The sequence below is a fragment of the Gloeocapsopsis crepidinum LEGE 06123 genome, assembly GCF_015207655.1.
In the GTDB taxonomy this organism is placed as follows: Bacteria; Cyanobacteriota; Cyanobacteriia; order Cyanobacteriales; family Chroococcidiopsidaceae; genus Gloeocapsopsis; species Gloeocapsopsis crepidinum.
The window spans coordinates 1-57,671 of record NZ_JADEWN010000030.1; the positions used below are offsets into that span (position 1 = coordinate 1).

General features: G+C 42.5%; 57 protein-coding genes, 1 tRNA gene and 1 pseudogene (1 of these 59 running past the window's edge). 25 read left to right on the forward strand and 34 right to left on the reverse strand.

Annotated elements, in window-relative coordinates:
* Positions 1 to 114: pseudogene (locus tag IQ230_RS26645) on the forward strand (IS982 family transposase); the annotation flags it as partial.
* Here IQ230_RS26645 and IQ230_RS13130 read toward each other — a convergent pair.
* The 3 genes from IQ230_RS13130 to IQ230_RS27390 are packed head-to-tail and all read right to left on the reverse strand — an operon-like array spanning position 97 to position 1,772.
* Complete coding sequence (locus tag IQ230_RS13130; protein ID WP_193932429.1) at positions 97 to 675, reverse strand: amidohydrolase family protein; 579 nt, start codon at positions 673 to 675, stop codon at positions 97 to 99. The pseudogene IQ230_RS26645 and the gene IQ230_RS13130 sit on opposite strands and share 18 nt — an antisense overlap.
* 10 nt (positions 676 to 685) lie before the next feature.
* Positions 686 to 1,396 carry an ABC transporter substrate-binding protein gene (locus IQ230_RS13135; RefSeq protein ID WP_193932430.1) on the reverse strand — a complete coding sequence of 237 codons (711 nt, stop codon included), beginning with the start codon at positions 1,394 to 1,396 and terminating at the stop codon, positions 686 to 688.
* Positions 1,350 to 1,772 (reverse strand): ABC transporter substrate-binding protein, encoded by a 423-nt coding sequence (locus IQ230_RS27390; protein WP_193932431.1) that lies wholly within the window; start codon positions 1,770 to 1,772, stop codon positions 1,350 to 1,352. Before IQ230_RS27390 ends, IQ230_RS13135 begins: the two co-directional genes overlap by 47 nt.
* Before the next feature lie 208 nt (positions 1,773 to 1,980).
* Here IQ230_RS27390 and IQ230_RS13145 point away from each other — a divergent pair, with 208 nt between their 5' ends.
* The 4 genes from IQ230_RS13145 (at position 1,981) to atzD (ending at position 5,381) form a co-directional block, all read left to right on the forward strand.
* Positions 1,981 to 2,667 carry a GntR family transcriptional regulator gene (locus IQ230_RS13145; RefSeq protein WP_193932432.1) on the forward strand — a complete coding sequence of 229 codons (687 nt, stop codon included), beginning with the start codon at positions 1,981 to 1,983 and terminating at the stop codon, positions 2,665 to 2,667.
* Between the two features lie 102 nt (positions 2,668 to 2,769).
* Positions 2,770 to 3,900, forward strand: coding sequence for a ring-opening amidohydrolase (locus IQ230_RS13150; protein ID WP_193932433.1), 1,131 nt, complete (start codon positions 2,770 to 2,772; stop codon positions 3,898 to 3,900).
* Positions 3,901 to 3,904: 4 nt separating this feature from the next.
* Complete coding sequence (locus IQ230_RS13155; protein WP_193932434.1) at positions 3,905 to 4,318, forward strand: GlcG/HbpS family heme-binding protein; 414 nt, start codon at positions 3,905 to 3,907, stop codon at positions 4,316 to 4,318.
* A 4-nt stretch (positions 4,319 to 4,322) separates the two neighbouring features.
* Entirely contained in the window at positions 4,323 to 5,381 is a 1,059-nt protein-coding gene (atzD, locus tag IQ230_RS13160; RefSeq protein ID WP_193932435.1) for a cyanuric acid amidohydrolase, read from the forward strand.
* A 21-nt stretch (positions 5,382 to 5,402) separates the two neighbouring features.
* Here atzD and IQ230_RS13165 read toward each other — a convergent pair whose 3' ends face one another.
* A complete protein-coding gene (locus IQ230_RS13165; RefSeq protein WP_099702342.1) occupies positions 5,403 to 6,131 on the reverse strand; it encodes a Uma2 family endonuclease in 729 nt (242 codons plus the stop codon).
* Between the two features lie 352 nt (positions 6,132 to 6,483).
* Here IQ230_RS13165 and IQ230_RS13170 point away from each other — a divergent pair, with 352 nt between their 5' ends.
* On the forward strand, positions 6,484 to 6,687 hold the full coding sequence (locus IQ230_RS13170) for a type II toxin-antitoxin system HicB family antitoxin (RefSeq protein WP_193932436.1): 204 nt from the start codon (positions 6,484 to 6,486) through the stop codon (positions 6,685 to 6,687).
* 79 nt (positions 6,688 to 6,766) lie between these two features.
* Here IQ230_RS13170 and IQ230_RS13175 read toward each other — a convergent pair whose 3' ends face one another.
* The gene (locus IQ230_RS13175) at positions 6,767 to 7,729 is read right to left on the reverse strand and encodes an acetamidase/formamidase family protein (RefSeq protein WP_193932437.1); all 963 of its coding nucleotides are present in this window, start codon (positions 7,727 to 7,729) and stop codon (positions 6,767 to 6,769) included.
* 288 nt (positions 7,730 to 8,017) lie between these two features.
* On the opposite strand from IQ230_RS13175, the gene IQ230_RS13180 reads away from it, so the two are divergent.
* Positions 8,018 to 9,781, forward strand: coding sequence for an iron uptake porin (locus IQ230_RS13180; RefSeq protein ID WP_193932438.1), 1,764 nt, complete (start codon positions 8,018 to 8,020; stop codon positions 9,779 to 9,781).
* Here the strand turns inward: IQ230_RS13180 and IQ230_RS13185 are convergent.
* A complete protein-coding gene (locus IQ230_RS13185; RefSeq protein ID WP_193932439.1) occupies positions 9,778 to 11,772 on the reverse strand; it encodes an amylo-alpha-1,6-glucosidase in 1,995 nt (664 codons plus the stop codon). The two genes, IQ230_RS13180 and IQ230_RS13185, sit on opposite strands and share 4 nt — an antisense overlap.
* 134 nt (positions 11,773 to 11,906) lie before the next feature.
* Between IQ230_RS13185 and IQ230_RS13190 the strand changes: the two genes are divergently transcribed.
* Positions 11,907 to 12,518 carry a peroxiredoxin gene (locus tag IQ230_RS13190; protein WP_193932440.1) on the forward strand — a complete coding sequence of 204 codons (612 nt, stop codon included), beginning with the start codon at positions 11,907 to 11,909 and terminating at the stop codon, positions 12,516 to 12,518.
* A 204-nt stretch (positions 12,519 to 12,722) separates the two neighbouring features.
* Entirely contained in the window at positions 12,723 to 13,274 is a 552-nt protein-coding gene (locus IQ230_RS13195) for a peroxiredoxin family protein (protein ID WP_193932441.1), read from the forward strand.
* A gap of 96 nt (positions 13,275 to 13,370) precedes the next feature.
* Here IQ230_RS13195 and IQ230_RS13200 read toward each other — a convergent pair whose 3' ends face one another.
* The 4 genes from IQ230_RS13200 to IQ230_RS13215 form a co-directional block, all read right to left on the reverse strand.
* Complete coding sequence (locus IQ230_RS13200) at positions 13,371 to 14,387, reverse strand: DnaJ C-terminal domain-containing protein (RefSeq protein ID WP_193932442.1); 1,017 nt, start codon at positions 14,385 to 14,387, stop codon at positions 13,371 to 13,373.
* A 416-nt stretch (positions 14,388 to 14,803) separates the two neighbouring features.
* A complete protein-coding gene (locus tag IQ230_RS13205; protein ID WP_193932443.1) occupies positions 14,804 to 15,325 on the reverse strand; it encodes an AAA family ATPase in 522 nt (173 codons plus the stop codon).
* Positions 15,326 to 15,410: 85 nt separating this feature from the next.
* Positions 15,411 to 16,700, reverse strand: a complete 1,290-nt coding sequence (locus tag IQ230_RS13210) for a glucose-1-phosphate adenylyltransferase (RefSeq protein ID WP_193932444.1) — start codon at positions 16,698 to 16,700, stop codon at positions 15,411 to 15,413.
* A 398-nt stretch (positions 16,701 to 17,098) separates the two neighbouring features.
* A complete protein-coding gene (locus IQ230_RS13215; RefSeq protein ID WP_228054863.1) occupies positions 17,099 to 17,779 on the reverse strand; it encodes a hypothetical protein in 681 nt (226 codons plus the stop codon).
* A 243-nt stretch (positions 17,780 to 18,022) separates the two neighbouring features.
* On the opposite strand from IQ230_RS13215, the gene IQ230_RS13220 reads away from it, so the two are divergent.
* Positions 18,023 to 19,486, forward strand: coding sequence for a glycoside hydrolase family 13 protein (locus tag IQ230_RS13220; RefSeq protein WP_193932445.1), 1,464 nt, complete (start codon positions 18,023 to 18,025; stop codon positions 19,484 to 19,486).
* Positions 19,487 to 19,550: 64 nt separating this feature from the next.
* On the opposite strand, the gene IQ230_RS13225 is transcribed toward IQ230_RS13220, so the two are convergent.
* Together IQ230_RS13225 and IQ230_RS13230 are read right to left on the reverse strand one after the other, a co-directional pair.
* Positions 19,551 to 19,862, reverse strand: coding sequence for a hypothetical protein (locus tag IQ230_RS13225; protein ID WP_193932446.1), 312 nt, complete (start codon positions 19,860 to 19,862; stop codon positions 19,551 to 19,553).
* A 279-nt stretch (positions 19,863 to 20,141) separates the two neighbouring features.
* Positions 20,142 to 20,564, reverse strand: a complete 423-nt coding sequence (locus IQ230_RS13230) for a fasciclin domain-containing protein (protein WP_193932479.1) — start codon at positions 20,562 to 20,564, stop codon at positions 20,142 to 20,144.
* Positions 20,565 to 20,711: 147 nt separating this feature from the next.
* Between IQ230_RS13230 and IQ230_RS13235 the strand changes: the two genes are divergently transcribed.
* The 4 genes from IQ230_RS13235 (at position 20,712) to IQ230_RS13250 (ending at position 22,012) form a co-directional block, all read left to right on the forward strand.
* Complete coding sequence (locus tag IQ230_RS13235; protein WP_099702326.1) at positions 20,712 to 20,945, forward strand: DNA-directed RNA polymerase subunit omega; 234 nt, start codon at positions 20,712 to 20,714, stop codon at positions 20,943 to 20,945.
* A gap of 10 nt (positions 20,946 to 20,955) precedes the next feature.
* Positions 20,956 to 21,522 (forward strand): hypothetical protein, encoded by a 567-nt coding sequence (locus IQ230_RS13240; RefSeq protein ID WP_193932447.1) that lies wholly within the window; start codon positions 20,956 to 20,958, stop codon positions 21,520 to 21,522.
* A gap of 9 nt (positions 21,523 to 21,531) precedes the next feature.
* Complete coding sequence (locus IQ230_RS13245) at positions 21,532 to 21,897, forward strand: DUF1818 family protein (RefSeq protein ID WP_193932448.1); 366 nt, start codon at positions 21,532 to 21,534, stop codon at positions 21,895 to 21,897.
* A 41-nt stretch (positions 21,898 to 21,938) separates the two neighbouring features.
* Positions 21,939 to 22,012: transfer RNA gene (locus IQ230_RS13250), tRNA-Pro, on the forward strand.
* A 111-nt stretch (positions 22,013 to 22,123) separates the two neighbouring features.
* Here the strand turns inward: IQ230_RS13250 and IQ230_RS13255 are convergent.
* Complete coding sequence (locus tag IQ230_RS13255; protein ID WP_193932449.1) at positions 22,124 to 25,528, reverse strand: DEAD/DEAH box helicase family protein; 3,405 nt, start codon at positions 25,526 to 25,528, stop codon at positions 22,124 to 22,126.
* Between the two features lie 79 nt (positions 25,529 to 25,607).
* On the opposite strand from IQ230_RS13255, the gene IQ230_RS13260 reads away from it, so the two are divergent.
* Genes IQ230_RS13260 through IQ230_RS13270 form a run of 4 tightly spaced genes read left to right on the forward strand, consistent with a single transcriptional unit; the run spans position 25,608 to position 26,553 of the window.
* Positions 25,608 to 25,805 carry a hypothetical protein gene (locus IQ230_RS13260; RefSeq protein WP_228054864.1) on the forward strand — a complete coding sequence of 66 codons (198 nt, stop codon included), beginning with the start codon at positions 25,608 to 25,610 and terminating at the stop codon, positions 25,803 to 25,805.
* Positions 25,798 to 26,160 (forward strand): hypothetical protein, encoded by a 363-nt coding sequence (locus IQ230_RS26650; RefSeq protein ID WP_228054865.1) that lies wholly within the window; start codon positions 25,798 to 25,800, stop codon positions 26,158 to 26,160. The genes IQ230_RS13260 and IQ230_RS26650 overlap by 8 nt, the downstream gene beginning before the upstream one ends.
* Positions 26,160 to 26,369: a hypothetical protein gene (locus IQ230_RS26655; protein WP_228054866.1), complete on the forward strand. Its 210-nt coding sequence runs from the start codon at positions 26,160 to 26,162 to the stop codon at positions 26,367 to 26,369. Before IQ230_RS26650 ends, IQ230_RS26655 begins: the two co-directional genes overlap by 1 nt.
* Positions 26,350 to 26,553 carry a hypothetical protein gene (locus IQ230_RS13270; protein ID WP_193932480.1) on the forward strand — a complete coding sequence of 68 codons (204 nt, stop codon included), beginning with the start codon at positions 26,350 to 26,352 and terminating at the stop codon, positions 26,551 to 26,553. The genes IQ230_RS26655 and IQ230_RS13270 overlap by 20 nt, the downstream gene beginning before the upstream one ends.
* Positions 26,554 to 26,743: 190 nt before the next feature.
* On the opposite strand, the gene IQ230_RS13275 is transcribed toward IQ230_RS13270, so the two are convergent.
* The 9 genes from IQ230_RS13275 to IQ230_RS13315 form a co-directional block, all read right to left on the reverse strand.
* The gene (locus tag IQ230_RS13275) at positions 26,744 to 28,057 is read right to left on the reverse strand and encodes a DEAD/DEAH box helicase (protein ID WP_193932450.1); all 1,314 of its coding nucleotides are present in this window, start codon (positions 28,055 to 28,057) and stop codon (positions 26,744 to 26,746) included.
* A gap of 273 nt (positions 28,058 to 28,330) precedes the next feature.
* Positions 28,331 to 29,488 carry a restriction endonuclease subunit S gene (locus tag IQ230_RS13280; protein ID WP_193932451.1) on the reverse strand — a complete coding sequence of 386 codons (1,158 nt, stop codon included), beginning with the start codon at positions 29,486 to 29,488 and terminating at the stop codon, positions 28,331 to 28,333.
* Positions 29,485 to 29,688 carry a hypothetical protein gene (locus tag IQ230_RS13285; protein ID WP_193932483.1) on the reverse strand — a complete coding sequence of 68 codons (204 nt, stop codon included), beginning with the start codon at positions 29,686 to 29,688 and terminating at the stop codon, positions 29,485 to 29,487. Before IQ230_RS13285 ends, IQ230_RS13280 begins: the two co-directional genes overlap by 4 nt.
* Positions 29,642 to 29,974 (reverse strand): DUF4926 domain-containing protein, encoded by a 333-nt coding sequence (locus IQ230_RS13290; RefSeq protein WP_193932452.1) that lies wholly within the window; start codon positions 29,972 to 29,974, stop codon positions 29,642 to 29,644. The genes IQ230_RS13285 and IQ230_RS13290 overlap by 47 nt, the downstream gene beginning before the upstream one ends.
* Complete coding sequence (locus tag IQ230_RS13295) at positions 29,971 to 30,318, reverse strand: DUF6883 domain-containing protein (protein ID WP_193932453.1); 348 nt, start codon at positions 30,316 to 30,318, stop codon at positions 29,971 to 29,973. The genes IQ230_RS13290 and IQ230_RS13295 overlap by 4 nt, the downstream gene beginning before the upstream one ends.
* An 83-nt stretch (positions 30,319 to 30,401) precedes the next feature.
* Complete coding sequence (locus tag IQ230_RS13300) at positions 30,402 to 30,614, reverse strand: DUF2283 domain-containing protein (protein WP_193932454.1); 213 nt, start codon at positions 30,612 to 30,614, stop codon at positions 30,402 to 30,404.
* Positions 30,602 to 30,793: a hypothetical protein gene (locus IQ230_RS13305; RefSeq protein ID WP_193932455.1), complete on the reverse strand. Its 192-nt coding sequence runs from the start codon at positions 30,791 to 30,793 to the stop codon at positions 30,602 to 30,604. The genes IQ230_RS13300 and IQ230_RS13305 overlap by 13 nt, the downstream gene beginning before the upstream one ends.
* The gene (locus IQ230_RS13310; RefSeq protein WP_193932456.1) at positions 30,790 to 32,268 is read right to left on the reverse strand and encodes a type I restriction-modification system subunit M; all 1,479 of its coding nucleotides are present in this window, start codon (positions 32,266 to 32,268) and stop codon (positions 30,790 to 30,792) included. The genes IQ230_RS13305 and IQ230_RS13310 overlap by 4 nt, the downstream gene beginning before the upstream one ends.
* A gap of 105 nt (positions 32,269 to 32,373) precedes the next feature.
* The gene (locus tag IQ230_RS13315; RefSeq protein WP_193932457.1) at positions 32,374 to 32,940 is read right to left on the reverse strand and encodes a DUF4126 domain-containing protein; all 567 of its coding nucleotides are present in this window, start codon (positions 32,938 to 32,940) and stop codon (positions 32,374 to 32,376) included.
* Positions 32,941 to 33,042: 102 nt separating this feature from the next.
* Here IQ230_RS13315 and IQ230_RS13320 point away from each other — a divergent pair, with 102 nt between their 5' ends.
* Positions 33,043 to 34,236, forward strand: coding sequence for an FAD-dependent oxidoreductase (locus IQ230_RS13320; RefSeq protein ID WP_193932458.1), 1,194 nt, complete (start codon positions 33,043 to 33,045; stop codon positions 34,234 to 34,236).
* A 240-nt stretch (positions 34,237 to 34,476) separates the two neighbouring features.
* Positions 34,477 to 35,355 carry a magnesium transporter gene (locus IQ230_RS13325; protein ID WP_228054868.1) on the forward strand — a complete coding sequence of 293 codons (879 nt, stop codon included), beginning with the start codon at positions 34,477 to 34,479 and terminating at the stop codon, positions 35,353 to 35,355.
* A 15-nt stretch (positions 35,356 to 35,370) separates the two neighbouring features.
* Here IQ230_RS13325 and IQ230_RS13330 read toward each other — a convergent pair whose 3' ends face one another.
* The 5 genes from IQ230_RS13330 to IQ230_RS13350 form a co-directional block, all read right to left on the reverse strand.
* The gene (locus IQ230_RS13330; RefSeq protein ID WP_193932459.1) at positions 35,371 to 35,937 is read right to left on the reverse strand and encodes a manganese efflux pump MntP; all 567 of its coding nucleotides are present in this window, start codon (positions 35,935 to 35,937) and stop codon (positions 35,371 to 35,373) included.
* 305 nt (positions 35,938 to 36,242) lie between these two features.
* Positions 36,243 to 37,100, reverse strand: a complete 858-nt coding sequence (locus IQ230_RS13335) for an SDR family oxidoreductase (RefSeq protein ID WP_193932460.1) — start codon at positions 37,098 to 37,100, stop codon at positions 36,243 to 36,245.
* Between the two features lies 1 nt (position 37,101).
* Positions 37,102 to 37,803, reverse strand: coding sequence for a DevA family ABC transporter ATP-binding protein (locus IQ230_RS13340; RefSeq protein WP_193932461.1), 702 nt, complete (start codon positions 37,801 to 37,803; stop codon positions 37,102 to 37,104).
* A 22-nt stretch (positions 37,804 to 37,825) separates the two neighbouring features.
* Positions 37,826 to 38,980, reverse strand: a complete 1,155-nt coding sequence (gene devC, locus IQ230_RS13345; protein WP_193932462.1) for an ABC transporter permease DevC — start codon at positions 38,978 to 38,980, stop codon at positions 37,826 to 37,828.
* Between the two features lie 149 nt (positions 38,981 to 39,129).
* The gene (locus tag IQ230_RS13350) at positions 39,130 to 40,317 is read right to left on the reverse strand and encodes an ABC exporter membrane fusion protein (protein WP_193932463.1); all 1,188 of its coding nucleotides are present in this window, start codon (positions 40,315 to 40,317) and stop codon (positions 39,130 to 39,132) included.
* Positions 40,318 to 40,457: 140 nt separating this feature from the next.
* On the opposite strand from IQ230_RS13350, the gene IQ230_RS13355 reads away from it, so the two are divergent.
* Entirely contained in the window at positions 40,458 to 41,021 is a 564-nt protein-coding gene (locus tag IQ230_RS13355) for a PadR family transcriptional regulator (protein ID WP_193932464.1), read from the forward strand.
* Positions 41,022 to 41,320: 299 nt separating this feature from the next.
* A complete protein-coding gene (locus tag IQ230_RS13360; protein WP_193932465.1) occupies positions 41,321 to 42,307 on the forward strand; it encodes an aspartate carbamoyltransferase catalytic subunit in 987 nt (328 codons plus the stop codon).
* On the opposite strand, the gene IQ230_RS13365 is transcribed toward IQ230_RS13360, so the two are convergent.
* The 7 genes from IQ230_RS13365 to rimI form a co-directional block, all read right to left on the reverse strand.
* Positions 42,304 to 44,232 (reverse strand): hybrid sensor histidine kinase/response regulator, encoded by a 1,929-nt coding sequence (locus IQ230_RS13365; protein ID WP_193932466.1) that lies wholly within the window; start codon positions 44,230 to 44,232, stop codon positions 42,304 to 42,306. The genes IQ230_RS13360 and IQ230_RS13365 overlap by 4 nt on opposite strands.
* Positions 44,222 to 44,695 (reverse strand): response regulator, encoded by a 474-nt coding sequence (locus IQ230_RS13370; RefSeq protein WP_193932467.1) that lies wholly within the window; start codon positions 44,693 to 44,695, stop codon positions 44,222 to 44,224. Before IQ230_RS13370 ends, IQ230_RS13365 begins: the two co-directional genes overlap by 11 nt.
* Positions 44,696 to 44,701: 6 nt before the next feature.
* Positions 44,702 to 46,786 (reverse strand): response regulator, encoded by a 2,085-nt coding sequence (locus IQ230_RS13375; protein ID WP_193932468.1) that lies wholly within the window; start codon positions 46,784 to 46,786, stop codon positions 44,702 to 44,704.
* On the reverse strand, positions 46,783 to 49,980 hold the full coding sequence (locus IQ230_RS13380; protein ID WP_193932469.1) for a response regulator: 3,198 nt from the start codon (positions 49,978 to 49,980) through the stop codon (positions 46,783 to 46,785). The genes IQ230_RS13375 and IQ230_RS13380 overlap by 4 nt, the downstream gene beginning before the upstream one ends.
* A complete protein-coding gene (locus tag IQ230_RS13385) occupies positions 49,962 to 50,765 on the reverse strand; it encodes an alpha/beta fold hydrolase (protein WP_193932470.1) in 804 nt (267 codons plus the stop codon). Before IQ230_RS13385 ends, IQ230_RS13380 begins: the two co-directional genes overlap by 19 nt.
* A gap of 230 nt (positions 50,766 to 50,995) precedes the next feature.
* A complete protein-coding gene (locus IQ230_RS13390; protein ID WP_193932471.1) occupies positions 50,996 to 53,473 on the reverse strand; it encodes an ATP-dependent Clp protease ATP-binding subunit in 2,478 nt (825 codons plus the stop codon).
* A gap of 312 nt (positions 53,474 to 53,785) precedes the next feature.
* A complete protein-coding gene (gene rimI, locus IQ230_RS13395; RefSeq protein WP_193932472.1) occupies positions 53,786 to 54,370 on the reverse strand; it encodes a ribosomal protein S18-alanine N-acetyltransferase in 585 nt (194 codons plus the stop codon).
* Positions 54,371 to 54,434: 64 nt separating this feature from the next.
* Here rimI and lysA point away from each other — a divergent pair, with 64 nt between their 5' ends.
* From lysA to IQ230_RS13410, 3 genes are all read left to right on the forward strand, one after another.
* Positions 54,435 to 55,841: a diaminopimelate decarboxylase gene (gene lysA / locus IQ230_RS13400; RefSeq protein ID WP_193932473.1), complete on the forward strand. Its 1,407-nt coding sequence runs from the start codon at positions 54,435 to 54,437 to the stop codon at positions 55,839 to 55,841.
* A 270-nt stretch (positions 55,842 to 56,111) separates the two neighbouring features.
* Complete coding sequence (gene cdaA, locus IQ230_RS13405; RefSeq protein ID WP_193932474.1) at positions 56,112 to 57,041, forward strand: diadenylate cyclase CdaA; 930 nt, start codon at positions 56,112 to 56,114, stop codon at positions 57,039 to 57,041.
* Positions 57,038 to 57,671, forward strand: partial view of an isoprenyl transferase gene (locus IQ230_RS13410; RefSeq protein ID WP_193932475.1) — the 5' portion only. It continues 116 nt past the right edge of the window; 634 of the gene's 750 nt are visible here — the first part of the coding sequence; its start codon is at positions 57,038 to 57,040; the stop codon falls past the right edge of the window. The genes cdaA and IQ230_RS13410 overlap by 4 nt, the downstream gene beginning before the upstream one ends.

Consider the following 57,671-nt stretch of genomic DNA (forward strand, 5'->3'; position numbering starts at 1 on the left):
CATCGTAGTCCCGTCAATTTTGGTGTTAATGTCCTCTGTGGTTTGATTGCTTATTGTCATCAGCCCAAAAAGCCCTCCCTTCACTTAGAATGGGCTTTACCTCCATCTGCTTAACCCGAACTCAGGTTTGATACCATGTTGTAGTGCTTGTTCAACATAAGTTGATGCACCCGACTCTAGGGTTTCTGGAACTGCAAACCATCCTTCTTGGGGAAAAGCAACTAATTGAATATCGATTCGATCGCTAAGCGATCGCTGTACATCTAATAAGCCCTCTACTGCCCTTAATTCTACAAAAGCATCAGCTTCGACATTTGTGCGAATAGCTGTTGTTCCTGCTGCTACACTCCATTGCAAAGCTTGTGTTGCACGTTGTTTGATATCTGCAATGGTAAATTGAGATTTTAAGTGTCGTACTGCTTGAATTGCTGAAGCTAGTCCGCTTTGAGCAAAGATATCTCCTAGAGACTCTGCTGTGAAAGCTTTATCGATGTGCGTGTGTGCATCAACTAAACCTGGAGTGAGAAGTTTGCCATCAAGATGCCAAACGTGTTGTGCATTGAGGCGATCGCCTTCCACAATCTCAACAATCTTACCCTCTGCTATGCCAACACACCATCGTCCCTCACGATACGGCAAAGTTACATTAGTAAACGCATAATCTAGATCTGCCACGCATATATCCTCAAATTGCCCGCTGTTCTTGTGGTGGTAAAAAGCTACCATTAAACACTTCTTCTGGTATCGGAATCTGAGCTAAACCAAAGCCTTCTGCAACTTGTTCTAGAGTTCTTTGCAATCTTGCCGAATCAACACCACCTAAACCATTTTGCTCTACTTCTGGGCTGATATATAGCGAATCCAAGGCAATTTGCAGGCGTTCTCGTTCTTGTGCTTGATCCATCAATCCATCTTCGCTGAGATTCATCACTGCAGCTAAACTTTCATCAGGATTTCTAATCGTATCTTGCAAGCCTCGGAGATACGCACTGACAAATCCCCGCACTAATTCTGGATTTTGTTCTAGGAAAGATTCGCGTACAATCAATGCATTGCCATAAAGATCTAAACCATGATCGGCATACAAAAAAGTATTGAGGCGATCGGGACCGTAACCTAGCTTATTTAAAGGCGGCAAACTCGAAATATTAAAACAGGAAATTGCATCAAACTCTCCTTGAACCAAAAGTGCTTCGCGTAGTCTTGGTTCAACATTATTCCAAGTGACAGAATCGGGATTAACTCCTGTTACTTGAGCAAAAACAGGCCAAAGTCTCCTTGCTGCATCACCCGCAGGGGCTGCTAATCGCTTGCCTTCAAGTTGTTGGGGAGAGGAAATTCCAGCATTATCAACAGCGACAATTGCAAGTGGCGATCGGTTGTACTTTATTGCCACAGCAACCAATTATATCGTTTGGGTTCTTTTGGTTGAACTCCATCATGGAGTACATATCACCTTCTCCGATGTCGTAGACACCGCTGGCAATTTTGTTAATCGAATCCGCTGATCCATAACCTCGATCAAATCTGACTGCAATCCCCTCTTGGGCAAAATATTCCTTCTCGATTGCTATTGCTAATGGTGCGTCAACTGCTTGTAACAGCCAAGATAAGGTAAAGCTAACTTCTTTGAGTTCTTGATTTGCAATATTTGTGGTGGTTTGGGCTGTGGTTGGCGATCGCGAAATTGTTTGATTAGCGCAACTGCTTAGCAATACGGCTGATCCTGCAACTAATGCGAGTGAAACCACTCTTGTCCAAATCTTCGGCATGACTGTTCTGCTCATAAGCATTTTGACTTTAGGACTTGAGATTGTGAAGTGAATCTTGCAACGTAACGGCAGCAGTTATTGATTACAAAGAATTTTTGGTTCAAACTGTGACTAGAAACAATCGATCATATATGATATATAAAACCTGGATAGCACTGATTTAACTGTAAGCATCGCTACAAAAACTGCCGATGAGGAGCAAAGCACCTTGACTGCAAAGCTGCACTTTCCTGCAATGACAGGACTTTCACGTACAACTCAAGCTAGTGTTACAGATTATTTAAGAAAAGCAATTCTTTCTGGCGAGTTGCCTGCGGGGACTCGTCTTGTGCAAGCAGAAATCGCTGAGGCACTTAATGTTAGCGTGACACCAATTCGCGAAGCACTCCGCGAACTGAGTACTCAAGGGTTAGTAAACTTAGATGCCTTTCGTGGTGCTGTCGTTCACACGCCGACGCTTGCAGAATTAGAAGAAATCTTTGAGATTCGTGCTGTGCTATTACCTTTAAGTATTCAAAAAGGAGTTTATGGGATTACTGCACAAGAGATCGAGCAAGCCGAACTATTATTAGTACAAATGGAAGCAGAGTGCGATCGCCCGCGTTGGGTAGAACTGAATCGACAATTTCATAGCTTATTGTATCAAGCCGATCGCAGTTCGCATTTAAAAAACCTACTGCAACGTTTATCAGATATTGCCTCAATTTATATCAACTTATCTTTTGTAGAAAAGCCACTACAAAAAGAACTATCAGAAAAAGAACACCGTGAACTTTTAGAGGCGTATCGTTGTAAAGATGTTGCACGAGCAACACAAGTGACTCTGAATCACATTAATTCAACATTGGAAGCTGCAAGAAAAGTTTTGCAAAAAACTTATGAAACTATAAGTTAAGTATCGGGTTTGGGCAAGCAAGATGCCTACCCCACATCTAAATTTTGAATTTAGTTAACTTCCCACTCATCAATTACTAATGATCGTAAATTTAGATCAATTATGAACAATGCCAATTTCCAACATCCATATATTGTTGTTGGTGTCTTTCGATTACCAATGTCTGCACCAGAGGATGTTAGTGGATTACAACATCTTTTAGAAACACAGCAGATTCAAGCCGAAGAAATCGTAGCAATCATTGCTCAAACTGAAGGAACGGGATACGCACGCGGTTATGCATCTTTGTGTATGCAACTATTACTTTCGCAGTATCTCAAGATTTCTGTAGAAGATGTCTTCAAACGGATTCCGATGATGATGATTGGGTTATGCGGTGGTTTGATGAGTCCCCATTACACAGTGTTTACACGCAAGACGGTTGCTGCACCATCAATACCTCCTCAAACGAAACGATTAGCTGTGGGAATTGCTGATACTCGTGTATTGCTACCCGAAGAATATGGCACAATAACGCAAGTCAAGTTAATCGCCCAAGCAGTAGAAGCAGCGATCGCCCAAGCCGGAATTAGTGCTTTAGATGACGTTCATTGCGTTGAAATCAAATGTCCAGCGATGACTCCGGCACGGCTGCAAGATGCCCAACGGCGTGGAGTGAATGTTGTTAGTACAAATCTCAATCAAGCAAGTTCGATGGCAAAGGGCGCATGTGCGTTGGGCGTCGGGTTAGCTTTAAAAGAAGTTTCTGGGGAAATCGACGATCGCGCAATTAACTGCAATCATGCACTTTACACAAATCGCGGTTCAGTTTCAGCGGGAGGAGAACAATCAGCGTGTCGTGTTTTAGTCATGGGTAACTCGGAGTTTTCTGTGAGTCCTTATCGCGTAGGACATGGCGTGATGCAAGATCAGTTAGATACGACAGGGGTGTATGCAGCACTAAAGTCAGCAGGGTTAACTTGTCATATACCACTCACAACCGATCAACAGAACAAGATTACCCAAGTTTTTGTTAATTGTGGTGCAGATGCTGTCACTGCAATTTGCAATCGCCGTCATACAATGCACAGTGATTTCTTATCAGGTTACGCAGGCATTATGGCAAAAGCGGTAGCGAATGCGATCGTTGCTTCAGTTGTGGGCGATACCATGATTCTGGCTTCGGCAGGAAATGAACACCAAGGGGCACGCGGGAGTAATTTAGTGGCAACGATTGTTGATATGGAGAAGTAAAAATATGTATTTGCGTCAATCGCGGGAGTTAACTCATCAGGGTGCGATGGTGGTGTTGCAAGGGGCGATCGCTAAAGCCGAGGAGATGGGTGTACCGCAATGTATTGCCATTGTGGATACAGGAGGAAATTTATTGGCGTTTGTGCGGATGGATGGGGCGAAGATTTTGAGTCAAATTTCTGCAACACAAAAAGCAGTGACAGCGGTTTCCTCTCGTGTTCCTACAGGAAGTGTCGCGCAGGATGTTGAACTGAAACTTGCGTTGGCAACTGAAGGAAAACTGACAAATTTAAAAGGTGGAGTACCTATTACAATTAACGATCAAATTGTCGGAGCAATTGGAGTTGGTTCAGGAACAGGACAACAGGATCTTGAAGTGGCTTTAGCTGGTATCGCTGCACTACAAGCAGTTGTATAAAAACATGAAAGTAGAAGTTTATAAAATTCCGCAGAATAGTCCTGATGACTTATCCCAGTTGGATGCACTGATTCAAAGCGGCAAGATTGATCCGTATAAGTTTGTAGCAATTCTTGGTAAAACTGAAGGTAACGGTTGCGTTAATGATTTTACACGCGGGTTTGCAGTACAAACTCTAAAAACTTACATACAAGACAAGGCGAATCTTGAAGTTGCACAACGAATTGTTTATGTGATGTCGGGTGGTACTGAGGGGGTTTTGAGTCCGCATCTCAATATCTTTACGCGAGACGATCGCAAAGAACCGCAACACTGGGGATTAGTGATTGGAATTAGCCGTACAAGGGACTTTTTACCAACAGAGATTGGAACTTTAGAAATGGTTCAGGAAGTTGCTAAGGGTGTGGAAGCAGCGATCGCAGATGCAGAATTAAATAAATCGGATGTTCATTTTGTGCAAATTAAATGCCCGCTGATTTCTTCAACGCAACTACAAGATAAGTCTCAGGTAAAAGCAAGTAATAGCTACCAATCGATGGCGTATTCGCGCGGGGCATCTGCATTAGGTGTTGCTGTAGCGCTGGGGGAAGTTGCCTATGAGCAATTAACTGCAACCGATATTTGTGCCAACTATTCGTTGTATTCTAGAGTTGCTTCGACATCTGCGGGTGTGGAGTTACGCAACTGTGAGATCTTAGTACTGGGTAACTCGCCTCATTCAACAAGTAACTTTGTGATTGGTCATAGTGTGATGCAACATGCTTTGGATCGCGAGGCAATTTGTCAAGCAATTGAAAATACTAACCAACCTATCGAACGTGTTGTCAATATCTTTGCCAAAGCTGAAGCTGATCCTTCTGGGTTCATTTTAGGACGCAGGCATACAATGTTAGACGATTCGGATATTAACCATACACGCATGGCAAGATCTGTCGTCGGGGCTGTTACAGCTTCTGTAGTCCAAGATCCAATGGTTTATGTATCTGGTGGTAGCGAACACCAAGGTCCCCCAGGAGGTGGTCCTGTCGTAGCGATCGCCCAAATTATTGAACACAAAAGCTAACAACAAGTTGCAAGTAATATTTTAAATAATTGCGTCTGGATCGACACCAAGTCGTCTTAATTCTGCTGCTAAGCGATCGGCGCGTTGTGCTTCTTGCTGTGCGCGTTGTGCCTCTTGTTGTGCTTGTTCTTGTGCTATTTGCACCATCTCCTCATCTGTTGGCAATAGCACTCCTTCTATTGTTGACCATCGCAACCAAACTGCTTCTACTCCTTTAAATTTACCTTGCCAGCGTACGAGTGCTAATCCTAAATGTTGACTAATTAAGCGTCCTTGTTCATCGAGTGGCAATGGTGTATAAATTCCATCGTGTAGCCCAAACCCAGCAAACTCTTTTGAGTCAAATGGATCGTACCAAACATATTCGGGTACGCGCAGTTGATTTTGATAGATCAGTTTCTTTGTAGTTTTGTCTTGTTCGGCAGTACTTTCTGATAATAGTTCAATCACCATGTCAGGTCCTTTGCCTTCTTCCCACACAACCCAACTTTTACGTTCCCGTACTGGCACATCTAAAACCACAAAAACATCAGGTCCGCGATAATCTTGGTTGCGAACTTGGTTAGGGCTGAAGTAAACAAACATATTACCGCCCACATAACCACCACCTTCACGTTGCGTTACCCACGGATAAAGTGAATCTACTAGCAAATCCATTTGCATTTTGTGCCGTTGAGTTTCCATCGGAATGCCATCATCAGAAGGTAAGGAGTCTTGCGCTGGGGAAAATGCTGATTTCGTTTGATACATAGAAATAACCTCCAACAAAAGGAAGACATCATTAAGTTGCTAGTTGTTAGTTACTAGTGACTAGCCACTTTAATCGTAAGTAATTCACTCTTATTTGATAAACCTAGTGTGCTGTCGGCAAAAAAAGTTGCAATAAATTCAGATTCATTCAGCTTTTGTGGGTTAGGCATCTTGCCTGACCAGAGTAAAATGCGATACTTTTGCAAGAGATTTATAGTAAAAGCAATAGCTTAAGAATTTAATTGGTAGTTAAAGTTGAGCTGCTAAAGAACTATATATAAAACGTTCAGTCTTAATTGAGTTCGACGAAAGTATACTAGCATCGTGATAGTTATGGTAATTTTTAGTTTTTATGCGATCGCTAAAAAATTACACAATTGTGCTGCGTCCTGATGATAATGGAACTTTTGTTGCCTATATTCCAGCAATTGTAGGTTGTCACGCCTGGGGATCAACCACTGAAGAGGCACAAGCCGAACTTATTCATGTGTTTGACATGATTCGGGATGAGTATCAACAAGCAGGTCGAGAACTGCCCGAATTGAGGTTACTGTGACTCACGACCGCTAAAGCAAAAGAACAACAGTGATAGTAACAAAACAAAATATCGTTGTCTAAAATCAAAGCACAACGATTTACAATGCGATCGCTCTCGGTAACATTGCTTTTGATAACATCCCGTGAACGCCTTTTTGGGGCAGATTGACAACTTGGGTAATGCGAAAATTTACGGCTAAACTACACAACACATAAGCTTCTTCGGCACTCAATCCTACATAGTGTTGGAGGAGATTAATCATTTGCTGTAGTGCGGATTCAAAAGCTGCATCTAAAGTTTGTCCAAAGCCCATTGTCATTATATCGGTGGGCGTTTCTGCTACTGGAGTTGTTAGTTCGAGAGCTTTGTGTAGTTGAATTTTAATTCTGCCATTCATTGATGTTTCAATCGCAGTCAAATCAACTTCACCATCACCTTGTGCAGAGTGTCCGTCACCAATTGAAAATAATGCACCAGGAACAAAAACAGGTAAAAATATCCGCGATCCTGCTTGCAGTTCTTTGTTATCAATATTTCCTCCATAATTACCAGGCGGAACAGAAGAACGGTTCTCAGGAGTGGCAACACCAAGAATGCCAAAGAAAGGTTTCAATGGAATTTGTATCCCACTATTAGGTGGAAATTCTGCAATTTGCTTTTCTAAATCTAGTGAAATAAAACGTAGCTTGTGTTCAGAAAAACGTTTATTTAATGCACCTTTTTCAGGGTAAATTGCATTAAATCCAATAGGTAAGCGTGGATAAATTGCTTCTATATTAACTTCTATGACATCTCCAGGTACAGCATCTTTGATATAAATTGGTCCTGTTAGTAAGTGAGGTCCTGAACTAACTTTTTGTTCTGAAGGAAGATATTGACAAATCTCTAGAAATTCAGGCGTAAGAAATTCTCGTGGTGCTTTGTCGTAAATATAAAATCCGGTATATGTCTCTACATCAATAGTGTCACCTGGATTAATTGTTAAAACAGGTTTCAATTGATGGGAAAAGCCGCCTAGATGTACTGTTTGACAGGTTGCTTTGAGAATATGATGCGTCATGCGATCGCAATGTAGACCACAATCAAAGATTTTAACCTGTTGAGTTTAATTCAGTAGTTAATTATATTTATGTAATATTTTTTACAGATAAAATCTCAAAAATAACGTTGACGTCGAAAAAGTGAGTTTTGTAAAAAAAATACGCAAAGCCTAGATACTATGCAATGTCAACAGCCGCTAACAAAACAGAGAAAAAGCCACAGTAATGTTGTCTAAATTACATATAGCTTGAAGGAACTCAGATAGTATGTGGGCTACTTAAGTATTTTTATACAGGTGTGAGAAATAATGACGAAAGTTGCAACTGCCTGGAAAGGTAGTTTAATTGCTGCGACAACTTTTTGGTGTTTATTATTTGAGGCTACATTTCTACCATTATCAAAAGCATGGGGATCGCCGACAGATGCGATCGCAACGACAACTTTAACAACATCAAACTTAGTTGCAACAAATAACGACACAATGTCACAAGTGACATCGGTATCGCAGTTATCCGATGTGCAACCTACCGATTGGGCTTTTCAGGCTTTACAATCACTGGTGGAACGCTATGGCTGTATTGCTGGTTATCCTGATAGTACTTATCGAGGTAATCGTGCCTTAACTCGTTATGAATTTGCAGCAGGTTTGAATGCGTGTTTAGATCGCGTTAATGAACTAATTGCCGCAGCAACCACGAATCAAGTGACCCGAGAAGATGTCGAGACGCTACAAAGACTAGGGACAGAATTTGCGGCAGAACTTGCGACTTTACGCGGGCGTGTTGATACTCTAGAAGCACAAGTTGCAGAACTCGAAGCGAATCAATTTTCGACAACGACGAAACTAACTGGTAATGTTTTTGTCAATCTTACGGGTGCTTTTGCTGATGGTACAATTTTAGCTGAAGGAGAAACTGCATTTAGAACTCAGCCAAGAACTGCAACACCATTATTGCGGGAAATTGATGAAGACCCTAGCATTACTCTCAGTAATTTGGTTTGGCTGAATTTCAATACATCTTTTACCGGAAGAGACTCATTAGTTGTACAACTCGGTGCAGGCAATGGTAACTCTCCAGCCAATGAATTTGTTTCCGCAGGCTTGTACAATACCTGGGGCGTTCCTTTTACCGATCAAACAACAGCACCTGGAGGTGCAGCAGGCGCAAATGACGTTGTTGTTCGCGAATTGTTTTATAGCTTTCCTGTAACAGACAATCTTCAAGCTGTTGTTGGTTCGCGGATTAACTGGTATCGCTATTTTGATGCTAACCGCTTTACGTTCTTTTTAACAGGTGCTGGTAGCTTTAACTCTAGTGGAAGTACACTGTTAAACACAATTGATCGTGGTTCGGGCTTAGTACTTTTGTGGGAAATTAACGATCAATTCAAGCTCAATGTTGCTTATTTGGGTGAAAACACAGAATTTCTCCCTAGTACAGTATTTAACTCTTCAAGCAATCCTAGCCAAGGTTTATTCGATCCTACTAATACAATCACCGCTGAACTCACTTTTTCTCCGAGCGATCGCTTTAATGTCAGATTACTCTACAATCGTTCTAATACGAGAGCTGTCGGTGGGCAAATCGGCGGTGCAATCGGCGAACCAATTTATGGCTTTGCTGATGATGGTTTTGATGGTCCTGTTGATAATTCAACAGCAGACGTCTTCAGTGTTAACTTTGATTGGCTAATAGCAGATGGCTTCGGTATTTTTGGGCGCTATGGCTACGGTAGTACAAATTTGTTTCCATTAACTCCAGGTTTACCTAGCGGAGAAGTTAATGCCCAATCACTACAACTCGGCGTTGCATTTCCTGACTTAATTAAGGAAGGCGCACTATTTACAGTATCTTATTTACTTCCCTTCTCAATTCTGGATGGACGTGATTTTCTCGCATCTGGTGGTGGAGATGGTGGAGTACAGTACGAGTTTGAAGCAACTTATTTCTATCCGCTAACAAACAACATTGCGCTTGTTCCAGCATTTTATGTCATTGGCAATCCTAATAATTTCAGCAATAATCCGACAGTTTATATAGGTAACTTACGCGCCCAGTTTAGCTTTTAAACTACCAAAGTGACGTGTCGTAAGACTTCTGCAACAGACCAAGCTTGAGCGATCGCACCTCTGGGAGTATGGGGTGGATCGCCATCAAAAATTTCTGAAATGGAACCAAGACAAGCTTGCGCTTGCAAGTGTTCGAGTAAAGGTTGCCAATCGAAGGGAACAGGTTCTAAGTGGTAACGTTGCCAAGCACGAATATATGCACCAATAAGCCACGTCCACACTGTACCTTGATGATAAGCGCGATCGCGCTGCTGCACGTCTCCTGTACACTGACCAGTATATTGCGAATCTTCTGGGGCTAAACTTCTTAATCCATATGGAGTGAGAAGTTTTTGTCGGGCGACTTCTAAAACTTGATGTCCTTGATGTGTAGGAAAAGCACAGTGTTGGTATGAAAGTGCTAAAACAGCATTAGGGCGAATTTGCGAATTTAGGCGATCGTCAGGTTCAATGGTGTCGTATAGATAGCTTTTTGTCGGATTCCAAAACTTCTGCATTGAGTCTTTCACCTGTTGGGCTTGTTGTTGATAGCGCCGTGCTTGATTCATTAAACGAGATTTTGATCCTTCTTTTTGGCTTAAGCGTTCTGCCCAAGTACTTGCCCAACACAACGCCGAATACCATAAAGCATTAATTTCAACAGGCTTACCGCGTCGCGGTGTTACAGGTTGTCCGCAAACAACTGCATCCATCCATGTTAGGGCAACATCAGGTGCATCCCAACTAACAAGTCCATCTGTAGCATCTACTTGGATATTAAACTTTGTCCCAGCTATAAAGGCTTTGTAAATTTGCTGAACTATCGGATACTCCTCAACCAAAAAATCCCAATCTTGGGTAGCTTCTAGATACAGTCCTAAAGTTTCAATCCACAATAATGCAGCATCAATACTGTTGTAGGAAGGTTCAGCACCAGTATCAGGAAATGTATTAGGAATCAAACCGTTACGACAGTAACGACCAAAAGTTTGTAAAAGTCCTTTGGCTAAATCAAAGCGCTGTGTTGTCAGGGCTAATCCTGGTAGCGCAATTAGTGTGTCGCGTCCCCAATCATTAAACCAGTGATAACCTGCAATAACTGTGGGTCCTGCAATTGAAGCACGATGTACTATGAATTGATCGCTAGCGCGGAGTAATTGTCGTTGTAGTTGATGAGATGAATTGTTTTCAAAATTGAAAACTTGAACAAGCCGATTTTGTTCTGCTTGCACAGCATCGGTAAACTCAACGTTTTGCAGTGCAGGTAAAGTACTATTGTGACCTACTCTTGCTTCTAAGGTAATACAACTTCCTGTTTCCAAGGCAATTGTTAAATAACCAGGACTATACAAGTCCTCGCGATCGCCTAATCCTCTATTTGTCTCTTCTGGTAAACGATAGTTCCAATACCAAACAGGATCGTATTGATATTTTCCCTCTGTCCAGCGTAGTTGCCAAGGTGTTCCTATCCATCCAGGGCGTTGCGCTTGCAAAATAATCTGCTGTGGTTCAACAATCTGCGAAAAGTGTAAATTAGGATCAGCTTGCTGTTGATGATGAAAATCGCGATCTGCAATCATGAAACGCAACCGCAAAATTCCTTTCACTTCTCCTGTATAGCAATACTGTATTAAAACGCGACTTGTATTGTCTGGGAGTACAGCATTACTCTGTGCTGCGTGTGGCATAATGATTCGTCTAGCTAGCCGCCAATTGTCTTCTTGCCAAACCCAAGTAGGAACTGGATCAATTTCAAAGCTATCTAGCAACTGAAAGCCTTCTGGTTCAATAATGTTGTTGCCCCAATAATTTGTTCCTAAAGCAATAACTTTGTGCGTGACTTCCAGACTTGCCTCAATGTGCGACAGTAGTAACGTCCGCTGACTGGGTGGATCTAATGCTGCAACTAACCAACCGTGATATGTTCGCGTGCGGGCATCGGAAACAGTACCACTCGCAAAACTCCCTAGTCCATTCGTCAGCAGCCACTCGCGACGATCTAAATTCTTCATTTGCTACTCAAAATCGTTATGAGTATGATATATTTGTAACAGTTCGACATAATTAAGATGTGTATGAGTAAGTTTTAGAACAAGACTAGCTCATAGCCATTTATGAAGTAGATGCATCAAGGAGAAATAGTTTAATGCCTCTAAGTTACGCAGCAGATGGATGCCTCAGAGTTGGTCAAACTGCTCCAGATTTTACAGCAACAGCTGTAGTCGATCAGGAGTTTAAGACAATCAAACTCTCTGACTATCGGGGCAAGTACGTCATTCTATTTTTCTATCCTCTAGACTTTACCTTTGTTTGTCCAACTGAGATTACCGCATTTAGCGATCGCTTTGACGAGTTCAAAGCAATCAACACAGAAGTTTTAGGGGTTTCCGTAGATAGCGAATTTTCTCACTTAGCCTGGATTCAATCTGATCGCAAGTCTGGTGGAGTTGGCGATCTCAATTATCCTCTTGTTTCAGATATCAAGAAGGAAATCAGCGCTGCATACAACGTTCTCGATCCAGAAGCAGGCGTTGCGCTACGTGGTTTGTTCATCATCGACAAAGACGGTGTCATTCAGCACTCGACAATCAACAACTTGTCCTTTGGTCGCAACGTAGACGAGGCACTACGCACACTCAAAGCAATTCAGTACGTACAAGATCACCCTGATGAGGTATGTCCTGCTGGTTGGCAACCTGGAGATAATACTATGACTCCAGATCCTGTCAAGTCAAAAGTTTACTTTGCTTCTGTGTAAAACATTGACAGTTCTGTGTGATGAATCATGCAGAACTTATGAAATGAAAGATAATAACCCAGCACATCTTAAGAAGAGTCAAAATAGAAGTGTGTTGGGTTTTTCCATCAAAGCAATGTTAATATTAGACAGTTTTAAAGTAGAAAATAGCTAAATTTAGCATAGTGTTTCTGATTTCCCTAAGAGAAGAAGAGAGAGAAAAATATGCTAACGTCAACTAATTTTAGCGGTTTATTAAACGAGCGCTTTTTTCAAAACTTGTTACCTATTCCAGCCGAAGATGCTTTGAATTTGGGTAAAACGACACCAAATTTTGCATTACCAGACATTACTAACGGTCGGCTAGTTAAGTTAGCAGACTATCAAGGACAACCTGTTTTATTAGCTTTTACGCGAATTTTTACAGAAAATCAATATTGCCCTTTTTGCTATCCGCATATCATCGATTTAAACGAGAAATATGAGCACTTTACAAGTCGCGGTATAGAAGTTCTCATGATTTCGAGTACAGATGAACGTCAAAGCCAAATTGTTGTCAAAGATTTAGGAATAAAGTTACCATTGCTGAGCGATCCTAGTTGTCAGGTATTTCGCAACTACAAAGTAGGACAGGCATTAGGCGCACCTTTACCAGCACAGTTTGTGCTAGATAAACAAGGTAAGCTTCAATACAGACATTTGTTTTCTTTCTTCTCGCATAATGCAAGCGTTGAAACGCTGTTAGCACAGTTCGAGAAGATAAAGCCTGGCGATTAAAATCGCAGCTTAACAACACCAAAGTGTGCCGAAACCTATGAAGACAGGTTTTGTTTTAGTAGCTGTGGTTTTAACCGAATCAGCTATTGACGATTGTTAAAGTTTCACCTGCTGAAAGTGACTGCGGGGATTGAAGCTACGGTTATCGCGAATTTTCTCGTAGTACTCGCGTTCAATTGGGGTTAATTCTTTGGGAGATGCGATCGCAATTTTCACGAGTTGATCGCCGCGTCCACCTTTCGGTAACGTCCACCCTTTGCCGCGCAATCGTAGAGTTTGACCTGAGCGAATACCTGCGGGTATATTCATTTTGACACTACCGTCTGGTGTTGGTACTTCAATGACAGCACCCAATACTGCCTCATCAGGAGTAATCGGTACTTCACACACCAAATTGTCTCCCTCAAACTGGAAGAAGGAGTGCGGTATAAGTTCAACTTTTAGATACAAATCGCCACGCTGCTGATTATAAGGGCTAGTTTTTCCTTTGCCACGCACGCGAATTTTGCTGCCAGATTTAGCACCAGGAGGAATGCGCACTTCAATTGCATCATTACCTAAGCTAATTCGCTTCTGCACGCCGTTAAATGCTTCTGCAAAACTTAACTTAATTGAGGCTTCTGTATCTAGAGAAGCACTTGGAGTTGCGGTGTCAAAGTTGGAAAAATCACCAAACCCATCAAAGCCACTGAAACCAGTCGATCTTGGGGTAGTGCGATAAGTGTAAGTCTGGCTGCCAGTACTACTACGACTAGCACCACTGCGACCAAATCCACCCAAAAGATCGTTTAGGAATTCATCAAAAGAGCCATATTTACCAAAATCGAATTCTTCAAACCCGACGTTGGTACCACCTCCTGATGGCCATCCTTGTCCAGCTTGTTTCCAGTATTGCCCAAAAGAGTCATATTTTCTGCGCTTTTCAGCATCAGACAAAACTTCGTAGGCTTCGTTTACTTCTTTGAATTTTGCTTCAGCTTGTTTGTTGCCAGGGTTAACGTCTGGGTGATATTTTCGTGCCAGTCGGCGAAAAGCTTGTTTAATTTCATCATTTGTGGCAGTCTTACTGACTCCCAAAATACTATAGTAATCTTTGAAGTCGGTTGCAGCCATCCACTAATCTCCTTAAAACAAATTGACTCTATTATTTTATGTATGTTTTTTGAAAAACTAACTGGATCAGTAACTAAAGAGGGGTGAGTGATTAGTTTTGAGTTTTGAATTTTGAATCCTAAGGAGTTTTGAATTGTTCGCGAACAAAGGTGCCGGAGGCATTTATTTTAAGTTTTGAATTTTGAATTATGAGTTATGAGAAGACCTTGATGGCATTCTTAACTTAACACTCAACATTCATAACTCTTTTAAGCTCAACACTTCACGACTCTCTTAAACTCATAACTCATAACTCAACACTCATAACTCCTACACCCTCAGCTTAGCTTTCGATGACGACGAGTGCCAAGGCAGTTACGTTCGGTTGTTCGTCAAAGCTGCTGCGTAATATCCGTACTTAAAATTCAGAGTAATAGTCAAGTTCTTTCTCTAATTCTCTGATCCGCGATCTCTGACTCCTGATTCCTTCTTCGGTGAATCAAGCAATCTAAATCTTCTGTTAGTGTTGGTGGAGCATCTCGCAGTTGACGATGCATTCGCAGCACAACTTCTTCTGGTACTATGCGATCGCGTCTTTTATTGCGTGCTAAACACAGCCAAATTGGGGTATCAACCCATACGCCAGTAATGTAATTAAAGCCAGTAGTACGGGCAAGAGCAATCACTTCGCGTCGCTGGCGACGCTGAGTATTTGTAGCATCATAGATTGCTTCAGAGGCGATTCCTTGAGAAATTTGTAAAACAGCTTGTTGAAACTGAATTTGTACTTGACGCCAAATTATTAACCAAGATCCTTGAATACTTTCACTGCCAAACAACTGTTGACGCAGCACATCAGTAGAAATCAGCCGCCGACGAGGGTCTTCCGCCAGCAGCTGACGCGCTAGTGTTGATTTACCACTACCTGGTAATCCAATCAACAAGATCAATCTAGCCATTTTTGAGGAGCCTGAAAACAAGATAATTCAAGTAAAAAAGTGATGAGTCATATATCACTCACCACTAGCAACTAGCTACAAACTACTAAATCACTGTGCCATCAGGAATAACTGCATTTTTCAGAACAACAGTAATACCACTACGAATATAAAATCCTTGAGATTCGCGTTCTGCCTCTTCTACGCGATCTTTGTTGATGATTCGGACGTCACAACCGATCCGAGCATTTTTATCGACGATCGCTCGTCGAATTATTGTATTTGCACCAATTCCTAAAGGAATAATGCCATCATTGCAGTCTGATTGTCTTTCAGCAAATGGTTGATAATAGTCTGCTCCCATAATAAGCGAGTCTTCAATTGTGCAACCTGCTTCAATTCGTGCCCGCACGCCTAAAATTGAATGATGAATTTGGCAATTTTTTAAAATACAGCCATCTCCTACAATTGATTCAGTAACTTGGCAGTTTAAGAGCTTACTAGGGGGCAAATAACGTGCCCGCGAGTAAATTGGGGCATTTTCATCATAAAAACTAAATGCGGGTTGGGGCTGCCGCGTTAAAGCCAAATTAGCATCATAAAACGCTTCAATCGTTCCAATATCTTCCCAGTAACCATCAAATAAGTAAGCTTGGACATTGTAGTCTTGGGCAGAAGCAGGAATAATTTCTTTGCCAAAATCCGTTTGTTCTTGAGATTCTTTCAAGAGTTTAATGAGAACGTCTTTTTTAAAAACGTAAATCCCCATCGACGCAATATATGGCTTTTGTTGCGCTTGATCTGCTGTCAAACCCAAAATACTAGTATCAACTTGCATCTGACGCAATGCCTCACCTTTGGGTTTTTCGCTGAAATCTACGACTCGTCCAGAATCATTGATTTTCATTAACCCAAAATCAGAGGCGCGGCGCTCATCCATTGGTACAACCGAAAGCGTAATATCGGCATTGGTATCGCGATGTCTTTCGACGAATAAGCGATAATCCATACGGTAAAGATGATCGCCAGATAGAATGAGGTATTCATCAACATCCCACTCTTCCAATAACCAAATATATTGGCGGACTGCATCGGCTGTCCCTTGGAACCAGTTAGGGTTTTCTGGGGTTTGTTGGGCTGCTAAGACTTCGACAAAACCTTCGGTAAAACCCGAAAAGCTGTATGCACGAGCGATATGACGATTGAGTGAAGCTGAGTTAAATTGTGTCAGAACGTAGATTTTAAATATTTCTGAATTAATACAGTTACTGACAGGAATATCAATCAAGCGATATTTCCCTGCCAATGGTACTGCTGGTTTGGCACGTAGCTTCGTCAGCGGATAAAGCCGCGTACCTGCACCGCCCCCTAAAATAATCGCTAGTACTTTTTTCACAAAAAATCCTCCCAACTGCCATTCGATTCCCAAGTACAGTGTATGACTGTGCGGGACAGCTGGTAAGGGGGAAATCAAGAAAGCTAGGTAAAAGATGCGGAATGATTTTATGTCAAGCTTACTACGCTACTTTTGACGAATGTTCAAAGTCTCACTAAAAACCCAATCAAGCTAACAATGCCTTGAATCAGTTTCTGAGTATCTGCAGCTTGTTGAACTTCTGAACGAATGCTCTGCATTTGCTGAAGACATAAATCATTACATAACACTCTATCTTGCAACCTGAGACGCACTCTTGAAACTAAGAACGCTTCATCTAGTTCATTTTTTAGTAGATTGTTTCAATAACAATCAAGAGTTTTGGTTTCTAATTAAGAGGTTTGGTGATTACCTAAGTTCTAGAAGCCAACTAAAACAGAGTGAATTGTTGCTGATTCTTGAAATTTTTTCGTTTCGTTATATTCTCTGATTGGAGATGAGTAAATTCCAGAAAATTGTTGATTTGAAACAGTGGGTCTAAACAACAGATTCCGAGCAGGTTGATTAGCAAATCTTACGTATTCCCTAGATTCATTTTGGGTGTTATATGACAAAGTTGCATCTCCGTAGACTGCTTCTGCTTGTTTCAGTGATGTCCCTGATCCAACTCCTTCTGTAGTTCGGAGATCGGGATTATCAGTCAACAATAGTTCGATTGAGTCTGAATCAGAAAAGGTTGTTCCGGCGGGATAAAGAATGTAGTATTGCACCTTTCCAGACTTGCTAAGTGCGATCGCGTCGAAGTCTACCATAAAAGGTGACTCTACCTTAAATTCGGCATCTGAACCTAACACCTGCTTCAGTTGCCCAAAAGTCATACCTAATTTAGCAAGTCCAATACCCGTTGCTGAAATTATCAAGGCTTCAGAGGTCGAAGGAGAAATTTGAGATGTGGTGTGGCTGATACTATGCTGATTCCTTGGCTCAGAAGTTACTGTGGGAGATGAAGAAGGTAGTGTTTCTGTATTTAATGTCATACGTTGTGTACCACAGCCCATGAGCGCTATAGAAAAAATAGAGAGAAAAAATTTAGCTTTCATGGTTTGTTACTTCTAGATTAAACTTTTAGAATTAATAAGAGATAGAATTATAAATTGCCAAATTGAGTATGCGGCATCGCTTGTCCAAAAAAAACTGTATCTTAAAGTACATTAGTTAAGTTATAACGGGTTTACTCAAAAATCCCTAACTTTATCTGCATAAATTCTTTACATTCAACCCCAGGTTAGAACCAGAAATTTGCAAGTATTTGTACTCTGTCTATGAAGGACTAGGGAGTATTTATGCTGATTCAAACCCCAGATTGGGTCAAGCACGCTGTTTTTTATCAAATTTTTCCAGATCGTTTTGCTCAAAGCAAGCAACCACGCAAGCGATTATTGAAAAACGCCTCGTGGCAAGATTGGCATGAGATGCCGACACTCCAAGGCTACAAAGGTGGCGATTTATGGGGTGTGACCGAACAGCTAGACTACTTGCAGAATTTGGGGATTACTGCCATCTACTTCACCCCCATCTTTCAATCAGCAAGTAACCATCGCTATCATACGCACGATTATTACCAAGTCGATCCGCTATTGGGAGGAAACAGCGCATTTAAAGAACTGCTAGACGCTTGTCACGATCGCAATATGAAAGTCGTTTTGGATGGAGTCTTTAACCATTCAAGTCGCGGCTTTTTCTTTTTCCACGATGTCTTAGAGAATGGTCAACATTCCCCTTGGGTCGATTGGTTTAAAATCCAAGATTGGCCTTTATATCCTTATGATGAGAATTTTCCAGCAAACTATGGTTGTTGGGCGGGAATTCGGGCGCTACCAGAATTTAATCATGATAACCCAGAAGTGCGCGAGTACATTATGGAAATTGCGGAATATTGGATTAAGTTTGGGATCGATGGTTGGCGTTTGGATGTGCCGTTTGAAGTGAAAACCCCTGGTTTTTGGCAAGAGTTTCGCGATCGCGTTAAAGCACTCAATCCTGAAGCTTATATTGTTGGGGAAGTTTGGGGAGATTCGCGTCAGTGGCTCGATGGTACGCAGTTTGATGGCGTGATGAATTACTTATTCGCTGGACCTACGATCGCTTTTGCCGCAGGCGATCGCATTGTTCCTCAACAAGTTAAAGGACCTTCTTATGAAGCGTATCCATCTCTATCTGCAACTGAGTATGCAGAGAAAATGCAACAACTTTTGCAACTGTATCCGTGGGAAATTCAACTGACACAGTTAAATCTACTTGCTAGTCACGATACGGCAAGGTTGATGTCAATTGCCGATGGCGATCTTTCTAGTGTCAAATTAGCAACGCTACTTCTTTTAACTTTTCCTGGTGCGCCTAGTATCTATTACGGCGATGAAGTTGGCTTAGCTGGAGGTTTAGATCCTGATTCTCGTCGTGGTTTTCCCTTGGAAGCCCACTGGGAACGCGATATTTTAGAATGCCACCGTCAACTGATTGCATTGCGACAGACTCACCCAGCGTTACGCGTAGGAACATACCGAGTTCTCTATGCAGATGCTACTATTTATGTTTTTGCACGCATCCTAGAAGATGAAGAAATTGTTATTGCTATTAATACTGGTAAGACACCAGCAAGTGTAGCTGTACCCGCAAATGATTTGAAATCTCAACCAAATCAGGTTTTGTATGGAGATGGCGTCGCTCAATGGCATAGTGCAGGTGAATCGATTCAGATCAAGTTAACCTTGCCTGAGCGCTCTGGGTGTATCCTTGGTGTAGCTTAGCTCAGTATAGATAGAAAAGGGTTTGGCAATGCCAAACCCTAACATCTAGAGATGATTCTTAGGCTTACGAGATAGAATTTCCGGCTTGAGTTAACATTTGACCGAGTTGCTGTGCTTTTGTGCCAGCTTCGCCACCAGCACTTGCAGCAGCTTCAGCCGTTTTGCCACCAACTTGCTTTAAAGCTTGCGCAATACCAGAAGCATTACCACTAGCTAATTGGCTTTTTAGTTCGCCTAAGGCGCTAGCAATTTCAGGTGCAGCGTCTTTTAATTGTGCTTCCCAGCTTTCAATGTTAGCCAAAGCAGCTTCAGCAGGGATAGAGGTTAAACCACCCTGTAAAGCTGAAATGGTGGTATCTAGGTCTGCTTGTGCCATGATGTTTACCCAAAAGGTGTTTCCTTAATTTATTGTAAAGAAATCTTGTATTTTGTAAAGAGTAATTAAGTTAAATTAAGTTTAAGCAAATATTTCTAATTTTATTTTCACAATACATAAATATTTTAATAGTAAAAATTCCTATTAACTTGCAACGACAACAGGTCAATTTGATAAAGTGAGCAAATCTCATCTATAATCTGCTCACAAAAGTGTATCTAAATTTGCAATTTACGGCTGTTTACTAGAACACAATAGCCGCCGCCATCCAAACTCGTGTTACTCAGCAGCAACTAAACCTGGTACGAGTACTGCGTCAATGACATGAATCACACCGTTGTCTGTCAAAATATCGGATTGCAAAACGTTAGCATCATTAATTTTAATCTTTCCACCAGAGGATTCGATTCCAACTACAGAACCTTCGACTGTTTCGGCTTCCTCAATTTGCATTAAATCTTCAGCTCTCACATCTCCAAAGGCAACGTGATAAGTTAATATTCGCTTTAACTTGTGATTATCTTGCAGTAATGCTTCAAGCGATACTCCTTCTGGTAGCTTGTTAAATGCTTCGTCTGTAGGTGCGAAGACAGTGTAAGGACCAGGACTTTTCAAAATATCAACTAAGTCTGTGGCTTTGATTGCTTCTACCAAAGTATTGAAAGTACCGGCATTGACTGCAGTATCTATAATGTCTGCCATGATTGCAACCGTAATAGTGTTAAAATTCATTAATAAAATGAAAACGTTTGCTTAGCATCTATCAACAGAAAGGTTGTAGTATAAAGTGATGAGACTGTAACTATAAATGTGCTGATAAACTAAGAGAGATCCCCAGCACAAAATACTATGCTCAAGCGTTCTAAGTTCGAGACGACCCAAACTCAAATTATGCATCGGGCAGAAGAATTAATCGGTGCAGCTTCAAACCGTTACCGGATCACAGTACAAGTAGCCAACCGTGCTAAGCGTCGTCGTTACGAAGATTTTGATAATATAGACGATCCGATGATGAAGCCAGTCATTCGGGCAATTATTGAAATGTCTGATGAGTTGACTCAACCAGAAATTATTGGGGAGTAATAATTAGGCTGTGAAACGCAAGCGATCGCTAATATTCATCACTGCAATTGCAGTTGTCTGTCTAGTTTCTTTGGGTTCAGGAAGATATAACGCAAATCAACTGGCATTCCAACAACCAGCGATCGCTCAAAGTGTCCGTATAAGTGATGTTTGGCAACAAGTTTATCAACAGCTACCCGACTTACCACTAGAAAACCAGTACATTAGCCGACAAACTGGGAAAGTCGATCCAGAAAACACGTTGGTATGGCGCTTAATTAGCTATCATACTTACGTCAAAGGACGTCCGCCAAACTATCGACTCGATTGGAAGTTAACTTTGGCTGATTATCTCGGTGCAAACGAATGGATTCGGGAAGAAAGTTATCCAGGAAACGATACATTGCGACAAAATCCCCTAGAAGGCGATCGCACTGCAATTGAACGCCTTAACCGCGATCAACGAAATGCACTAGTGCAAGCGCTTGTGAATGTTTTTAGTAGCGATTCGGCTACAGCAACTCCTGCAACACCAAGCCCTGAGACACAACAAGAACTACCGCCCCAGCCAGGAGGCGCAAGACTACTAATGCCATAATCAAGTTATATGGAGCGTGTTGTCAAAAGTGGGACTGGTTGGCGCGTTGGTTGGAACCCTAGTGCTACACAATATCAAGCTTTAATTGGTACAGATGACTGGGCAATTGAACTGACATCTGCTGAATTTAATGATTTTTGTCGATTATCACTACAGCTAGCAGAATCAATCGCTCAAATTGCACAGGAATTGATGGACGAAGAAAAGATTAGTTGTGAAGCTGAGAGTGATTTACTGTGGATGGAAGTAACAGGCTATCCTCATGCTTACAGTTTACGCTTTATTCTGCATACAGGACGAGGAGTAGAAGGCAGTTGGACACCTCAAGCTGTTCCTAGTTTAATTCAAGCAGTCCAAATGATTCAGGTTTTCTAGTTTTCATTGTTGCTTAACTGTGCTAGCATTAATATTCTTGACGGGGCGTAGCGCAGCTTGGTAGCGCGCCACTTTGGGGTAGTGGAGGTCGTGGGTTCGAATCCCGCCGCTCCGATTGACTAAAAACCCTTTTTACACAACATATATAGCTTTCTCTAATACCATTTATTGTTATTGAGAGTGCGGAATTATCAATAAGTCTCATTTAACGGTCATATTGAGTCAATTACGCTGCCCCAAATATCCCTACGGTTTCGTTGAAGGAGTTCACGAGCAAGACGATCTGGTTTGCATCGTCGTCCTCAAACACGCCATCCAAGCCTTTATGATGCAGATCCGTGAAGGGCGGCTCATAGAGCAAGCCTGGATCCATTACGCCGTTTTGGGTCAGGTGGTCGATGATGGTTTCTACAAAGCGAATTTGATTAGCGCTAAAGTTGCCGCCCTCTAGATACTGGGCAAAGGCAATTTTTGCAGCGTTACGGTCTAATCCGACAAGTTTACGAATAAAGAGCTTGAGGTGCAGATCCTTACCAAAGACTTGCTCGAATTGCTCTCGACTCCCGATTTCTTCTGCTCCAAAGAGCATTTTTTCTAAAGACTCCAGATCGGTTTGGGTTAGGGGGGCATTGCGCTTAAGTTTGGCGATCGCGATGTGGTCTTCATGGTTGCGAATGTAGGCTTCGACCTTCTTACGATATTGGTAAGAACTGAAGCCCGTATTATGAGCGGGTACATCAACCTCCTGGACTTGTCCAAGTTCATCCGCGAAGTCGGTGTAGACGATGCACTGCGCCTGGCGATCAATAAACTTAATCAGATCTCGCAAGTGAATCCGTACATAGTCGATCATCCAGGGAGTTACATCCATCCACCAATCTTCTGCCTGGACTTCTTGGATCAGGGAGAGTTGATCTCTGACCATCGGAATGTCTTTCTTCTCAAGTTGGCTTAAGAGATCTCGCACTTTGTCGCGTAGGTTGACAAAATCATTCGTGCGCTTCAAGATTGAGAGTTGGAGTTTGAGGCAGAGGAGATCAAATTCTTTGGCAAGGCGATTTTCAGTCGGCAGACCATTGGGAAGTAGCGCCAAGGACTCGGCGATCGCCTCCACATCGTCTTCACTAAGTTGGTTCCAGCGCTCTCGATTGGAGAATTCTTCTACTGTTTGCAGGTGGCGGCGAACCAAGAAGTTTGATCGCTCCATTGTCGCTACGTGCTGATGGAGGTCGTCTAGGAGAGTATTTCGCAGTTCGGCTTGCTCCGAATTGTGGGTTGCCCTTTCGTTGATCAATTGGGTTAGTTCAAGACGGGTTTTGACGAGGCGGGTTGTTAGGGTTTCGTTGAGCTTTTGGCTAGCTTCAGGAATTTGCTGGTTAAAGAAATCAAAGTTACCGCACAGATCAAACACCAAAAACTCTTGCTTATTGTCGTCTATGCCAAAAAGGTCTGGGCAAAGGCGAGTACCTCGCCCGATCATCTGGTTGAACTTGACTTGTGAATAGACGGGTTTGAAGAAAACCAGGTTGACGACTTCGGGGACATCAACGCCAGTGTCGAGCATATCTACAGAAACGGCAATAGTTGGCTCTTTATTGGCTTGGGAGAATTCGTCTAGGAGATTCTGGGCGTAAGTGTTGTGGCTGTCGATGACTTGAGCAAATTTGCCTTTGTAGTGGGGGTAGTTGATATCGAAGCGTTGAACGATAAACTGAGCATGATTATGGTTACGGGCGAAGATAATGGTCTTACCCAGGCGATCGCCTCCGTCTACTTTTAGCCCTCGTTGCATCAGCAACTCTAGTGCCTGGTCTACAGTGCTGATATTGAAGAGCCACTGGTTCAAAGCTGCTGCATTCACCTGGTCGGGGATGGCTCCGGTGTCCTCATCTCTGAATTTTTCCTCGTATTCTTCCTGTTCTTGGGGTGAGAGGTCTGCGTACCTGACCCCTGTACGTAAAAACTTGAAGGGAACATCCACCCCCCTTGAGGGGACGAGGTAGCCGTCTTTGACAGCATCATCAAGTTCGTAGGCAAAAGAAGGTACTCCTGGCTCTAAGTCAAAGATGCGGTAGGTGTCTCGGTGAACTTCAGCTCGGGGAGTAGCAGTTAAACCCACCAAAAGAGCATCAAAGTATTCAAACAGGGCGCGATATTTCTTGTAAATCGAGCGGTGTGCCTCATCAACGACAACTAGATCAAAGTGTCCTGGACTAAAGAACCGCCCAGTTTCATCGGTGCGCCCGTTGTTTCGATTAATGGCGTTGAGCATCGTTGGATAGGTGGAGAGTACGACATTGGCACTCTCAACTGCTTTGTCTTGCGTTAAATTTATAGGAGTGACATTGGGGAGATGGGTTTTAAAGGCACGGAAGGCTTGGGTGAGAAGGGCATTGCGGTCAGCGAGGAAGAGGACGCGCTTCACCCAATTAGCTCGCATCAGCAGGTCAACTAAAGCGATCGCAGTACGGGTTTTTCCTGTTCCGGTTGCCATCACCAGCAGGGCTTTGCGTCCTTTCTTCTCGTCAAAGGTTTCAGTAATGCGGCGAATGGCTTCGGTCTGATAACTGCGCTCGACGATGCTGGGGTTAACTTGAACCAGATGGAGCCGTTTGCGGTGGGTACGGCGGAAGATGAGGCGTTCTAGCTCGTCTTTTTTGAGGAAGCCCTGGATCTCGCGGGGTGGATAGTTTAGGTCGTCCCAGATCCATTGGTCGTAGCCGTTAGTGTAGAAGATGACAGGACGTTGACTAAAGCGTTGTTCTAGACAATCGGCATATAGTTTAGCTTGGTGTTTGCCTTGGGTGGGGTTTTTAGTCGTGCGTTTGGCTTCGATGAGGGCAAGCGGTTTGCCATCACTGCCCCAAAGTACGTAGTCTACTTTGCCTTTACCCGTCTCGTTGGGCATTCCTTGCACTTCGTACTCTGTCCATCCGGTGCGCTCAATGTTCCAGCCCGCTTCTTTAAGAAGTACGTCAATTAGGTAGCGGCGGGTGTCGGCTTCGTTGTAGTCGTGGGTGTCGGGGACAGCTTGGTTTTGCTGCTTGAGGGCGGCGATTTCTAGTTTAAGGGTTTCTAGTTGCTGTTCTGTTTGCCGTTGCCGTTCTTCGGCGATGCGGCGCATCTCGTCTGCCTGGGAAAGTTGGGTTTCTAGTTCCTGGAGTTGGGGCAGGGAGAGGTCAAGATTTGCGGATGCGTTGCTGTGGGGGATGAGGTGGCGATCAAACTTAAGGGAGGGAATATTTTTGCCATCGGGAGCGTAAGAGCGGTACAGCCAGTAAAGAAAGTGGAAAAGTTCTTGAACAAGGTGGAGGGCATCTTTTTCCGTGATACTGGTGGAGTCGTGGACAGCAACGTTTCCCATCTTGTGAATGGCACGGATTTTGGGGAAGAGTCCAGGTTTTAGGTTATCTTGAAAGGTTTGCTCGTGAATGAGGGCAGCAAGGTTGCTATCGTAAGGGAGTTGAAGGTAGGGATCGTTGGCATAGAGCCAGTGAACAGCTTGCTCTAGGGTGAAGCGGGTATAGAAGCAACTGGCGCGTGGGGCAGTGTAGACTAAGCTCTCGGCGTGGGCGGCGTCGTGTTCAAATTGCGGGTAGTGGGTGTGGAGAAAGTCAAAATTGGATGCCATCTAAACGTGTAGCAAAGGACTCTTCATTCAATATTCCCAATTTTGACCGAATATTGAATTAAAATCCATTCAACAATAATTGCACCGGAATTATCACAACAACGCGATCGACAAAAAGCGAAAATCGATCGGCGTTTTGCTGCTCAAAGACCGCAAAGGACGCGCTCTTAGCGATGAAGACGTCCTACACTATAAGCGGATTGTTGTTGCCCTGCAAGAGACAATAGAGCTAATGGCACGTATTGATACAGCCATTCCTGGCTTCCCGATTGAATAAAAGCAGGGTAGCAATTGGCAAGAATCGCGAAACTAGCACGATGAAAACACCAGGGTACTTCATTTACATGGATGTTTGTTGTTTCAACAGACCTTTTGACGATCTCAGGCAAGAAAGAATTCGCCTAGAGGCTGAGGCGGTTATGCTCATTCTTGAAAAGTGTCAATCGGATGAATGGACATTGATTGGAAGTGAAGTCCTTGATGCTGAAATCGAGAAAACGCCTGATCGAGACAAAATGGAGGCAGTGGTAGCATCTATGACAATTGTCAAAACCAAAGTGGCAATTGATGAATCTATTACTCAGAGAGCTAAGGAATTGATGAATCTATTACTCAGAGAGCTAAGGAATTGATGAAACTAAACTTCCAGCTTTATGATGCATTTCATATTGCTTGTGCAGAAACCTGCAAAGCAGATGTGATGCTGACTACTGACGATCGCTTATTACGTAGAGCGTTGAGATTTAGCAATGTGCTACAAGTGGCGGTAGAGAATCCCGTTACATGGTTAATGAAAGCTACTCAGGAGGAAGAAGATGAAGATGACACCAATGGAAATTAGAAGAAAAGGTTATGGGGCATTGGTAAACGCTTTAGGTGTTGCTGGCACGATCCGATTTCTACAACAGTTTGATATAGGACATGGTGATTATACGAAAGAGCGTCATCAATGGTTAGATGAGGTTAATTTAGAAGAGTTTCTGAACGATATAAAGCAGCTACGTGAAGAAAAACCTACAACTTAAAATGAAGTAGATGAATAAGTTGTTGTTCTGGCAGTTGCTCGATCGCCTTGAGGAGAGCTTGTTTGGGGTTCATAGCATCTACTTAAGTTTGCTTTATATATTGTGCCTGGTATTTGATCGAGGTTTGTAGGCAAAATTCACTTCTCAAACTAATCTAAGTAGTATCTGTAGGCGCTTAAGCAGTGCGGTATCATTTTTGAACGCGACTCTCTACTAACGTGAGCTTTTTGAGGTTGTTAGAGCGAGGTCTTTTCGCCCCTTTATCAACCGTGCTGCGAGTAGGTTGAGATTGTGTCTGGGGCTTTGCCCAGTTACTGCGACGTTGCTTGGAGCGTTTACGATTCGGTTGTGCCTCAGACTTTGCTATGGAGCTTGGCTCGTATCCTAGAATAACGTCTTTGGCAAGGGTCTGATTGAGTAATTGTTCGATGTCTTTCAAAAGTGGATATTCATCTTTGCAAACAAGAGAAACTGCTTGTCCTTCCTTTCCAGCGCGACCTGTACGACCAATGCGATGCACGTAGTCTTCTGGTACATTGGGCAGTTCAAAGTTTACTACATGAGGGAGATGATCGATATCTAGTCCCCGTGATGCTACGTCAGTGGCGACTAATACCCGCACCTTGCCCTGCTTAAAATCGTTTAGAGATCTCATGCGGGCTGCTTGGCTTTTGTTGCCATGAATCGCGGCTGTTCTTAGCCCGTCTTTAGCAAGCTGCTCTGCTAGACGATTAGCACCATGTTTCGTGCGAGTGAACACTAGCACTTGTTTCCAGTTGTGGAAACTAATCATGTAAGCAAGTAGTTCTCGCTTGCGATCGCGATCGACAAGATGAACGACCTGTTTCACTTGCTCAGAAGCGGTATTGCGGGGGGCAACTTGGATTAGGGTAGGAGACTTTAGCAGGGTGTTAGCAAGCTGCTGAATTGTTTTAGAGAAGGTGGCAGAAAACATCAGCGTTTGCCGAGATGAGGGCAGCTTCGCCAGAATTTTGCGGATGTCATGGATAAAGCCCATATCTAACATCCGATCGCATTCATCCAACACGAGTATTTCTATTCGGGAAAGATCGAGGGTCTTTTGCTCCAAGTGGTCGAGTAAACGACCAGGAGTAGCGATTAAAATATCAACTCCCCGACGCAGTGTTTGAATTTGCGGTCCAATTGCAATACCACCATAGATTACTGCCGAGCGCAGAGACAGATATTTACCATAGGTTCTGACGCTATCGCTGACCTGGGCTGCCAGTTCGCGGGTGGGGGTGAGGATGAGGGCGCGGGGGGCGCGATGTTCCTTATTAGGATGACCGATGTTGAGGCGTTGTAGTAGAGGCAGCGTAAAACCAGCGGTTTTTCCCGTTCCAGTTTGAGCGCTGGCAAAGACATCTTGCCCCTGCAAAATGGCGGGAATTGCTTGCTGTTGAATGGGGGTTGGCTCGGTGTAGCTCTGATCGGCGACAGCACGAAGTAAGTCGCTCGAAAGACCGAGGTTGCGAAATGTCATTGATGTAGTTGCTCCTAGTAATGCCCCCACCCAAATCAAATACCTGGGACCAGTCTAAGAGCAAGAAATGTGTAGTTGTGTTGGATAGCTCGAACAAGCAAGTCCAATGTGCCAGTAACAGACTGAGATGTACTAGCAAACATTTAGTTTAACACAAATTGTTATAAAGTACGTGGTAAAGGTCAGCGATCGCCACGCTTATCACAGCACCGTCCTGCCTTGAGGAATTTATCAAATTCTGGTTTCCTCACTCAATTCGTCGATATTCTTAGCTCAGAGTTCTCCTCGAAAGGCTCTTTGAAGCAGGGAGTTGAAAAGAGCATCTTGTCTTTTAAAACAATTTTGTTGGTTATTACGACAACTTTCAATTTTTTTCTGAAAAGCCACATACTGTTCTTGGTAAATACGAGGAGGTACAGTTATCTGGAACTTCTTAAGTTCACGAAGGTTCAAAGTTTTTTGAGCTACACCTCGGACTTGTCGGTCTGCTTGTTTTTTTACTCCGTCAGATTGCATTAAACCTAGAAGGAACTCTGGATGTATTTTGCCTGGATCAGGCTTGATGTGGGCGATATGTCTTTGAAAGCAAAACCGCTTCTCAGTACGCACTAAAGCGGCATTACCGTAGCTACCCACTGTTGTATAAAGAATGTCATTGACCTCGATTGGGCAGCGAGCAGTGAGTGAAGCCCAAGACTTGTCAGTAATGTATTTACTCACATTGAAATTAATCTCACCATTAACGATATTGCTAACAAATAAAAAAGGAATTCCTTCAGTTGCCCACTCAGGCGGTTGGTGTGTTCCATCAGTAACTCGGTGACACACTTGTTGAAGTTCAACAACTTCCCACCCCTTCGGGTTCGTAACAGGATCGCCGAACATTTCCAGAAAAGCCGATCGCAATAGTTCTTCTGTGAGAGCGATCGCTTGCTGACGCTTCCGACGAACATCATCAGCCTTATCGAGAATGGCAGCAATGCGGCGCTGTTCTTCTAGGGGAAGCAGGGGGATTTTTAACTGATTTAGAGCATCGATTTTAATACCTTTGACAGTTGCTCCTGATGCTTGATTCTCAAGTTTTTCTGATGCCCATATCAAAAACCAAAGTAGATATTGAGGCAAAAGTTTCGATGAACAGAATAATGCTTTGAGGTCTTGGTTAATTGCTACAGGCATTTTTGTAATACAAGCTCTGCCTACAGCCATACGGGTTACTAAAACAACTGTTCCTGTAGGAATTATATTAGTAGCACTATTCTTGACTCCCTTCTCTGTAATAAATTCTTGTGTATTTTCCAACCATATATCTTTTAAATCTTTAACTGAAGCCCACGGAATATTACCATTCCAATAGTCAGGATTCTGTCGATCAGGAGTCCCGCCTCCACGAATAGTCACAAGTTCGCTAAGACTAACACTTGTTATCATCCTAGCAACCCCTCCAACGCATCCAAATCCGCTCGAATCTCATCCTCTAGCGATCGCAACTTCTGCAATTGCCCTCTAAATTTGCTAACTCTAAATAACTGACTTACTTCCAACCAACTTTGTAAAACTAAACTCCCTTGACTCATGCCAATATCACCTTTGAGGATATCCTTGTCTGCGGCTGTAAATGAATCGTGCAAAATCAAATACTTCTAAACGGGTTTCTTCTGGCAAACTAGCTACTAATGCTTCAATTTTTTCTGCAACTGGAACCCAAGTTTTTGTAGTTGCCCGCCAAACTACAACAAATTGATTTATAGGTAGTGCAGCCAATACCAAAGTTTCCCCATCTTTATTAGTGAATTCTATTTCATAATGCTGGTTGGCATACTTCTCGACAATTGCCCCCTGAACACCTGCTGGCAAATTGTGTTCTGGTAAGTCAATCAGCAACTCAACAACATCGAACAATTCAGGTTTTATCATGAGCGCTTCCTTACATATAATGTGACTAACCTGGCAAAATCGCTTTCAGGTTCCACAATCCAACCAGTACGAACAATTTCCCCTTGGTTTTGTAGCCCAACAATTTCCAAATCTACTCGATACCGTTGCCCATGTTCGTCTGCTTGGGTTGGAGTTGCTTCAGCATCCAAAGCTCGATCTAGAATCTGTTGCAGGAGTAATTCATAGTTATCTTTGGTATATCCTAAGCGCTCTTGAAACATCAAGGCTTTGGCTGCACCAATTGGGTTATCGGGATCTAAAGCATATTCAGTCAACTTACGTGAGTCGATAACCAAGCGAGTAACAACGTCTTTAAGCCTCACCCTAGTAACGCATCCAAATCTGCCCGAACACTATCCTCTAGCTGCAACTTCTGCAAAATCACTTTTATGTTTACGTTCATCGACTACACAGCAAATGTTTCAAAAGCAACTCTTATCGGTTCTGACGAAGTTGGCATAAAGTTGAGTTTTTCAAAACCAATAACCTTGCCGTTTTTATCCTTTATCAAAACCACCTCATTCCCTGTTTCCTCAACTTCATACTCATCTTCGGGAGTGCCAAACCAGACAACTAGAGTATTGCCAATGCGGTCATGAAAAACTTTTACTTGCGCCATAGCACTGTTCCCTCCTTAATTCCACCTGTTCTGTAGGCTGTAATCAAAAAGCCTTCACCATTTAACCGTTTGGCGGTAGTCATCAGTTCCCAATAACTCACGGTTGTCCGAACGCGAAAGCCAAGGGGTGTTTCGACTTCAAATAAAATCTCTTCATTAGAAGAGATATTGCTTGTCATCCCAATAACCTTTCTAATTCATCTAAATCTGCCCGAATTTCAGACTCTAAATCTCGCAACTTCTGCAAAATCACTTTGGGAGGTTTATAAGTCACCTCTGCATATTCAGTTTCTTTGTAACGGTTAATCGACAAGTCATAGCCATTTGCAGCAATTTCTGCCTTTGGCACAAAAAACGCCTTCTTCGTGCGATCGCTATCCTGCTCAATATTCCGATTCTTCCACCGCATCAGCAAATCCGGTATGTCATTTTCTGCGACAGGCTGACGCTTATCATCCAGCGATAACCCATCCGCATCCATGTCATAAAACCAAACGCTATCCGTTCCTCCTACGCCCGTCTTAGTGAAAATCAATACTGCTGTAGACACACCCGCATAAGGCTTAAACACTCCTGAAGGCATCGAAATCACGCCATCCAATTTATGGTTTTCCACCAAAACTTCCCGAATTTTCTTATGCGCCGTCGAGGAACCAAATAGTACGCCATCCGGCACAATCACCGCCGCCCGTCCCCCAATCTTCAATAAACGCAGTAAAAGGGCGACAAACAGCAATTCTGTCTTGGTAGTCGAAATAATTTTAGTGAGATCCTTGGCGATCGTAGACTTTTCTACAGATCCTTTAAACGGTGGATTTGCCAAGACTAAAGTAAAAGACTCAGTGACTCCAGCATGATCCTCAGAAAGAGAATCTCGTGCTTCAATCTTCGGGTCTTCAATGCCATGTAGCATCATGTTCATACTGCCGATCCGCAGCATCGTGGCATCAAAGTCAAACCCGTGAAACATCTTGCTGTTGAAGTGATCCCTGTTCCCTGGTGCATTCAGAATCAGGTTTCCATCTCCATCTTTGAGGTCGCGCAGATACTCCGCCGCCGCTACCAAAAAGCCTGCTGTTCCACACGCCGGATCGCAGATAATTTCTCTTGGACCTGGAGCCATCAACTCTACCATCATCTTGATAATGTGGCGCGGTGTGCGAAACTGCCCATTCGTCCCCGCCGTTGTCAGCTTCGAGAGCATATATTCGTACAGGTCGCCTTTTGTATCCCGATCCTCCATCGGAATTTGCTCGATCTGCCCTACCACACTCGCCAGCAGCGCAGGACTAGCAATCAGGAAGACAGCATCCTTCATATGACGAGCATAGGCGCTTTCTAGAGTATCTTGCCCCAAATTTTTGATGAACGGAAATGCTTTATCTCGGACAACGTGCAGCATTTCCTCAGAATCAGTAAGATTTTTAAAACTAGACCAGCGACAACACTGCTGCTCAATAGAAAAAATTGGATCGCTAACGGGTCTATTTAGCCGTTGGGCTTTGCGCTCCTTAGTTAGTTCTAAGTCATCCAAGCGCTTAATAAATAGTAAATAGGAAATTTGCTCAATGACTGAAAGGGGGTTACTAATACCGTTATTCCAAAACGTAGTCCAAAGCCGATCGACCTTAGACTTCATTTCACCTGTGATCATTCATTCAACTCCTGGGTGAAGCGCGATCGGGGTGCGCGATCGCGTATCAGTCAATCAATATATATAATGCCCACTTAGTCAATCCGTTTGTTGTTGTCCTCAAATTTACTGTTGTCGCTTGATTGCAAATATCTGGAAGCCCTTGCTGAAGCTGAAAAAGAGCAATCCTAATACTAAGCCGATTGCTAATAGAGGGACAAAAATTGCTAAACCTGATAATGCAAACGCACCAATTGACTCGATTGTGGTGATAATACTGTTGCCTAGTCCTACAGTTAATGCAGTTGAAGATAACCGCGTAAAGCTTGTTAAAGCTTGAATAATTCCTGCTGAACCACCGCCTGCAAGCACTGCCATTGTCCATTTAAGTAAAGGATCGGTGTTCGGAAACAAAGCCGCAGCAATCCAAGTACCAAAGGCGATCGCAGTAGGAGTCGCAACCGTATCTAATAAATTATCCACCCAGGGGATATAATAAGCGGCAATCTCAATTATTGTTGCTATGCCAAAGGCATAAAGTGCCGGATACGTTCCCATCCACTCAAAGCCTGAGGACAGCGGTAGATGTCCATAAATTGCAGCAATACTCATCACAAGTGGTGGCACAAAAATCCGAAAACCGCACGCTGCACTTAAAGCAATACCAATAACTATACTTTCTAAGGAATCCATAGCTAGATTAAATATTATGCCCTTCTAGGTTCATTCTAGATTAGGTAATTAGTGAGATTGTGTATGAGCGATTAGCAATTATGTATTATGTAAATTAAATATATGGCTCAAGTTATTATTGTTGGGGCTGGTCCTGCGGGTGTAACACTAGCACTGCTATTAGTAAAACGCGGTATTCGTGTCACGTTAATTGAAGCATCACGAAACTTTCGCCGTACTTTTCGGGGTGAAGGCTTAATGCCAAGTGGTTTAGATGCATTAGAACAAATGGAATTGTTGCCAATTTTAGAACGCATTCCGCATCAAGCTTTAGATGCTTGGGAGGTGATTATCAATAAGCGATCGCTTTTTCGCGTTGATGAACCTCTTGAACCTGGTGGTAAACCTTGCACGTTAGTTTCTCAGCCTGCTTTTTTAGAAGCATTAATCGACGCAGCGAGTCATTACTCTCATTTTGAGTTTATCCAAGGTACTGCGGTACAAGATTTATTGTGGGATCAGCGAGTTGTCGGTGTCAAGCTCAGTGATGGACGCAATTTAAATGCAGATTTAGTCATTGGTACAGACGGGCGTAATTCTATAGTACGGCAACGCGCTAACTTACTTTTAGAGCAACAATCTCACAGCTTTGATATTTTGTGGTTTAAATTAGCCGATAGCCCGCATTTTAAGTCGGAGAATGTCTTTTATTCAATTCTTTGCGATCGCTATGCGTTCGGATTGTTTCGTAGTTCTGAAGGAAATCTTCACTTAGGCTGGACACTGCCTAAAGATTTTCCCCAAGATTGGAAGCATGTTGATCATTGGGCTGAAATATTTGCTGCGGCATCGCCACCATGGTTAGCAGAACATTTTCGCACTTTTGCAGATACAGTTGAGCGACCTGTCTTATTATCTGTTGTTGTTGGGCGGTGTCCGCGTTGGTATCAACCAGGTTTACTTTTGTTGGGTGATGCTGCACACCCAATGTCACCAATTCGCGCTCAAGGTATTAATATGGCATTGCGGGATGCGATCGCTGCGGCAAATCATTTAGTTCCTTGCTTGTCTCAAGATGCAACTGCGGTTGATGCAGTATTACCGCAAATTCAATCTCAACGGGAACCAGAAATCATTAAAGCACAGCAACTGCAAAGCCAAGAAGCAGCACAAGCTGAACTTTTAGAGAAAAGTGCCTTTCTCCGCTGGGGTGTTAGTTTTTTAGCACCTCTGATTCGCACTCCCATAAAACTGTCTTGGTTGCATCGACAGCGCAAGTTACGACAAGGAGTAACCCCACTCAAACTTACAGTATAAACAAAGTACCCTACCGTGGAATTACTGCCAAAAGCCTTATTTGAATGTACAAAGTTACATGCTTGGATAGCGTCGAAAGGGGTTGTAGGGCATCTGTGATTCATACTACAAGCAGTCTATTCTTCAATTGCTTAACTCTTTCTGCAGAACAATGTATTCAAGTCATATGTATTGCTTATATAGAGAAAATCACTGCTTTTGTTGCGATCTAGAGTAGAAGCAAAATTTGGAGGAAACACTTTGTTGCACGATCAAGATTTACCTACACACATTGAAGGAGAAACTCTATCGATATCTCCACCATTACTTGCTAACCAGGAACCACCAGAAATTGCCCGCCAAATTGCAGCGTTACCATCACAGTTGCAAAGTCAAACATTTTACTTACTACCTAGAAGCCAAGCGATCGCAGTTTATCAACTCTTGGATAGTAATTTACAGCAACAACTGCAAGCAGATTTTCAAAACCAAAATGACAACAACCTTGTCAACAACCTTTCGCTGGAAGAAAAAAAACAGTTATTTCAGTTTTTATATACACCAACCACTAATGAAATTGAAGATTCAGAAGAAGACAGTAATTACTTTCCTAGCAATCCCTTCTCTGTGACTCGTAGAAGAATCGGCTGGTTATTTGTTCTTCTGATCACAAATACTATCACTGCGGCTGTGATTGAGAGTCAAGAGGATGTTTTACAAAAAGTCGTTGTTTTAGCTATCTTTATTCCTCTACTTCTTGCTAGTGGCGGTAATGTCAGTATTCAATCTGCAACGGTAGTTGTGCGCGGGCTAAACTCTGATGTTCCCACTCAAAAGCGGTTACTTCCTGTATTGGGTAGAGAGGCGATCGCTGGAATCTTGCTTGGGGGAATGATGGGACTAATTGTTGTCGGAGAAGCTTTACTGTTACAAAATAACTCTACTGTAGCAATAGTGGTAGGAGTAAGCCTATTTACGATTTCTATTATTGGCACAGTTTCTGGTGCTGTTTTACCATTTCTTTTTCAATTTCTTGGTTTCGATCCAGCTTTAATGTCAGCACCTCTGAGTGCCACAATTGTCGATGTCTTGGGTATTTTAATTTACCTTTATACTGCCAGATTTTTCTTACAGGTATAGTAGAAGTATTAATTTCTATGCAGTTACTTTGATTAAATTTTCTATTAAGATCTTACTGCCAATAGCAATTAAAATTCCTCCACCAACAATTTCAATTTTGTTCTGGAAAAAGTTACCAAATTTATTACCAATAAAAACGCCAAAAAATGTTAACCAAAAGGTAATAAATCCGATTGCAGTAATGATAGTAAAAATTGAATCTTTGAGTAATGCAAAACCTAAACCGACTGCTAAAGCATCAATACTAGTCCCAATAGCTAATGCTAATAAGGTAGAATTACATAAGGGGTTGAAATCTTTTTCTTCACCTTCTTGACACGATTCACAGATCATTTTGATGCCAAGTAAACAAAGAATACTAAAAGCTACCCAATGACTAATAGCTGCTAGGAGAGTTCTTAAACTAATTCCTGCTACCCATCCAATTAAGGGCATAATAGCTTGAAAACCACCAAAGAATATAGCAATTTTCAAAGCTTTACTAACTTTGACGTACTTAATTTTTAAACCACTAGCAACTGAAACTGCGAAGGCATCTGCTGCTAATCCCAATGCTAAAATTAGAGTAGCCGTTGGTTGCATTAACTTTATAAATTTAATTCATTCTTCTATTGTTTTACCTGATTTTTCAACAAAATTCTATGGTTTTCTTTCATATTCAGTTCATGGTTAATTCATACTTTTCTCATAATTAGAATTTGAGTACTAAATAAAGTTCATTATTTAAGTTTACTTATTAAATGTATAAGTAAAAAAAATGTATTTATGCTATTGAGACTAAAATTTAGTACTATTTTTCTTTACGAATGACCTCTAAGATTTTTTGGGAAACCACTTAGGTGTAGTCTTCCTGTCGTAGTATGTAAACGTAAACAATTGTAGACCCGCTACTGAAGATTCATTGCTTTAGCAGTAATTTCATCAACGATCCGATCTGGTAAGAACTTCAACATTGCCCTGATTCTGGCATCTTGCCCAACAAGATAGCGAGTTTTTGGTCTTTTTGCTGTTAGTGCGTGAACAACAGCCTGGGCGACTTGATCAGGCGAAATTCCCTTTTGCGCAAGATTCGCTGCGCCTTTACTAGCTGTATTCATTGCCCGACCGTAGAGTTCATGGGCTGAATATGGTAAATTTTGTTGTAAGATATCGGCTTGAGCCAAAGATTTTTGCCAAATTGGAGTTGCGATCGCACCAGGTTCAATAATTGCCACCCAGATTCCCCACGGGCGTAACTCAAGACGCAATGCATCAGTCAAAGCTTCTAGCGCGAATTTGGATGCACTATAAGCACCTAAAAACGGTGTTGTACTTCTTCCGCTAATCGAACCCATGTTCACAATTCGTCCCTTTGCTGATCGTAATAGCGGGAGAAAAGCTTGAGTAACTGCAAGTTGTGCAGTGGTATTGACTTCTAGCTGTCTGCGAAATTCAGTGATTGGGATAAATTCTAAAGGCGCTGCAACAGCGATACCTGCATTGTTGACTAATCCAATTAATGCGGAATTTTCTACAGCGATCGCTACCTTCTCAACAGAGGCTGTAATTGAGTCAGTATCAGTCACATCCAAAAAGATTGGCGTTAACTTTGGCGAAGCTTTCTGTTGCAAAGCTTGCGCATCTTCATTCTTACGTACACCAGCAAAGACTTGAAACCCTAACTGATCTAAACGTAGCGCACACGCTGCACCAATTCCTGTAGATGCACCTGTGACAACAACTGCACCTTTCGTTACGTAAGTCATCTTATACTGCTGTTGCAAGTTTGGTATTTTGAGCTAATTGTCCGTCTTCCATATGCACAATGCGGTCAGCAACATCCAAAATGCGGTTATCGTGAGTTACTAGCAAAATAGTTGTTCCTTGTTCTTTTGCTAATTGTTGCATAAGTTCAACAACATCTCGCCCTGATTTGCTATCTAAAGCTGCAGTCGGTTCATCAGCTAAAACTAATTGAGGACGACTTACCAAAGCCCGTGCGATCGCAACTCGTTGTTTTTGCCCTCCTGACAAATCTTCAGGATAGTAATTCACTCGGTTTCCTAATCCTACAGTTTCAAGTATTGCTGCAGATTTTTCTTGTACTTCTTGGTAAGACATATTTTCCTGTAATTCGATTGACATTTGCACATTTTGCTGTGCTGTCAAAAACTTTAATAAATTATGTGCTTGAAAAATATATCCAATATTGCGCCGCACTTGTACTAATTGGCTTTTATTTGCACCACACAATTCTTGATTCAAAACTTGTAAATGACCTGCTTGAGCAGATCTTAAGCCACCAATCAAACTCAATAACGTTGTTTTCCCTGAACCTGATGGTCCTGTCATAATGACAATTTCACCAGAAAAAATTTCTAAATTGACATCAAACAGTACTTGTTTACGTAGCTGTCCTTGACCAAAGTAGTGATTGAGATTTTGAATATGAATTACAGGTTGCTGCATATTTTTTTGATTTAAGTAGTTTCTAGAAAATATCTGCTGGATCGGCTGCACGGAGTTTTCGCATTGCAATAAGTCCAGAAGCAAGACACATAATGATAGTCAAGCAAAATACCGAAATTGCTCTTACAAGTGTCATAAATAATGGTAAGTTTGTTGCACTTCTTGTTAAGCCATAAAGTCCCACAGAAATTGTGTATCCAGGAATAAAGCCAAGAATTGCGAGAATGATTGCTTCTTGAAAAACGACACCAAGCAAATAAATATCCTTGTATCCCATTGCTTTAAGCGTTGCATATTCAGATAAGTGATCTGAAACATCGCTATAAAGAATTTGATAAACAATCACAACACCAACTACAAATCCGATCGCAGTGCCCAAACTAAAAATAAAGCCAATTGGTGTATTATTAGCCCAATATGTTTTCTCAGTTTCGACAAACTCTTCATGCGTCAGAACTTGGACATCGTTAGACAATCCAGCCTTTAAAACAGCAGCAACTTGCTGCGGATCGCTACCAGGCTTTAATGTTACTAACCCTACACTCACTTCTGCGGCTGTACGTTGAGGAAAAATCCGCAAGAAATTTAAGTCACTTGTAATCAAATTTCCATCAGCAGCAAACGAAGCACCGACATTAAATAAACCATCAATTTCAATCTTGCGATCGCTAAATTCTGTAAATATCGATTGCGCTTGTTTCAGTTGTGCGATCGTCTGATCGTATTCTCCTCTAGAACCACTATCAAATAAAAAAGTATCAGGAAGTTTAATCCGATCGAGATTTTGTTCAACTCCTGATAAGCTAAAAGCTGATTTTTCTGGATTAAAAGCCAAAACTAATACAGCACTATTGAGGCGTGTTTGCGGAACTTTCCAATTAGCCGTTTCAGCATACAAAGGTACAGCCGATTCAACACCAGCAAAGTTCATTGTCTGATACAACCGACTGCGCGGAAATGTTGACAGATTAACTATATTTTGTGCTTGCGGACTCACTAAAACCAAATCAGCCCGCATACTGCGATGCATGCGTGTGTTGCTATCATAAAGTGCATCCTGAAAACCCATTTGTAAAAACATCAACATATCAGCAAAAGCAATTCCTGCCATTGCAATCAACAGCCGCGTTCTTTCACGACTCACTTGCAACCAAGCCAACGGAGTTTTACGTTTCATTTGCTATATCTCAGTTATTAGTTATTGATTAATCCAGAATCCTCACAAATCACCTCTTCCTAACTCTTCTTTTCTGCGTAACGCCACTTTCCTCAACGGGGAAACCCTTGCATGGAAGTGGCTTCTCTGTGTCTAGTAAGGTTCGTTAATCAAAGCTTAATCACAGACTTCACCTGCAAATTAGTCAATCCAGAAACTTGCTGACTAGCTTCAGGGTCAAGACGAACTTTAACCTCAACAACTCTCGAATCAATGTTTGCTGTTGGATCAGTATCTAGAACATCTTTTTTACCAATTTCTAGACCAATTTCCTCAACTTTTCCCTGCAATTCTCCAGCAAAAGCGCTACTAGTAATTGTTACCTTTTGACCGAGACGAACTTTTTGAATATCGCTTTCATAAACCTCGGCAACAACATACATTTGATCAGTTTGTCCAATATCAACAACTCCGTCATTACCAACAACTTCACCCGACCAAGTATGAATATTAATAATTTGTCCATCTCTAGGCGATCGCACGTATGCTAAATCTAAATTTGCTTGCGCTTGCTTCACTGCAACAATTGCACTATCAACCTCTGCTTGTGCTGCTGCAACATCGACAGGACGAACTTCGGCAATTTGATCTAATGTTGCTTTCGCTTCATCAATTTGTTCTTGTCTACTTCTCGTAATGCGATTTAAATTTGCTTGTGCTTCATTAAGTTGCTGCTGCACAGTTTGTAGAGTTAACCTCTTGCTATCACGTTCGGATGTAGAAATTGCCCCTTCTTGATATAATTTCTGATACCGTTGATATTCAAGTTGAGCATTACTAACTTCGGCTTCAATTCGAGCAATTGTTGCTTTTTGGGCTTTAGTTTCTTCTTGCTTTTCTACTTCAATTCGTGAAATTGTTGCAGTTTGTGCATTAATTTCCCCAGTTTTAGCACCCGCTTTCACTTGTGCTAAACGTGTTTGGGCAACTTTAACTTGTTGCTGTGCTTGTTCTAACGCTGTCAGGAGGCGATCGCGACTATCCAAAATTGCTACTACTTGTCCTTGACGCACTTTATCTCCTTGTTTCACCAGTAATTCATCAACACGGCTACTTTCAGCTGAAACTGGTGCAGATAGTTGAATTACTTCTTGGTATGGTTCCAAACGTCCTAATGCTGTAACTACTTGCGCTTGCGGGACGCTAACCGTAGGAGTAGGTGCAGGATGCCTAATCTGGAAACGTGACACAGCGTACAGAATCCCACCTGTAGCTACCGCACCGATAACCGCTAAAATAGTAACCCGCCGCAATACTGGTTTAATGGTTGGCTTATCGCTAACACTCGACTGGAACATGGCTACTAATACACTCCATGCTGAAATGAGGTTGACAATGGCGATCGCACCCTATATGTAGCCTTCACTTAAAGCTACTTCACTGCTACAATCTAGATCTTATTGTTATATATCTTTTAGAGATATGCAAGAAATTATATATGGCACGCGAGAATAAAAGCAAGTATGCAATCATGGGAATCTTGACATGGGGTTCCATGTCTGGCTACGACATTAAAAAAGAAATTGAACAAAGCGTTAACTACTTCTGGCACGAAAGTTACGGTCAAATTTATCCAATTCTCAAGCGTCTAGTTGCAGAAGGCTTAGCAACAAAATCTGTCGAAGAACAGGTAGGAAAGCCAGATCGCTACGTCTACACGTTGACTGACAAAGGTAAAGAAGAACTGCGTCAGTGGTTAACCGAACCAGCCGATCATCCGATAGAACGTATCGAGTTACTGTTGAAACTATTCTTTGGGCGAGAAATCTCTGCAGCAGATAACATTACTCATGTCAAGCATTTTCAAGAATTTCAACAAAAATTGCTCCAAGAATATCGTGCGATCGAGCAAAAGTTGCAGCACCAGCATTGTAACGATCCAGATTACCCTTACTGCATGGCAACGCTGCGATACGGACTCTACACAAGTCAAGCACTACTAAATTGGTGTGATGAAACACTGGCGATGCTTCATAAAATTGCAGAATCAACCCAAAATTAAATTGTCAACGTTAGCGATGTCTTGTTAAAAGTAGCGCGATCGCATTAGGTTTCTCTTACTTTATTAGACTTCCTGCGTAAATACCTGAAACGTCATGTTGATCGAAGCGAAACATCTCTTGAGATTCTAGCCTAGCCTGCGGCAAAGCTACGTGAACGCGAACACTCCACTAAGATTTCGTTCAGAATGACAAGGGTAGTTTTTCGATTCATGCAGGAGGTCTATTGAATTGAATGTCCAGAAGTTCTTTCAATATTTGATACGATACCCACACAAACCTCTGACCTCCGACCTCTCTTATGGCTAGTACTTGGAATCGTCATCACGTTCTTTCTCTCGCAGATTTCACTCCTGAAGAGTACGATACTGTCTTACAAACGGCAGCAAGCTTTCGTGAGGTATTATCACGACGGACGAAGAAAGTACCGACATTGCAAGGACAAGTGGTTGCTAACTTATTTTTTGAACCATCGACACGGACTCGCAGTAGCTTTGAACTTGCAGCAAAACGATTATCCGCAGATACACTTAATTTTGCAGCTTCTACATCATCGTTAACTAAAGGCGAGACAATTTTGGATACCGCAAAAACGTATTTGGCAATGGGAACCGATATGATGGTAATTCGCCATCGCGAAGCTGGAGTTCCCCAGGCGATCGCGGATGAAATGGATCGGCTAGGAGTCAGAGTCGGAGTATTAAACGCGGGTGATGGTCAACACGAACACCCATCCCAAGCATTACTTGATTTATTTACAACATGTACACTAATTGATAGCGATCGTCCTCGATTGGAACTGTTAAAAGACAAAAAAATAGCAATTGTTGGTGATATTTTACATTCACGAGTCGCCAGATCAAATATTTGGAGTTTAACAGCTAGTGGTGCAGAAGTTCACTTAGCTGCGCCACCAACATTGTTACCGCAGTTGTTTGCAGATTTCACTACCAACGCTCCTGGTAAGCTGTTTTTACATTGGCAAGTAGAACCTGCACTGGAAAATGCTGATTTTGTCATGACACTGCGGTTACAAAAAGAACGCATGACACAGCATCTTTTACCGAGTTTGCGCGAATATCATCAGCGATTTGGCATTACACGCGATCGCCTGCGAATTTGTCAACCTGATGTTAAGGTACTGCATCCAGGTCCAGTGAATCGCGGTGTGGAAATTAGTTCTGATTTAATGGACGATCCGCAATTTAGCTTAATTCAAGCACAGGTCACAAGTGGTGTTGCTGTGCGGATGGCGCTGTTGTATTTGATGGGCAGTAGTAAAGCTTAAAATAGCGTATGTAATTGTTTTGTACTAGGGATCTGCTTATTGGGATGCAAAATTCCATCGATTGTCTGAAGTAATTCTTGTGTCGTAAAGGGTTTAGACAAGAAACTTTTTACTCCAGCCGCCGCAACTGTATTCATTTTATCTTTAGACGCTAATCCACTTACTGCAATCACTTTTACCATCGGATTCATTTTTTTTAGCGTGCGGATTGTTGTTGGGCCATCCATCGCTGGCATTAACATATCAGTAATTACGAGACTCACTTCATCGCGATATTCTGCATATAAAGCGACAGCTTCAATACCATTACTTGCAGTGACAGCACGATAATTATAAGTTTCTAGCGAGGTTTTGGTTGTTTCTCGGATCGGTGCTTCATCATCAACTACTAAGATTAATTCACCATGCCCTTGAGGCAGTTCCAAATCTTCTACTTCAAGCGTTTCTACTGCTTCTACTGCTGGTAAATAAATCTTAAATTGAGTACCTTTGCCAATTTCACTTTCCACATTCACAAAACCGCCATGACTTTTGACAATGCCAATCACTGTAGAAAGACCAAGCCCTGTACCTTTACCAATTCCTTTAGTTGTAAAAAATGGCTCAAAAATGCGATCCATAACTTCTGGTGGAATTCCACAACCTGTATCTGCAACACTCAGCACAACATAAGAACCCACTTTAGCATCAAGATGTTTGCGTACATAGCTTTGATCGACTTCCAAATTTTCTGCCGAAATCGTCAAAGTGCCACCTTCTAGCATCGCATCGCGGGCATTAACACACAGGTTCATTAATATTTGATGTAGTTGTGTCGCATCACCAGAAATCGTCCAGAGTGTTTGCGGAACGTCAATGCAGATTTCAATTGACTTGGGAAAAGTTTCCTTTGTAATCTGCTTAATTTCTGAGATAATGTGTCGCAGTTGTAAGATGCTGCGTTTACCCTCCAGTCCTTTAGCAAAAGATAGCACTTGTTTGACTAGTGCTGCACCGCGTTTAGCATTCGCGATTAAGATCGGCAATAACCGTTGACTGCGTTCGTCATGAACTTGTGTTTCTAGAAGTTGAGCAGTCATTAAAATTGGTGCGAGGATATTATTGAGATCGTGTGCAATGCCACTAGCGAGCGTACCGAGACTTTCCATGCGTTGGGCACGCAAAAATTGAGCTTCTAGCTGTTTTTTTTCGGTGATATCAGTATTAACAACCAAGATTGATTTAGGTTGCCCTTGTTCGTTGCGGACGAGTGTCCAACGGCTTTCAACAATGACATCTGCACCAACTTTAGTGACTTGAGATAACTGTCCGCGCCATTCCCCTTGGGCAAGGACGATTTTTTGTGCTGCTGTCAGTTGTGCCGGAACATCTAAATACAACAGTTCGCTTGCTTTTTTGCCTAACGCTGCTGCGGCTGTCCAGCCGTATAAGCTTTGTGCGCCTTTGTTCCAGAATAAAATTGTGCTATCTAAAGCTTGGACACTAATAGCATCGGTAGCGACATCGAGTAAAGCGGCTTGTTCGCGGATTTTTTGTTCGGTGCGTTTTCGTTCTAGTGCGTAGCGAATTGAACGCGCTAAAGCATAGGCAGTGATTTGACCTTTTTCGAGATAATCTGCTGCACCTGCTTTCATGGCTTCAATATCAATCTCGCGATCGCCTTGCCCAGTCAGCAAGATCATTGGTGCAGTACAGCCCCGTAACATAGCTTCGCGCAAAAGTTCTAAGCCATTGCGATCGCCTAAACGATAATCGAGGAGATAGACATCGTGCTGCCGAAGTGCGATCGCTGTTAGCGCAGCATCATAATTTGCTACCCATTCTAGTTCAAAGCTATTGCCTTGTTCCAAAAACCAATCGCGCGTGAGGACATAATCATCTTCATCATCATCAACTAGGAGTACCCTGATTTTGTTAAAGTCCATGCCGATCTCCCACACCTTCTATAGGCAATTCCACAATTTCAAACCAATATTTACCTATAGTTCGCATGACCTCGACTAACGAAGCAAACGTGACTGGTTTAGTAATAAATGAGTTTGCACCAAGATCGTAGCTACGATAAATATCTTCTTCAGCTTTTGATGTGGTCAAGACAACCACAGGAATTTGACGTAAATTAGGGTCAGCTTTGATTTCTTTTAATGCTTCACGACCGTCTTTTCTTGGCATATTCAAGTCAAGTAGAATTAACCCTGGACGGGGCGCAATGGTAGCTGCAGTATATTTGCCGCGTTGGTACAAATAATCCATTAGTTCTTCGCCATCGTGAACAAAGTGCAGATCGTTTGCCAAACGACTTTCTGAAAACGCTTCGCGTGCAAGCATACAGTCATCCTCATCATCGTCAGCCATTAAAATTGTGACGGTTGTGCGACGCCTCCTCACTGATGTTCAATCTCCTCTATTATGTTTGATTGGTAGCTTGACGATAAATTTTGCTCCTTCCATAGGCTTACTTGTTGCTGTTATGCTACCACCATGACGTTCGGCGATTTTACGGCAGATCGCTAAACCCATGCCTGTTCCTTCATATTGGGTACGATTATGTAATCGTTGGAAAACGTTAAAGATGCGATCGAGGTATTTTTCGTCAAACCCTATACCGTTATCTTCTATAATAATTTCACAAAGCTGGGCATCTAGAGATTCTTCACTGTTGTGGCTTTGCCAATCTTCAAGTATCTTGCTGTAAATCTTAACAATTGGCACTTGTTGCTGATGAAACTTTAAAGCATTACCAATTAAGTTTTGTAATAATTGCCGCATTTGGATTGCGTCAGCATCAATTGTTGGTAATTCACATAGCATGACGCGCCCATCGGTTTGCTGGATAAGTATTTCTAGATCAGATAAAACTTCTTGTGCTACTTGAGTGAGATTAACAGGTGCAAACGGCTGTGCCTTTGTGGCAATTCGCGAAAGTGTCAGTAAGTCATCGATTAAGACTTGCATCCGCTGTGCAGCGTTTTGCATTCTCTCTAAATAATCACGTCCTTGTTCATTGAGTACGTCACCATACATTGCTTTCAATCGATTACCAAAAGCTTGAATTTTGCGTAACGGTTCTTGCAAATCATGGGAGGCGATCGAAGCAAACTGTTGTAATTCTGCATTGGCGCGAGTCAGTTCTTGACGTTGCCGAGTTTCATCTTCCAATAGTTGTGCTTGCGCTAAAGCGATGCCAATTTGATCGCTGAGTTGTTGTAGCAGTTCAATTTCAAAGTGACTCCATTGTCGAGGAGCGTTACACTGATGTGCAATGAGTAAACCCCAGAGTTTTTCCTTAACAAAAATTGGAACAACTAAGTTGGCGACAACTTGAAATTGCTGCAAAAAGTCGATGTAGCACTGTTGCAGATTTGAGTTGTAAATGTCTGTAGCGTAACTAATATGCCCTTGAATATATTTGTTAAGAAACTTCTGATGAAAACAAGGATCGTGGAGGTTGCGTCCAACAATCGAGGCATATCCTGGCACAACTTGTTCTTTAACAACTTTACCCGAACCATTAGACAACAGTTGAAATAATACTGCGCGATCGCACTGCAATAATTTTTGAACTTCAGTTACAGTCGTTTGGAGAATTTCTTCGATATGCAGCGAACGACGAATTTTAAAGGTGATGTCTGCAAATAGCTGCGATCGCAAGGTTTGCCGCTGTAATTCGGCTTCAGAGTGCTTGCGGTCGGTAATATCCATATTAATACCAGTCATCCGAATTGCTGTACCTGTCTCGTTGCAATAAACTTGACCTCTTGCTGCAATCCAATGAATACTGCCATCTGCCCAAATTACGCGAAATTCAACGTTGTAGTCAGTTTGCTGTGCGATCGCAACACTGATGATTTGTTCTACGACTTGGCGATCTTCAGGATGAACGCTTTGTGTAAAACTTTCGTAAGTATCAATGACCTCGTTTTCCGCAATTCCAATATTAGCTGCTGCAGTAGCAGAATAGGTAATTTTGTTATCGAGTAAATCCCAATCCCAAGATCCCATATGCGCTGCATCTAAAGCTAAACGCAGTCTTGCTTCACTTACTCTGGCGCGTTCTGTCTGCTGGCGGAGTTTTTCAGTTGCCTGACTTGATTGTAATAAACGATACACGCGTTGGCGAAGGACTGCCCAGTGAATAGGTTTTGTGATATAGTCTGTAGCGCCAGATGCAAAAGCACGATCAACTGAATCTTGATCTTCTAGGGCGGTAATCATCAAGATTGGCGTGCGATCGCCACCAGGAAGCGTTTGTAGCCGTCTGCTACAAGTAAACCCATCCATCTTTGGCATTAATGCATCAAGTAGCACGATGTCTGGTTGCATCTGAGTATAAGCAAATAATGCTTGTTCGCCATCACTGGTCTCGACAACGCGGTAGCCGACTTGTTCCATTGCTAGCCGGAGTTGCAGCCGTGTAAATTTTTCATCATCAACAATGAGGACAAGAGGAGGATCTTGTTCGGAATCAGTAATATTCATACTTGGCTCAGCTGACATTCGGCTTGCAGAGCGACTTTAACTCTAGCAAACTCAGCTACAATTTGCTCCACTTTGGATGATATCTCGCTCGTATTGCCGTCAGTACTCATTGTTTCTAATTCTTTACTCAGTTGAGAAAGCGTCATTGCACCCAACGTAGCACTACTGGATTTAAGTGTATGTGCAGATTTACGCAGTGCGATCGCGTCTTGGCAATCTGCTGCACTTGTCATTTCCTGTAAAAGCTGTACCGAATCATCTATATAACAACATGCTAACTCAGTCACAATTTTTTCTGCATTTTCCCCTACCATTTTCTTCAATGAAGCTAGTTTTTGAAAATCAATAGCTGTTGAATGTTGACGATCAAAAGTGAGTGAGTCAGAGACAAACGATTTTTGAATTCCTCTAAGTGCTTGTGTGAGTTCTTCTACTTGGATAGGCTTACTGATGTAATTATCCATACCAGCTTTAAGACATTCTTCTTTGTCTTCCTGCATGGCATTAGCAGTCATCGCAATAATTTGAGGACGCACATCTTTCGCAAATTCTTGAACAATCTGATGAGTTGCTGTCAAACCATCCATCTTTGGCATTTGCAAATCCATCAGCACAACATCATAATTTTGACGATGTAAGATATCTAAAACTTCTAATCCATTACTGGCAACATCCGCTTGATAACCTAATCCTTGCAAAATATGTAAAGCGATTTTTTGGTTAACGATGTTGTCTTCTGCCAGCAAAATTCGTAGTGGTAATTTTGATGCAAATGTAGCGTCAATATCAACTGAATTACTGTTAGTATCTAATACTAATGAGTTATTCCAAATCTGACTCAAGAGGTGGTAGAAGCGTGATGTTTTGATTGGTTTAGTCAGATAGCTTATAAAATCTAACACAGATGTCTGTGAAGGTGTCTCTCGGCTGCTCAGCGTTGTTAACAATATCACAGGTAATTGAGAAGATTGGCTTGCTGCGATGACGTCATTGCTTTGATGACTTTGTAAATCTATAATCGCTACATCAAACAATGCACCTTGTTGAATTTGTTCAAGTGCTGCTGCAGGTTCTAAACTACAAGGATCTATACCCCAAGACTGTGCTTGCCAAACTAGAGATTGTCGAATGATCGGATGCTCCTCCACAATTAACATCCGCTTTCCGCCAAAATGTAATAAGCTTTCTGAGGGAAGGCTAGTATCAATTTTTGTGGCGATCGTGAAATAGAAAGTAGAACCTCCTTGTGCATGAGTTTCAACCCAGATTCGACCTTGCATCATCTCACATAGCTGCTTGGCGATCGCTAAACCTAAGCCAGTTCCGCCATACTCGCGTGTAATCGAAGCATCACCTTGACTAAAAGCTTGAAATAAACGCTCTACAGTTTCAGGTGAAATACCAATTCCTGTATCTTTGACTGCAAATTGAATTTCATATTCATTCTTACGTTCTAATGCGCGGGCTGCAACCGAAATAACAACTTCTCCTTGAGATGTAAATTTAACGGAGTTACTCAATAGATTTACGAGAATTTGTCGCAATCGGGTAACATCGCCAACGATATTATTGGGAGTATCTGGATGAATAATGTAAGCTAATTCAATATTTTTCTCTGCTGCTTTAAAAGCTAAAATATCTACAGCTTCTTCAATACAAGTTCTTAAATTGAAAGCACACTGTTCTAGTTCTAGCTTACCTGACTCGATTTTTGATAAGTCTAGAACGTCGTTGATTAACATCAACAAAACATCACTACTTGTCTGAATTGTTCCTAAAAATTCTTGTTGTTGCTGCGATAGCGGAGTACTCAATAATAAATTCGTCATTCCGACAATTGCATTCATCGGCGTACGAATTTCATGACTCATATTCGCAAGAAACTGACTTTTCACACGAGTTGCAGCTTCAGCATCTGTTTTTGCCTTTTCTAACTCCTGATTAGCTTGTGACAACTCTTGAGTACGTCGCACAAGCATTTTTTGACTAAGATATTGCTCAGTAATATCATCTAATATCCACAATCTACCAGGTACATTGTGTACCCGCGTTGTAGTACTCGAAAGACTCAATACTTTAGGTGTTTCACCCTGAAAAATCCAATGCCAATTCCGAATTTCTGCTTGCGGAAACTCCCGTGTGGGGGTTCCCCCCGTTGAGGGAAGTTTCCAAGACAGTGGCTGAGCAAAAAATTGTGCTGCTTGTGCGGTGATTTCGCTTTGATTATCAGCACTAGTACGTAATTTTGCCATTGCTTGCGCCAAAATGGGTGGTTCTACTGCACCAGGTTGTAACCCCAGTTGCACCGCAGCCGCTTGATTAATCCACCCTTGTTCTCCACTTTCATCAACAAAGACAACTCCTTGATGAATAGTTTCCAGCATTGCACTAAAGCGCGATCGCAGTTTATCAAGGCGGATAGTCGTATCAGTAAATTGTAATAACGTACGTAACTCACCCAACAATAACTCAATAAATTGCCGCATTTGTGGAGTAATGGAAGTGTAGCGATGCCAAATCAGTAAAATTGCCCCTTTTGTACTATTCGACGCCGCAAGTGGTAGTATCGCAACTGACTTAGCTCCTTGTGCAAGTAGAATGTGGGAAGCATCAGGTGTTGCGGGATAGTTGCTGTAGTAGAGACAGCGGTTTTGTGCTAATGCATTAGTAAATAGTGTAGGGGTAGTAAGGGCAGCAGGAAGCGCTTTTTCAGGTAGGCTGGCGATTGTTTGGGCAGTGACATCATCAATCTGACGTAAGGCGATCGCGGCATCTGCACGAGTTAACTTTTGTAAAAGTGTTAAAGCTTGATTGGTGAGTATATTTGGTGTTGTGTCTGTATCAGTATTAACCAGTGTCACTAAAACTGATTGTGCTGCTAAACGCCACTCGATAACTCGGAGGAACTTATTTAAGGCAATACTGCTGATAACGACACCACACAATTCAATAGCAAGCAAAATCTGTGTTGGATAAAATATACCAACCAGTAAAATGACTGCAACGATTGGTAGTGCTTGCTCAACTTGCAAAGGTAAACCTACGCATACAGCGAACAAAATTAGCGCTAACAACAAAGAATTCCATCCGTGCACTACACCTAAGCCAACAAAAATAAAGATGGCAGCAAATAATATTGGTCTAAATGTTGGTAGCCAATCAGGATGATTCAGAGTTAGATCTGGGCGAGACATGAGGCGATCGCGCGGGTAACGGTTTCTGGTGCGCTGATGTGAGGTAAATGTCCTGTCGTTGGGATATTTGTCAGTGTGCTATTGGCGATCTTCTTTGCCATGTACTGACCAACTTCTAGCGGTACAGCAACATCATTATTTGATTGTAAGATATCAACAGGTATTTTAAGTCGCGGTAACTCTTCGCGGTGATCTGACTGAAAAATTACCCGCGCTACAGCTTGAGCGATATCAGGGCGAATTGCGGATAAGGTGTTTGCATACTCGATCGCCAGTTCAGGTTTATCAGGATTTCCCATTGCCAGCGGCGCAAATCCACTTGCCCAAGCGTAGTAGTTTGCCGCCATCGCTGCATAAAGTGCATCTAAATCAGCTTGCTCAAAACCGCCTATATAATCGACATCATTCAGGTATCGTGGCGATGCACCGATAAAAATTAATTTGTGGAAGTATTGCGGCTCAACCAAGGCAGCTAACAAGCTCACCATACCACTCACTGAGTGACCAATTAAAACGCTGTCTTTCAGCTTCAACTCAGCACATAAATCGAGTAAATCTTCAGCATAACTATACAAACTACTGTAGCGGTGCGGACTGTATGCGGCAAAGTCTGATTTCCCCGCACCGACATGATCGAAAAGTATAACGCGATAGTTATCGGTAAAGGCTGCAACTTGATGCCGCCAAGCAGTTTGATCCGTGCCAAAACCATGTGCAAATATTAATGTCTGACTACCATTACCCAGAACACTGACATTATTCCGCTGCAAGATGCTCGTTGCCATAAGAAAGCGATCGCGATCGCTTTCTATTATGACTTCAGTTGGGGTACATAATTATCAATTTAATTGTAGCAACCTGCTAAAAAAAGTATAGATTTTGGATTTTTGTGAAACTTATCAACTACTCAGCAAAATTGCGCAATAAAAAACGGTAGAGTTTTAATATTTTCTACCGTTGATATAAGTCAATCAAATTTAGGTATAATTACGTATACCTGCTTCAAATGAATTACCTACTGCTCTACAGCTTGAGGTAATAATTCTCGTCGCTGTTCAGCAAGTACTTTGACATTACCAGTGTCATCAACATCAACGACAGCAGTATCACCATCTTTGACGCGTCCTGATAAGATCTCTTCAGCTAAACTGTCTTCGAGTAAACGCATAATCGCCCGACGTAATGGTCTTGCACCGTAGCTAGGATTGTATCCTTCTTCTACGAGACGATCTTTAAAGCGCTCTGTAACTTCCAGCGCGATCCCCTTTTCAGTTAGGCGATTAACCACTTCCTTGAGCAGAATATCGGAGATTTGCTTCACCTCGTCCTTAGTTAATTGACGGAAGACAATGATTTCATCCAAGCGGTTTAAGAACTCTGGACGGAAGCGTTGCTTGAGTTCTTCGTTAACCAATGAACGAATGCGATTGTATTGTGCTTCGGCTCGATTTTCAGCAACTTCAAAGCCTAAACCACCACCACCTTTTTCAATCACCTGAGAACCGATGTTAGAAGTCAGGATGAGCAGTGTATTCTTAAAGTCCACTGTACGACCTTTGGCATCTGTCAATCGACCATCTTCAAGGATTTGCAGCAGCATATTGAAGACATCAGGGTGAGCCTTTTCAATTTCGTCGAATAGCACCACTGTGTAAGGTCTACGACGTACTGCTTCGGTTAATTGACCGCCTTCGTTGTATCCTACATATCCTGGAGGCGAACCGATCAGCTTACTAACGGTATGCCGTTCCATATATTCCGACATATCCAAGCGAATCATCGCTTCCTCGGAACCAAAGAAGTAGGCTGCTAACGCTTTAGTTAACTCAGTTTTACCAACACCAGTAGGTCCAGAGAAGACGAAGCTAGCAATCGGACGATTGGGGTTTTTTAAGCCAACTCTAGCACGGCGAATTGCTTTAGAAACTGCCCTGACTGCTTCCTCTTGACCGATGAGTCGCTGATGCAATGTATCTTCCATATGCAACAGTTTCTCAGATTCGGATTCGGTCAGTTTGTTGACTGGTACGCCAGTCCAAGAAGCAACAATTTGAGCAATATCTTCTTCATTCACCACTGGAGAATCATTCTCGCCCTCGCGGGTGCTGCTTGTTTTGTTCTGTGCGATCGCCCGAATTTCGGCTTTAATTTCCATTTCGCGATCGCGGAGTTCTCCGGCGCGGTCGAAGTCTTGTCCTCGAACGGCATCGTCTTTTTCTTTTAAGACTTGACGCAATTCTTTATCAAGCTCTTTTGCTGCGGGAGGAAGTTGTGAGTTAATTAAGCGTACTCTTGAACCAGCTTCGTCAATCAAGTCGATTGCTTTATCTGGTAAGTAGCGATCGCTAATATAACGGTCGGAAAGCTTCGCTGCTGCGACAAGCGCTTCATCCGAGATTTTCAACTTATGGTGTTGTTCGTAACGTTCGCGTAGACCGTACAAAATTTCTATTGTTTCATCTACAGTCGGTTCGCCCACCATCACAGGTTGGAATCTTCTTTCTAGTGCTGCATCGCGCTCGATGTGCTTGCGGTATTCATCCAGTGTTGTCGCACCAATACACTGCAACTCTCCTCTTGCCAAAGCCGGTTTGAGGATATTTGCTGCGTCGATCGCACCTTCAGCTGCACCAGCACCGATCAGAGTATGCACCTCGTCAATCACTAAAATCACGTTCCCTGCAGAACGGATTTCATCCATGATTTTTTTCAGGCGCTCTTCAAATTCACCTCGATACTTAGTGCCTGCAACTAATAAGCCGATATCAAGTGTGACAACGCGCTTTTCTTCAAGGATATCGGGAATATCTTTATTAGCAATTCGCGATGCTAAACCTTCAGCGATCGCAGTTTTACCTACACCAGGTTCCCCAATTAATACTGGATTATTTTTGGTACGGCGACCTAAAATTTGAATAACTCGTTCAATTTCTTTAGCGCGACCAACAACAGGATCGAGCTTGCCTTCTGAAGCCATTTGAGTCAGGTTCGAGCCAAACTCATCCAATGTTGGAGTTTTTGTGCGACCGGATTGCGAAGATCCTGCTGAGACTTCAGCGGTTTCTCCTAACATCCGAATCACTTGAGTTCTTACTTTGGATAAATCAACTCCTAAGTTTTCTAGTACTCTTGCTGCCACGCCTTCTCCTTCGCGGATCAAGCCTAGTAGCAAGTGCTCTGTACCGATATAATTATGTCCTAGCTGGCGTGCTTCTTCTAGGGATAGTTCCAAAACTCGCTTTGCCCGTGGGGTAAACGGAATTTCCACTGCCACAAAGCCGGAACCTCGACCAATAATTTTTTCGACTTCAATCCGAGCATCTTTGAGGTTGACGCCCATAGATTTCAGCACTTTGGCCGCTACGCCTGTTCCTTCCCCTATCAGACCCAGGAGGATCTGCTCTGTACCTACGAAGTTGTGACCCAGGCGGCGAGCTTCTTCCTGGGCCAGCATGATCACTTTAATAGCTTTTTCTGTGAAGCGTTCAAACATGGCGTTTTTCCATACCTGAGTCGTGCCGGTACGCTGATTTTAGCATAGGCTTTAGGTCCGGCTGTCAACTTATGATACAAACTACAGCACGGTTGTTCCTCTTTTTGAGGATTTTGCACTTTTTGCAACTGTTGCCTTCGTTAGGTTCTCAGAAAATGCTCAGCCAAAGATTTTATTTAAAAGCAAAATATCTTGGCTACAATCCTGAACCTTGTGTTATGGAAAGAAGTTTGTTTTTATTGGTTGCTATTGTTGCTGAATTTTTGTTTCAGTTTTAGCGTTAAGCCCCAAGAGTAAATTTTTAGCAAAAATTCACTGTTTTGTCAAGGGCGGATCTGCGGAATATACTGATAAATCAATCTGTAATTCCCAGCCTAAGCGGACGAGGTGAGTGTGAATTTGGTGTTCCCAGTCAGATAAAATTTGAGGAAATTCAGGTTGTGCTAAACCGTTATGCCAAAGAATTAAGGCATCTTCACCAGTGTCTTTGTAGTATCCTTTACGCCGTCCGGCAGTTTTGAAGCCAAATTTTTGATACAGTGCGATCGCCGCATGATTAGAAACTCTGACTTCTAAAGTAGCGCGTTCTAAATTTCGTTGCTCTGCTACTGACAATAGACCGTAAAGTAGTGCTTGACCGAAACCTTGGCGTTGGGATTGAGGATGAACCGCCAAAATGGTAATGTGAGCCTCCTCTAAAATTGCCCACAGACAACCCACCCCTAAAAGTGAATTAGGCGCAAATGGGTTGACTAAACCAATTAAGTCACTGTTGGGACTATCTAACTCTCGTTGGTAGGCTTCCAAAGTCCAAAGACCTCCAAAGCAGACTTGATCTAATTCCAACAATGCACCCAGATGCTCTGGTGTGAGATATTTAAGTTCTAATAAAGTCACAGCAATTTGTACACTGGGAGACGAACCCTATTTACGCCTGTCAAAAGGAAAACATTTAATAATTATGCTATCGACTCATCCTGCAGGGGTGCAATCTGGTCGTCAGTTTTTACCGAAGGTAACTGACGCGTCCCCTAATCAAGAACTTTTACCCCTGACTGCACGAATTAACAGCAGCGATCGCCTAGAAATTGGGGGATGTGATGTTACAACGCTGGTAGAGCAATTTGGTTCGCCGCTTTATATTTTGGATGAGGACACTTTGCGCAACGCTTGTTGCCAGTATCGCGAAGCGTTTAAAAAGTATTACCCAGGAGAGTCTCAAGTACTTTATGCTTCCAAAGCTTGGAGTTGTTTAGCGGTATGTGCGATCGCCTCTCAAGAAGGATTGGGCATTGATGTCGTCTCAGGTGGCGAACTTTACACCGCCTTACAAGCAGGAGTCAGCCCTGATAAACTTTACCTCCACGGAAACAATAAATCTTTAGAAGAATTAAAATTGGCGATCAATTCAGGCTGCACGATTGTCGTTGATAATTGGCATGAATTGCGTACATTAGGTCATTGGTCATCGGTAATTGGTAATAGTGATACCAATGACCCAGTTCGCATAATGCTGCGACTGACACCTGGAATTGAATGTCATACACATGAATATATTCGTACAGGACATTTAGACAGCAAGTTTGGCTTTGATCCCAACCAATTAGATGAAGTGTTTGCGTTTGTTAGTCAGCATTCTGCATTGAATTGTGTAGGCTTACACGCGCACATTGGTTCCCAGATTTTTGAGCAGCAACCACATCAAGATTTAGCTGGAGTTATGGTGCAGTGGTTAGATAAAGCTAGCAGCTATGGCTTACAGATGCAAGAATTAAATGTCGGTGGTGGTTTGGGAATTCGCTATACCGAAGCTGACGATCCCCCTAGTATTGAAGCGTGGGTGAAGGGGGTGTGTACAGCGATTCAAAATGCTTGTGTGACACAGCAAATAGCATTACCAAAGTTGCTTTGCGAACCAGGGCGATCGCTGATTGGTTCAGCGTGTGTCACTGCATATACAGTAGGTTCGTCAAAAACCGTTCCAGGAATTCGTACCTACATTGCCATAGATGGTGGTATGTCAGATAATCCGCGTCCCATCACTTACCAATCAGTTTATCGAGCAGTTGTAGCAAATAAAATGTCTGCACCAGCGACACAAACAGTCACAATAGCTGGAAAACACTGCGAATCAGGCGATATTCTGATTAAAGAGGCAACTTTACCACCGTCTGAACCAGGAGACATTCTCGTTGTTCTGGCAACCGGAGCATACAACTACAGTATGGCATCGAATTACAATCGCTTGGCTCGACCAGCAGCAGTTGTCGTTAAAGCAGGAGAAGCAAATGTGATTCTTCGGCGTGAAACTTATCAAGACTTGATGCGACAAGACTGTCTACCTGCAAGATTATCAAGTGAGACATAAAATCTCAGGGAATTTTTAAGATGAAATCGAGGAAGATAGAATAGCCTCTTTTCTTCCTGTTCTTTCTTACCTAACTCCTAACATCAAATCTGAATCGTTAGTTCTGATGCTCGAATCTATATAAAAAAAACAAAAACCTTTCTCCTCCGCCCACGCCAGTTTACGGTAAGAAAGATCCCCACACGCAACTGGCTTTCCTGCACAAGAAGCTGCCTAAATGATAAGTCTCTAACCAGACACGATATAACCCCTAACCCCTGAACCCTGATCATGAGAGATTTGTGGAAGCAATGGCTGATCGACCTTGGCTGGACGCAGTCAGTGTTGCTTCACATAATTGATCTGGGGCTGGTGCTGGGGTTGACTTACATGGTGCTAGTGATCATTGGCGAGCGCCGGACGCTGTGGATGGTGCGAGGATTTATTGTACTCATGCTGGCATCTGTAGTGAGTGGCAGATTAGAGTTACGGCTGCTCAATTTTGTGCTGGAAAAGCTAGTGATTGGTTGTGCAGTAGCGATCGCTGTTGCTTACCAATCAGACTTGCGCCGTTTTTTGGAACAGCTAGGGCGGGGTGAATTGGGACATTTATGGCAGCCATCGCGCCGGACTATTTCTAAGCCAGATAGTGTAATTGATGAAATTGTTGAGGCAGTTAAGGAACTTTCACAAAACAGAATTGGCGCACTAATTGTTTTAGAAACTAATGGTCCGATTGATGAAGGAGATTTCAATTCATCCGGCGTACAGCTAAATGCGGAGGTCTCTAAGGAACTCATCCAAACAATCTTTCACCCAAAAACTCCTCTTCATGATGGGGCTGCTTTAATTCGTGGTTCGCGGCTGGTTGCTGCTGCGGTCATTTTACCACTGACAAAACGCACTGCTTCACGCCAACTGGGTACTCGCCATCGTGCAGCAATGGGCATCACTGAGCGTGTTCCAGATAATTCTATTTGTGTCGTTGTTTCTGAAGAAACAGGTTCGATTTCTTTTGCTGAAAAGGGAGTACTCAATAGACCACTCACCAGCAGTAAACTGAAAGAATTATTAGAAGCTAAGTTTTCCCCGCCTGTAGAGCGTGAAACTGTTGCTCCTAGTGTGCTAAGTTGGGTTCGCCAAGTTAGTCACCAAGGCAAGGCATTAGTATCGCGTTTACTGGGTGTATCATCATCAGCTTCTCATCGAAACAAAAAATGACTGCAAAGCCAATCGTGTTACAAGATTTGCCCCCCGATTTAAAACAAGAACGCCTGCCTAAGCATGTGGCGGTAATCATGGATGGAAATGGTCGCTGGGCTAAGCGTCGGGGGCTACCCCGAATTATGGGTCATAAACAAGGCGTAGATGTGCTGAAAGATTTACTGCGTTGTTGTCGAGATTGGGGAGTATCAGCCCTGACAGCATATGCTTTTTCTACAGAGAATTGGGGAAGACCGTTAGAAGAAGTTGATTTTTTAATGACATTGTTTGAGCGGGTGTTGCGTAAAGAATTGCGCGAGATGATGGAGGAAGATGTCCGCATTCAGTTTGTTGGGAACTTGAGTGCGCTACCGCGATCGCTGCAAGCAGAAATTACGCGGGCTGTTGACCAAACTCAACACAATCGGGGAATTCAGTTTACTGTGGCAACAAATTACGGCGGACGACAAGAGATTTTAGATGCTTGTCGGGCGATCGCGCATCAGGTGCAGCAAGGCTTACTACAACCTGATGATATTGATGAGGCATTATTTGAACGTCATTTATATACTGCTGGAATTTGCGATCCCGATTTATTAATTCGTACCAGTGGCGAAATGCGAATTAGTAACTTTCTACTGTGGCAAA

Bases quoted from the DNA above. Each gene is read 5' to 3' on its own strand.
- IQ230_RS27390 (WP_193932431.1), bottom strand. From the start codon at position 1,772: ATGCCGAAGATTTGGACAAGAGTGGTTTCACTCGCATTAGTTGCAGGA.
- IQ230_RS13150 (WP_193932433.1), top strand. From the start codon at position 2,770: ATGAACAATGCCAATTTCCAACATCCATATATTGTTGTTGGTGTCTTT.
- IQ230_RS13155 (WP_193932434.1), top strand. From the start codon at position 3,905: ATGTATTTGCGTCAATCGCGGGAGTTAACTCATCAGGGTGCGATGGTG.
- atzD (WP_193932435.1), top strand. From the start codon at position 4,323: ATGAAAGTAGAAGTTTATAAAATTCCGCAGAATAGTCCTGATGACTTA.
- IQ230_RS13165 (WP_099702342.1), bottom strand. From the start codon at position 6,131: ATGTATCAAACGAAATCAGCATTTTCCCCAGCGCAAGACTCCTTACCT.
- IQ230_RS13170 (WP_193932436.1), top strand. From the start codon at position 6,484: ATGCGATCGCTAAAAAATTACACAATTGTGCTGCGTCCTGATGATAAT.
- IQ230_RS13175 (WP_193932437.1), bottom strand. From the start codon at position 7,729: ATGACGCATCATATTCTCAAAGCAACCTGTCAAACAGTACATCTAGGC.
- IQ230_RS13180 (WP_193932438.1), top strand. From the start codon at position 8,018: ATGACGAAAGTTGCAACTGCCTGGAAAGGTAGTTTAATTGCTGCGACA.
- IQ230_RS13185 (WP_193932439.1), bottom strand. From the start codon at position 11,772: ATGAAGAATTTAGATCGTCGCGAGTGGCTGCTGACGAATGGACTAGGG.
- IQ230_RS13190 (WP_193932440.1), top strand. From the start codon at position 11,907: ATGCCTCTAAGTTACGCAGCAGATGGATGCCTCAGAGTTGGTCAAACT.
- IQ230_RS13195 (WP_193932441.1), top strand. From the start codon at position 12,723: ATGCTAACGTCAACTAATTTTAGCGGTTTATTAAACGAGCGCTTTTTT.
- IQ230_RS13200 (WP_193932442.1), bottom strand. From the start codon at position 14,387: ATGGCTGCAACCGACTTCAAAGATTACTATAGTATTTTGGGAGTCAGT.
- IQ230_RS13205 (WP_193932443.1), bottom strand. From the start codon at position 15,325: ATGGCTAGATTGATCTTGTTGATTGGATTACCAGGTAGTGGTAAATCA.
- IQ230_RS13215 (WP_228054863.1), bottom strand. From the start codon at position 17,779: ATGAAAGCTAAATTTTTTCTCTCTATTTTTTCTATAGCGCTCATGGGC.
- IQ230_RS13220 (WP_193932445.1), top strand. From the start codon at position 18,023: ATGCTGATTCAAACCCCAGATTGGGTCAAGCACGCTGTTTTTTATCAA.
- IQ230_RS13225 (WP_193932446.1), bottom strand. From the start codon at position 19,862: ATGGCACAAGCAGACCTAGATACCACCATTTCAGCTTTACAGGGTGGT.
- IQ230_RS13230 (WP_193932479.1), bottom strand. From the start codon at position 20,564: ATGGCAGACATTATAGATACTGCAGTCAATGCCGGTACTTTCAATACT.
- IQ230_RS13235 (WP_099702326.1), top strand. From the start codon at position 20,712: ATGCTCAAGCGTTCTAAGTTCGAGACGACCCAAACTCAAATTATGCAT.
- IQ230_RS13245 (WP_193932448.1), top strand. From the start codon at position 21,532: ATGGAGCGTGTTGTCAAAAGTGGGACTGGTTGGCGCGTTGGTTGGAAC.
- IQ230_RS13255 (WP_193932449.1), bottom strand. From the start codon at position 25,528: ATGGCATCCAATTTTGACTTTCTCCACACCCACTACCCGCAATTTGAA.
- IQ230_RS26655 (WP_228054866.1), top strand. From the start codon at position 26,160: ATGAAACTAAACTTCCAGCTTTATGATGCATTTCATATTGCTTGTGCA.
- IQ230_RS13270 (WP_193932480.1), top strand. From the start codon at position 26,350: ATGACACCAATGGAAATTAGAAGAAAAGGTTATGGGGCATTGGTAAAC.
- IQ230_RS13275 (WP_193932450.1), bottom strand. From the start codon at position 28,057: ATGACATTTCGCAACCTCGGTCTTTCGAGCGACTTACTTCGTGCTGTC.
- IQ230_RS13280 (WP_193932451.1), bottom strand. From the start codon at position 29,488: ATGATAACAAGTGTTAGTCTTAGCGAACTTGTGACTATTCGTGGAGGC.
- IQ230_RS13290 (WP_193932452.1), bottom strand. From the start codon at position 29,974: ATGATAAAACCTGAATTGTTCGATGTTGTTGAGTTGCTGATTGACTTA.
- IQ230_RS13300 (WP_193932454.1), bottom strand. From the start codon at position 30,614: ATGGCGCAAGTAAAAGTTTTTCATGACCGCATTGGCAATACTCTAGTT.
- IQ230_RS13305 (WP_193932455.1), bottom strand. From the start codon at position 30,793: ATGACAAGCAATATCTCTTCTAATGAAGAGATTTTATTTGAAGTCGAA.
- IQ230_RS13310 (WP_193932456.1), bottom strand. From the start codon at position 32,268: ATGATCACAGGTGAAATGAAGTCTAAGGTCGATCGGCTTTGGACTACG.
- IQ230_RS13315 (WP_193932457.1), bottom strand. From the start codon at position 32,940: ATGGATTCCTTAGAAAGTATAGTTATTGGTATTGCTTTAAGTGCAGCG.
- IQ230_RS13320 (WP_193932458.1), top strand. From the start codon at position 33,043: ATGGCTCAAGTTATTATTGTTGGGGCTGGTCCTGCGGGTGTAACACTA.
- IQ230_RS13330 (WP_193932459.1), bottom strand. From the start codon at position 35,937: ATGCAACCAACGGCTACTCTAATTTTAGCATTGGGATTAGCAGCAGAT.
- IQ230_RS13335 (WP_193932460.1), bottom strand. From the start codon at position 37,100: ATGACTTACGTAACGAAAGGTGCAGTTGTTGTCACAGGTGCATCTACA.
- IQ230_RS13340 (WP_193932461.1), bottom strand. From the start codon at position 37,803: ATGCAGCAACCTGTAATTCATATTCAAAATCTCAATCACTACTTTGGT.
- devC (WP_193932462.1), bottom strand. From the start codon at position 38,980: ATGAAACGTAAAACTCCGTTGGCTTGGTTGCAAGTGAGTCGTGAAAGA.
- IQ230_RS13350 (WP_193932463.1), bottom strand. From the start codon at position 40,317: ATGTTCCAGTCGAGTGTTAGCGATAAGCCAACCATTAAACCAGTATTG.
- IQ230_RS13355 (WP_193932464.1), top strand. From the start codon at position 40,458: ATGGCACGCGAGAATAAAAGCAAGTATGCAATCATGGGAATCTTGACA.
- IQ230_RS13360 (WP_193932465.1), top strand. From the start codon at position 41,321: ATGGCTAGTACTTGGAATCGTCATCACGTTCTTTCTCTCGCAGATTTC.
- IQ230_RS13365 (WP_193932466.1), bottom strand. From the start codon at position 44,232: ATGGACTTTAACAAAATCAGGGTACTCCTAGTTGATGATGATGAAGAT.
- IQ230_RS13375 (WP_193932468.1), bottom strand. From the start codon at position 46,786: ATGAATATTACTGATTCCGAACAAGATCCTCCTCTTGTCCTCATTGTT.
- IQ230_RS13380 (WP_193932469.1), bottom strand. From the start codon at position 49,980: ATGTCTCGCCCAGATCTAACTCTGAATCATCCTGATTGGCTACCAACA.
- IQ230_RS13385 (WP_193932470.1), bottom strand. From the start codon at position 50,765: ATGGCAACGAGCATCTTGCAGCGGAATAATGTCAGTGTTCTGGGTAAT.
- IQ230_RS13390 (WP_193932471.1), bottom strand. From the start codon at position 53,473: ATGTTTGAACGCTTCACAGAAAAAGCTATTAAAGTGATCATGCTGGCC.
- lysA (WP_193932473.1), top strand. From the start codon at position 54,435: ATGCTATCGACTCATCCTGCAGGGGTGCAATCTGGTCGTCAGTTTTTA.
- cdaA (WP_193932474.1), top strand. From the start codon at position 56,112: ATGAGAGATTTGTGGAAGCAATGGCTGATCGACCTTGGCTGGACGCAG.